45 protein-coding genes, 1 tRNA gene, 1 other RNA gene and 1 pseudogene (2 of these 48 only partly in view) are annotated in these 57,671 nt (G+C 73.8%); 27 read left to right on the forward strand and 21 right to left on the reverse strand.

What is annotated here, in order from left to right; translation table 11 throughout:
- From EOE48_RS07590 to EOE48_RS07600, 3 genes are all read left to right on the forward strand, one after another.
- Positions 1-606: the 3' end of an ABC transporter substrate-binding protein gene (locus tag EOE48_RS07590; RefSeq protein WP_127728186.1), read on the forward strand. 618 nt of this gene lie to the left of the window's left edge; 606 of the gene's 1,224 nt are visible here — the last part of the coding sequence; its start codon lies beyond the left edge, outside the window; the stop codon is at positions 604-606.
- On the forward strand, positions 603-1,076 hold the full coding sequence (locus EOE48_RS07595; protein ID WP_210249549.1) for a DUF3237 domain-containing protein: 474 nt from the start codon (positions 603-605) through the stop codon (positions 1,074-1,076). The genes EOE48_RS07590 and EOE48_RS07595 overlap by 4 nt, the downstream gene beginning before the upstream one ends.
- 145 nt (positions 1,077-1,221) lie before the next feature.
- Positions 1,222-2,475, forward strand: a complete 1,254-nt coding sequence (locus EOE48_RS07600) for a histidine kinase (protein WP_127728187.1) — start codon at positions 1,222-1,224, stop codon at positions 2,473-2,475.
- A 30-nt stretch (positions 2,476-2,505) separates the two neighbouring features.
- On the opposite strand, the gene rpoH is transcribed toward EOE48_RS07600, so the two are convergent.
- Both rpoH and EOE48_RS07610 read right to left on the reverse strand, forming a co-directional pair.
- Positions 2,506-3,396, reverse strand: a complete 891-nt coding sequence (rpoH, locus tag EOE48_RS07605; protein ID WP_127728188.1) for an RNA polymerase sigma factor RpoH — start codon at positions 3,394-3,396, stop codon at positions 2,506-2,508.
- Positions 3,397-3,625: 229 nt separating this feature from the next.
- The gene (locus tag EOE48_RS07610) at positions 3,626-4,618 is read right to left on the reverse strand and encodes an RluA family pseudouridine synthase (RefSeq protein WP_127728239.1); all 993 of its coding nucleotides are present in this window, start codon (positions 4,616-4,618) and stop codon (positions 3,626-3,628) included.
- 107 nt (positions 4,619-4,725) lie between these two features.
- Here EOE48_RS07610 and EOE48_RS07615 point away from each other — a divergent pair.
- Together EOE48_RS07615 and EOE48_RS07620 are read left to right on the forward strand one after the other, a co-directional pair.
- Positions 4,726-4,801 (forward strand) — tRNA-Glu (locus tag EOE48_RS07615).
- A gap of 94 nt (positions 4,802-4,895) precedes the next feature.
- Positions 4,896-5,762, forward strand: coding sequence for a VOC family protein (locus tag EOE48_RS07620; RefSeq protein WP_127728189.1), 867 nt, complete (start codon positions 4,896-4,898; stop codon positions 5,760-5,762).
- 144 nt (positions 5,763-5,906) lie between these two features.
- Here the strand turns inward: EOE48_RS07620 and EOE48_RS07625 are convergent, their stop codons facing one another.
- Together EOE48_RS07625 and EOE48_RS07630 are read right to left on the reverse strand one after the other, a co-directional pair.
- A complete protein-coding gene (locus EOE48_RS07625; protein WP_127728240.1) occupies positions 5,907-6,179 on the reverse strand; it encodes a YiaA/YiaB family inner membrane protein in 273 nt (90 codons plus the stop codon).
- Positions 6,180-6,329: 150 nt separating this feature from the next.
- Positions 6,330-6,758 (reverse strand): annotated as a pseudogene (locus EOE48_RS07630) (PspA/IM30 family protein); the annotation flags it as partial.
- A 97-nt stretch (positions 6,759-6,855) separates the two neighbouring features.
- On the opposite strand from EOE48_RS07630, the gene EOE48_RS07635 reads away from it, so the two are divergent.
- The 4 genes from EOE48_RS07635 to EOE48_RS07650 all read left to right on the forward strand — a co-directional run bounded on the left by EOE48_RS07635 (position 6,856) and on the right by EOE48_RS07650 (position 10,560).
- Entirely contained in the window at positions 6,856-7,500 is a 645-nt protein-coding gene (locus EOE48_RS07635; RefSeq protein WP_127728190.1) for a TetR/AcrR family transcriptional regulator, read from the forward strand.
- Entirely contained in the window at positions 7,497-8,390 is an 894-nt protein-coding gene (gene panB, locus EOE48_RS07640) for a 3-methyl-2-oxobutanoate hydroxymethyltransferase (RefSeq protein ID WP_127728191.1), read from the forward strand. Before EOE48_RS07635 ends, panB begins: the two co-directional genes overlap by 4 nt.
- Entirely contained in the window at positions 8,387-9,625 is a 1,239-nt protein-coding gene (locus EOE48_RS07645) for an allantoate amidohydrolase (RefSeq protein WP_127728192.1), read from the forward strand. The genes panB and EOE48_RS07645 overlap by 4 nt, the downstream gene beginning before the upstream one ends.
- Before the next feature lie 164 nt (positions 9,626-9,789).
- Positions 9,790-10,560 (forward strand): NAD kinase, encoded by a 771-nt coding sequence (locus EOE48_RS07650; RefSeq protein ID WP_127728193.1) that lies wholly within the window; start codon positions 9,790-9,792, stop codon positions 10,558-10,560.
- 46 nt (positions 10,561-10,606) lie between these two features.
- Here EOE48_RS07650 and EOE48_RS07655 read toward each other — a convergent pair whose 3' ends face one another.
- Positions 10,607-10,786: a DUF3606 domain-containing protein gene (locus EOE48_RS07655; RefSeq protein ID WP_127728194.1), complete on the reverse strand. Its 180-nt coding sequence runs from the start codon at positions 10,784-10,786 to the stop codon at positions 10,607-10,609.
- A gap of 205 nt (positions 10,787-10,991) precedes the next feature.
- On the opposite strand from EOE48_RS07655, the gene EOE48_RS07660 reads away from it, so the two are divergent.
- From EOE48_RS07660 to EOE48_RS07670, 3 genes are all read left to right on the forward strand, one after another.
- Positions 10,992-11,810 carry a VOC family protein gene (locus EOE48_RS07660; RefSeq protein ID WP_127728195.1) on the forward strand — a complete coding sequence of 273 codons (819 nt, stop codon included), beginning with the start codon at positions 10,992-10,994 and terminating at the stop codon, positions 11,808-11,810.
- A 140-nt stretch (positions 11,811-11,950) separates the two neighbouring features.
- Positions 11,951-13,489 carry a peptidoglycan L,D-endopeptidase MepK gene (locus tag EOE48_RS07665; protein WP_425463630.1) on the forward strand — a complete coding sequence of 513 codons (1,539 nt, stop codon included), beginning with the start codon at positions 11,951-11,953 and terminating at the stop codon, positions 13,487-13,489.
- Positions 13,490-13,506: 17 nt separating this feature from the next.
- Positions 13,507-13,770: a YARHG domain-containing protein gene (locus tag EOE48_RS07670; protein WP_127728196.1), complete on the forward strand. Its 264-nt coding sequence runs from the start codon at positions 13,507-13,509 to the stop codon at positions 13,768-13,770.
- Between the two features lie 224 nt (positions 13,771-13,994).
- Here the strand turns inward: EOE48_RS07670 and EOE48_RS07675 are convergent, their stop codons facing one another.
- Positions 13,995-14,477: a nucleoside deaminase gene (locus EOE48_RS07675; protein ID WP_127728197.1), complete on the reverse strand. Its 483-nt coding sequence runs from the start codon at positions 14,475-14,477 to the stop codon at positions 13,995-13,997.
- Positions 14,478-14,533: 56 nt separating this feature from the next.
- Positions 14,534-15,472 (reverse strand): antibiotic biosynthesis monooxygenase, encoded by a 939-nt coding sequence (locus EOE48_RS07680; RefSeq protein ID WP_127728198.1) that lies wholly within the window; start codon positions 15,470-15,472, stop codon positions 14,534-14,536.
- A gap of 194 nt (positions 15,473-15,666) precedes the next feature.
- Between EOE48_RS07680 and EOE48_RS07685 the strand changes: the two genes are divergently transcribed.
- Complete coding sequence (locus EOE48_RS07685) at positions 15,667-15,933, forward strand: DUF2312 domain-containing protein (protein ID WP_127728199.1); 267 nt, start codon at positions 15,667-15,669, stop codon at positions 15,931-15,933.
- 226 nt (positions 15,934-16,159) lie between these two features.
- Here the strand turns inward: EOE48_RS07685 and EOE48_RS07690 are convergent, their stop codons facing one another.
- Both EOE48_RS07690 and EOE48_RS07695 read right to left on the reverse strand, forming a co-directional pair.
- Positions 16,160-16,867, reverse strand: a complete 708-nt coding sequence (locus EOE48_RS07690) for a FecR family protein (protein WP_127728200.1) — start codon at positions 16,865-16,867, stop codon at positions 16,160-16,162.
- Positions 16,868-17,007: 140 nt separating this feature from the next.
- A complete protein-coding gene (locus EOE48_RS07695) occupies positions 17,008-18,966 on the reverse strand; it encodes a tetratricopeptide repeat-containing glycosyltransferase (RefSeq protein ID WP_187371340.1) in 1,959 nt (652 codons plus the stop codon).
- A 1,062-nt stretch (positions 18,967-20,028) separates the two neighbouring features.
- Between EOE48_RS07695 and EOE48_RS07700 the strand changes: the two genes are divergently transcribed.
- The gene (locus tag EOE48_RS07700; protein ID WP_127728202.1) at positions 20,029-27,039 is read left to right on the forward strand and encodes a beta strand repeat-containing protein; all 7,011 of its coding nucleotides are present in this window, start codon (positions 20,029-20,031) and stop codon (positions 27,037-27,039) included.
- 116 nt (positions 27,040-27,155) lie between these two features.
- Positions 27,156-29,324: a CHASE2 domain-containing protein gene (locus EOE48_RS07705; RefSeq protein WP_425463631.1), complete on the forward strand. Its 2,169-nt coding sequence runs from the start codon at positions 27,156-27,158 to the stop codon at positions 29,322-29,324.
- Positions 29,325-29,414: 90 nt separating this feature from the next.
- On the opposite strand, the gene EOE48_RS07710 is transcribed toward EOE48_RS07705, so the two are convergent.
- The 3 genes from EOE48_RS07710 to EOE48_RS07720 all read right to left on the reverse strand — a co-directional run bounded on the left by EOE48_RS07710 (position 29,415) and on the right by EOE48_RS07720 (position 34,009).
- Positions 29,415-29,909, reverse strand: a complete 495-nt coding sequence (locus tag EOE48_RS07710) for a CinA family protein (RefSeq protein ID WP_127728203.1) — start codon at positions 29,907-29,909, stop codon at positions 29,415-29,417.
- A gap of 140 nt (positions 29,910-30,049) precedes the next feature.
- A complete protein-coding gene (locus EOE48_RS07715) occupies positions 30,050-30,448 on the reverse strand; it encodes an MAPEG family protein (RefSeq protein ID WP_127728204.1) in 399 nt (132 codons plus the stop codon).
- A 132-nt stretch (positions 30,449-30,580) separates the two neighbouring features.
- Positions 30,581-34,009, reverse strand: coding sequence for a YhdP family protein (locus EOE48_RS07720; RefSeq protein WP_127728205.1), 3,429 nt, complete (start codon positions 34,007-34,009; stop codon positions 30,581-30,583).
- A 199-nt stretch (positions 34,010-34,208) separates the two neighbouring features.
- Between EOE48_RS07720 and EOE48_RS07725 the strand changes: the two genes are divergently transcribed.
- Positions 34,209-34,673, forward strand: coding sequence for a peroxiredoxin (locus EOE48_RS07725; protein WP_127728206.1), 465 nt, complete (start codon positions 34,209-34,211; stop codon positions 34,671-34,673).
- A gap of 6 nt (positions 34,674-34,679) precedes the next feature.
- Here the strand turns inward: EOE48_RS07725 and EOE48_RS29110 are convergent, their stop codons facing one another.
- Positions 34,680-34,835 (reverse strand): hypothetical protein, encoded by a 156-nt coding sequence (locus tag EOE48_RS29110; protein ID WP_187371341.1) that lies wholly within the window; start codon positions 34,833-34,835, stop codon positions 34,680-34,682.
- A gap of 358 nt (positions 34,836-35,193) precedes the next feature.
- On the opposite strand from EOE48_RS29110, the gene msuE reads away from it, so the two are divergent.
- From msuE to EOE48_RS07760, 6 genes are all read left to right on the forward strand, one after another.
- On the forward strand, positions 35,194-35,778 hold the full coding sequence (gene msuE / locus EOE48_RS07735) for an FMN reductase (protein ID WP_127728207.1): 585 nt from the start codon (positions 35,194-35,196) through the stop codon (positions 35,776-35,778).
- The gene (locus tag EOE48_RS07740) at positions 35,775-36,719 is read left to right on the forward strand and encodes an aliphatic sulfonate ABC transporter substrate-binding protein (RefSeq protein WP_127728208.1); all 945 of its coding nucleotides are present in this window, start codon (positions 35,775-35,777) and stop codon (positions 36,717-36,719) included. Before msuE ends, EOE48_RS07740 begins: the two co-directional genes overlap by 4 nt.
- A gap of 7 nt (positions 36,720-36,726) precedes the next feature.
- Positions 36,727-37,500 carry an ABC transporter permease subunit gene (locus EOE48_RS07745; protein ID WP_127728209.1) on the forward strand — a complete coding sequence of 258 codons (774 nt, stop codon included), beginning with the start codon at positions 36,727-36,729 and terminating at the stop codon, positions 37,498-37,500.
- A gap of 33 nt (positions 37,501-37,533) precedes the next feature.
- A complete protein-coding gene (locus tag EOE48_RS07750; RefSeq protein WP_127728210.1) occupies positions 37,534-38,370 on the forward strand; it encodes an ATP-binding cassette domain-containing protein in 837 nt (278 codons plus the stop codon).
- Positions 38,367-39,572: an FMNH2-dependent alkanesulfonate monooxygenase gene (ssuD, locus tag EOE48_RS07755; protein ID WP_425463632.1), complete on the forward strand. Its 1,206-nt coding sequence runs from the start codon at positions 38,367-38,369 to the stop codon at positions 39,570-39,572. Before EOE48_RS07750 ends, ssuD begins: the two co-directional genes overlap by 4 nt.
- 85 nt (positions 39,573-39,657) lie before the next feature.
- Entirely contained in the window at positions 39,658-40,512 is an 855-nt protein-coding gene (locus tag EOE48_RS07760) for an NAD(P)-dependent oxidoreductase (protein WP_127728212.1), read from the forward strand.
- Between the two features lie 52 nt (positions 40,513-40,564).
- Here the strand turns inward: EOE48_RS07760 and EOE48_RS07765 are convergent, their stop codons facing one another.
- On the reverse strand, positions 40,565-41,005 hold the full coding sequence (locus EOE48_RS07765) for a VOC family protein (RefSeq protein ID WP_127728213.1): 441 nt from the start codon (positions 41,003-41,005) through the stop codon (positions 40,565-40,567).
- 165 nt (positions 41,006-41,170) lie between these two features.
- On the opposite strand from EOE48_RS07765, the gene pepN reads away from it, so the two are divergent.
- The 3 genes from pepN (at position 41,171) to EOE48_RS07780 (ending at position 47,040) form a co-directional block, all read left to right on the forward strand.
- Positions 41,171-43,843 (forward strand): aminopeptidase N, encoded by a 2,673-nt coding sequence (gene pepN / locus EOE48_RS07770; RefSeq protein WP_127728214.1) that lies wholly within the window; start codon positions 41,171-41,173, stop codon positions 43,841-43,843.
- Positions 43,844-44,012: 169 nt separating this feature from the next.
- Entirely contained in the window at positions 44,013-46,283 is a 2,271-nt protein-coding gene (locus EOE48_RS07775) for a PAS domain-containing sensor histidine kinase (RefSeq protein ID WP_127728215.1), read from the forward strand.
- A 61-nt stretch (positions 46,284-46,344) separates the two neighbouring features.
- Positions 46,345-47,040, forward strand: coding sequence for a hypothetical protein (locus EOE48_RS07780; RefSeq protein WP_127728216.1), 696 nt, complete (start codon positions 46,345-46,347; stop codon positions 47,038-47,040).
- A gap of 90 nt (positions 47,041-47,130) precedes the next feature.
- Here the strand turns inward: EOE48_RS07780 and EOE48_RS07785 are convergent, their stop codons facing one another.
- The 7 genes from EOE48_RS07785 to EOE48_RS29115 all read right to left on the reverse strand — a co-directional run bounded on the left by EOE48_RS07785 (position 47,131) and on the right by EOE48_RS29115 (position 56,442).
- Positions 47,131-49,404: a calcium-binding protein gene (locus EOE48_RS07785; RefSeq protein WP_127728217.1), complete on the reverse strand. Its 2,274-nt coding sequence runs from the start codon at positions 49,402-49,404 to the stop codon at positions 47,131-47,133.
- A 249-nt stretch (positions 49,405-49,653) separates the two neighbouring features.
- Entirely contained in the window at positions 49,654-50,784 is a 1,131-nt protein-coding gene (locus EOE48_RS07790; protein WP_127728218.1) for a helix-turn-helix transcriptional regulator, read from the reverse strand.
- Positions 50,785-50,937: 153 nt separating this feature from the next.
- Positions 50,938-51,972: a patatin-like phospholipase family protein gene (locus tag EOE48_RS07795; RefSeq protein ID WP_127728219.1), complete on the reverse strand. Its 1,035-nt coding sequence runs from the start codon at positions 51,970-51,972 to the stop codon at positions 50,938-50,940.
- Positions 51,973-52,420: 448 nt separating this feature from the next.
- Complete coding sequence (locus tag EOE48_RS07800; protein ID WP_127728220.1) at positions 52,421-54,088, reverse strand: DEAD/DEAH box helicase; 1,668 nt, start codon at positions 54,086-54,088, stop codon at positions 52,421-52,423.
- Positions 54,089-54,516: 428 nt separating this feature from the next.
- Positions 54,517-55,047, reverse strand: coding sequence for a GNAT family N-acetyltransferase (locus tag EOE48_RS07805; RefSeq protein WP_127728221.1), 531 nt, complete (start codon positions 55,045-55,047; stop codon positions 54,517-54,519).
- Entirely contained in the window at positions 55,044-55,976 is a 933-nt protein-coding gene (locus tag EOE48_RS07810; RefSeq protein ID WP_246154031.1) for a pyridoxal-phosphate dependent enzyme, read from the reverse strand. The genes EOE48_RS07805 and EOE48_RS07810 overlap by 4 nt, the downstream gene beginning before the upstream one ends.
- 304 nt (positions 55,977-56,280) lie before the next feature.
- Positions 56,281-56,442, reverse strand: a complete 162-nt coding sequence (locus tag EOE48_RS29115) for a hypothetical protein (RefSeq protein WP_187371343.1) — start codon at positions 56,440-56,442, stop codon at positions 56,281-56,283.
- Positions 56,443-56,571: 129 nt separating this feature from the next.
- Here EOE48_RS29115 and rnpB point away from each other — a divergent pair.
- Both rnpB and rsmH read left to right on the forward strand, forming a co-directional pair.
- Positions 56,572-57,005: RNase P RNA component class A (gene rnpB / locus EOE48_RS07815), an RNA gene on the forward strand.
- Between the two features lie 376 nt (positions 57,006-57,381).
- A protein-coding gene (gene rsmH, locus EOE48_RS07820) for a 16S rRNA (cytosine(1402)-N(4))-methyltransferase RsmH (RefSeq protein WP_127728222.1) crosses the window boundary here: on the forward strand, positions 57,382-57,671 show its start. 742 nt of this gene lie beyond the right edge of the window; the window shows 290 of its 1,032 coding nt (coding positions 1-290); its start codon is at positions 57,382-57,384; the stop codon falls past the right edge of the window.

A 57,671-nucleotide genomic window follows, 5' to 3' on the forward strand; every position in this document is an offset into this window, starting at 1 on the left:
CTGCTCTCGCCCGACCTGTCGTCGCAGATCCTCCAGGCGCAGAGTTCCGGCGCCGGCGTCATCGCGCTGTTCAACGTCGGGGCCGACGCGATCAACGCGGTCAAGCAGGCCTCCGAGTTCGGCGTGCTCGGCGGCAGCCAGAAGCTCGCCGGCTTCTACATGACGGCGGTGGACGTCCACGCCCTCGGGCTCAAGGTCGCGGGCGGGATGTACCTCGCCGAGGCGTTCTACTGGGACACGGACGACGCCACCCGCGCCTTCGCCCAGCGGTTCTTCGCCCGCCAGAAGGCGATGCCGAACAGCTACCAGGCCGGCGTCTACTCGGCGGTGACGCACTACCTCAAGGCGGTGCAGGCCGCCGGCACCGACGAGGCCGGCGCTGTGATGGCCAGGATGCGCGAACTCCCGATCGACGACTTCATGACCCGGAACGGTCGCCTGCGCCCGGACGGCCGGGTGGTGCGCGACGTGTCGCTGTTCCAGGTCAAGCGGCCCGAGGAATCGACCGGCCCGTGGGACGTGATGAAGCGCGTCGCGACGCTGCCGGGCGACGACGCCTTCCGGTCGATGGAGGCCGGCGACTGCCCGCTGGTGCGCAAGCCGTGAGCGGGCCGCTGCTGCCGGCGCCGGCGCTGGAGCACGTCTTCGACGCCCGCATCGACGTCGCGGTGCCGTGCGAGATCGGGCTCACCACGGCCGGTCAGCGCCGGGTGATCGCGATCACCGGCGGGAGCGTGTCGGGTCCGGCCCTGTCCGGGCGGGTGCTGCCCGGCGGGGCCGACTACCAGACCATCGCGGCCGACGGGCTCACCCACCTGCACGCCCGCTACGTGATCGAGGCCGCGGACGGGACGCTGGTCTACGTCGAGAACAGCGGCCTGCGCTTCGGCCCGCCCGAGGCGCTGGCGCGGATCCGCCGCGGCGAGCCGGTTGACCCGGCCCTGATCTACTTCCGCACCGCGCCGCGCTTCGAGACCGCCGCGCCGCGGCTCGCCTGGATGGCGACGAGCCTGTTCGTCGCCACCGGGGCCCGGGCGCCGGACCACGTCGCGCTCAGCGTGTTCCGGGTCGGGTGAGCGAGGCCGCGAGGATCCGCACCTGTGCGCCGCGGCGATCAGAAGCCCTTCCGGCGCGGGAGAGGCCGTCGGGGCCGGTGGAGTCGATGCCACCCCTGCCCTCGCTTGACCTCGGCCTCCGGGCGGGACATGGCAGGCGCACACCATGGCCGATTACTATCCCCTGCTCGCCCGCGCCCTCGACGCCCTGCCCGACAGCTCCCCGGAGATGCGGCAGGCGGTCTACGAGCGCGCCCGCGCCGCCCTGATCGGGCAACTGCGCTCTCTCGACCCTCCCCTGTCGGAGGACGACATCGAGGCCGAGCGGACGTCCCTCGATGGCGCGATCGCCCGGCTGGAGCGCGAGCGCGGCCCGGCGCCGGAGCCCGAACCGGCCGAGACGCCCGCCGCCGCGGTACCGTCGGCGCCGGAGCCCGAGCCCCAACCCCCGCCGCCGGCGCATGCCGACCTGCCGGAGCCCGGTCCTCCGGTGGCGATCCGCCCGCCCTCGCCGGTCCGGCCGCGCCCGGCCTCCGAGGACGCGCCCGCCGAGCCCGGCGACGCCCCGGCGACGGACGACGCGGCGCCGGCCCGGCAGCGCCCGCGCATCGAGGTGGTCACGCCGCGGTCCGGCGGGTCGCGGCTGATCCGCAACGCCATCGTGGCCGGCGTCCTCGCGCTGGTGGTCGGGGCGATCGCGTTCACCGCGTGGTCGCTGCGCGACAACCCGGCGGCGCTACAGACCAGCCTCGACGAGAGCGAGGCCCGCCCGCCGGCCGAGAAGGTCGACTCGAAGTTCGCCGACCGGGTCGGCGGCGGCGAGCGTCCGCCGCAGCCGCCGGCCACCGCGAACGCGACCTCGCCGCGCACCAACCCCGACATCCCGGTCGCCCAGCGCGCCAGCCTGGTCGAGGAGACCGGCGGCCCGAACAACGGCCCGCGGGCGCTCGCCGGCCGCGCGGTCTGGCGGCTCGACGCGGTCAATCCGGGCCAGGGTCAGACCCTTCAGACGGTGGTGCGGACCGACGTCGAGATCCCGGAGGCGGGCCTGACCCTGGCGATGGTCCTGCGCCGCAACACCGACGCGACCCTGCCGGCCTCGCACATCATCGAACTGACCTTTACCCCGACGGACCCGGGCCGCACGGTGCGCGACATCGGCCTCGTGCAGTTCAAGGACGACGAGAACAACCGCGGCTCGCCGGTCTCCGGCCTGCCGGTCCCGGTGCGCGACAACGTGTTCCTGATCGGGCTGTCGAACCTCAGGGCCGACATCGAGCGCAACAGCGACCTGCTGCTGCACCGGGCCTGGCTGGACCTGCCGATCCGCTACGCCTCGGGCGCGCGCGCGATCCTGACGATCGAGAAGGGCGCGGCCGGCGAACGCATCCTGCGCGAGGCCTTCGCCCAGTGGCCGTGAGGCCGGGCCGGTGCCGGGCGCGGCCCGGGCTCAGGCCGGGGCGCCGGCCCGGGGCGCCTCGCGGGTGGCGAGGTTGCGCTTGACCGCGTCCTGCACCTTCTCGAAGGCGCGGACCTCGATCTGCCGCACCCGCTCGCGCGAGACGCCGAACTCGCCGGAGAGGTCCTCCAGGGTGATCGGATCCTCGGCCAGCCGCCGCGCCTCGAAGATGCGGCGCTCGCGCGGGTTGAGCACGCCCAGCGCGTCGCGCAGGGCGGCGAGGCGGTTCTGCCCCTCCTCCTCGCGGGCGAGCACGCTCTCCTGCGACGGGCTGTCGTCGACGAGCCAGTCCTGCCACTCGCCCTCGCCCTCCTCGCGCAGGGGCGCGTTGAGCGAGGCGTCGCCGGACAGGCGCCGGTTCATGTCGACCACGTCCTGCTCGGGCACGCCGAGGCGGGTGGCGATCTGCGCGACCTGATCGGGGCGCAGGTCGCCCTCGTCCAGGGCCGAGATCCGGCCCTTGGCCTTGCGCAGGTTGAAGAACAGCTTCTTCTGGTTCGCGGTCGTGCCCATCTTCACGAGCGACCACGAGCGCAGGATGTATTCTTGAATCGCCGCCTTGATCCACCACATCGCGTAGGTGGCGAGACGGAATCCCTTGTCGGGGTCGAAGCGCTTGACGGCCTGCATCAGGCCGACATTGCCCTCCGACACCACCTCGCCGATCGGCAGGCCGTAGCCGCGATACCCCATCGCGATCTTGGCCACGAGGCGGAGGTGAGAGGTCACGAGCCTGTGAGCGGCGTCCCGGTCCCCGTGCTCGCGCCAGCTCTTGGCGAGCATGTACTCCTCCGTGGGTTCCAGCATCGGGAACCGGCGGATCTCGTCGAGATAGCGGGACAGCCCCCCTTCATTGGCGAGCACCGGCAGTGCAGCAGCCATTCAAACCTCCTGAAAGCCCCCCGGTCCGGGCGGGCACGAACGGCCTCCTGACGCGGCCGACCGTTCGAGCCCCCTTTCTACCAGGGATCGGCGCGGCCCGGTAGGGCACGCGGACGGACCCGCGACAACGCGCGAAGCGGCTTCGGGGTCTTGCGTCACCATTCGCCGGCTTTGTCGCAGGGTTACGTGCGCGGCCGCACATCGCGCGCCGGGCATGTCGAGAGATGCGTCACGCCGCGGTCTCGGCCCCCAGGGCCGCGACCAGCCCGGCGAGGTCGGCGGGGAGCGGGCTCTCGAAGCGCAGGGCGGCGCCGGTGCGCGGATGGGCGAAGCCGAGCACCGCCGCGTGCAGCGCCTGCCGGCCGAGCCGCGCCAGCGCCTCGCGGGCCTCCGGCCCGAGCCGCGCCGCCTTGGTCTTGAACGCCGCGCCGTAGGTGGCGTCGCCGAGCAGCGGGTGCCCGCGATGCGACAGGTGGACCCGGATCTGGTGGGTCCGGCCGGTCTCCAGCCGGCAGCGGATCCGCGCGACCGCCTCCGCCCCGCCGAGCACGCCCTCGGTGCGGTAGTGGGTCACCGCGTGCCGGCCGCGCTCTTCGCGCACCACCGCGATCTTCTCGCGGTTGCGCTCCGAGCGGGCCAGCGCCGCCGAGATCGTGCCGCTGCGCGGCTCCGGCGCGCCCCAGACCAGCGCCACGTAATCCCGCTCCAGCGGCCCCGAGCGGCCGTGATCGGCGAACTGCGCCGACAGGCCCTGATGGGCGAGGTCGTTCTTGGCCACCACCAGCAGCCCGCTGGTGTCCTTGTCGAGGCGGTGGACGATGCCCGGCCGGCGCACACCGCCGATCCCCGACAGGCTCGTGCCGCAATGCGCCACCAGGGCGTTGACCAGCGTGCCGCTGTCGTGCCCGGGCGCCGGATGCACCACCAGCCCGGCCGGCTTGTCAATGACGATGAGGTCGTCGTCCTCGTACGCGATGGCGAGCGCCAGCGCCTCGGGGGCCGGCTCCGCCGGCAGCGGCGCCGGCACCGCGACCGAGGCCGCCTCACCCCCGGCGACCCGCTGCGACGGATCGCGCACCGGTTCGCCGTCGACCCGCACGCAGCCCTCGCGGATCAGCGCCTGCAGCCGGCTGCGCGACAGGTCCGGCCACAGCCGGGCCAGCGCCCTGTCGAGCCGATCCGCCCCCTCGGGCAGCGCCCCGCCCCGTACCTCGTCCGTCACCGTCACGCCGTCGCTCCGCAGCCGGCTCCGAAAATCGGCCGGCCTCCTCGTTTTCGGGCTTGTGCCCCAATCTCACCGCCGCTATACCCCCGCTCGTCGCCGGGCAAGCTCCCTTCGTCTAGCGGTCTAGGACGTCGCCCTCTCACGGCGAAAACAGGGGTTCGAGTCCCCTAGGGAGCGCCACTACCTTCTTCGACTTGGTGACACTCGCACTCGAATCTGGTTCTGCTTCGGCTGGTGGACACCGCCGATCCTGAATGACCGGGGCGCTGCGATCATGACGGTCTCCTCCGACGATGCGACCATGCTGGCCCGTGCGCCGCATCGGATTGGCCGCGTCGTGCTCGTCGTGCGCGATCTCGACCGGGTCGCGGGCTTCTACCTGGACGCGATCGGGCTCGACCTCTTGCATCGCGACGCCGCGAGCGCCGATCTCGGCACCGGGGAGAACGTGCTGCTGACCCTGCGGGCGGATCCCGGCGCCCGGCGGTCCGCCCCCCGCGAGGCCGGCCTGTTCCACACCGCGTTCCTGCTGCCGTCCCGGATCGACCTCGGCGCGTGGCTGCGTCACGCCGCCGACCGGGGCCTGCGGCTCGACGGCGCCGCCGACCACCTCGTCAGCGAGGCCATCTACCTCTCCGACCCCGAGGGCAACGGCATCGAGATCTACGCCGACCGCCCCGACGCCGTGTGGCCGCGCACGCCGACCGGGGTGGCGATGGCCAACGCGCCCCTCGACCGGCCCGCCCTGATGGCGCTGGCCGGCGCGCCGTGGCGCGGCCTGCCCGCCGGCGCCTCGGTCGGACACGTCCATCTGCGGGTCGGCGCCCTGGAGCCGGCCGACCGCTTCTATGCCGGGCTGCTCGGCTTCGATGTCACCTGCCGGTTCCCGGGCGCGAGCTTCTACGGCTCCGGCGGCTACCACCACCAGCTCGCCGCCAACATCTGGCACAGCGAGGGCGCGCGCCCCGCGGACGGGCCGCGGACCGGCCTCGCCGCGGTCGAGTTCCGGTTCGCGGCCGACGCCCTCGACGCGGCGCGGCGGCGGTTCGGGGAGGCCGGGGTCGGTGTCGAGACGGGCGCGGCCGGGGGCCTGTCGGTCACGGAGCCCTGGGGCGTCGCGCTGCGGCTGCTGCCGGCCTGACCCCCGCAGGGGCCCGGCGGTGCCGGCGGGGCACAGGTTCCGGGAGACGCGCTCCGAAACCCCTCTCGTACGATGTCCGATTGATCGCGAACCGGTTTCGCTCGGGCGCCGCGCGGGCTGAGGATACGATGTCCGAAAACCGTATCACTCCTTGCCGATCTCCATCAGCAGCCGTTCGGCGCGGGCGTCCTCGATCCGGTTGACCATCCGCCTGCCCTCGTGGACGTCGCGCAGGGTCTTGACGAGGGTGATGCAGGACTGGACCAGCATCACCACGCCCATGGCGAGGTATGCCTTGATCCACAGGTCGAGCGGCAGGAACAGGATGCCGGCGCCGACCATCGCGGCGGAGCCCAGGAAGGACGCGTAGGTGAAAGCGACCCAGGCCGAGGTATGCTGCGGTGTCTGCGGGTTCATGGGATCGGATCCTTGCATCGGGTGGTTCGGGAATCGGGCGGGACGGGTCACGCGGCGGAGCCGGCGGCGCGGGCGCGCAGGCGCCCCGGCGAGCGCCGCCTCGGTGCCGGGCGCCGCCGCCCCGCGCCGGTCGCGCAGGCGCCGCGCCGCCTCGGCGGCCTGCGCGATGCGCCGGCCGCGCTCCAGTTCGGCGATCTGCCGGGCGCCCTCGCGCACGGTCCGGCGCAGGGCTGCCACCTCCCGCGCGAACGCGGCGCGGGCTTCGTCCAGGTCGCGGATCTCGGCCTCGATCCCGGCGATCGCCTCGGCGGCCTCCCCGGCGAGGTCGTCGCGGCTCCCCCGCAACGCGGCCACCGCCCGCTCCTCGAGGTCGGCCAGCCGCGCGGCCAGGGCCGCGTGCCGGCCGGCGTCGGTGCGCTCCTGCACCAGGGCCGCCGCCAGCGCCCGCCGGCTGCCGTCGAGGGCGGCGGCCGCCTCGCGGATCTGCTGGTCGAGCAGCGGCAGGGCATGGCGGTCGGCGAGGTCCTCGCAGGCCTGCGCAGCCGCGCCGCGGGCCAGGGTGGCGACGATCCGGAACATCTTGGCGCCTCATGAACGTTGTTCACGAGCGCACCTTCCCACGGCCATGAACGCTGTTCAAGCACTTTTTGAACGACGTTCACGATGAGGCGCGACGATGCGGACTGAGGAACGGCGGGAGCATCTGCGCACGGCTCTGGTCGACGCGGCGGAGGCGGTCATCGCCCGGGACGGCCTGTCGGGCCTGAAGGCGCGCGACCTCGCCCAGACGGTCGGCTGCGCCATCGGCACGATCTACACGGTGTTTCCCGACCTCGACGCGCTGATCCTGGCGGTGAACCTGCGCACGCTGCTGCTGTTCGACGCCACGATCGCGCAGGTGCGCACCGGGAGCGGCCCGGCCGGCCCGTCCGGCCGCGCCGCCCGCTCCGCGGCGATCGAGGATCTGGTGCGGCTCGCGGTGGCCTACCTGCGCTTCGCCCGCGAGCACCCGACGCGCTGGCGCGCCCTGTTCCAGCACCGCCGGGAGACCGCCCCGCCGGACTGGTACCTGCGCGAGCAGGGGCGTCTGTTCCGCACCATCGAGGGGCCGGTGCAGGTCCTGTGCCCGCGCCTCGGCGAGGCGGAGCGCGCCCTGCTCGCCCGCTCGCTGTTCTCGGCGACGCACGGCCTCGTCAGCCTCGGCCTGGACGAGAAGCTGATGAGCCTGAGCGAGGCCGTGCTACGTCGCCAGATCGAGACCGTCGTCACGGCGATCGGCCGCGGGCTGATCGCGCAGGACTCCGCGAAGGGGCAACCATGAGCCACCACCCGCAGAGCGAACCGGCCCGGTCCGGCCCCGCCCCCGTCACCGTGCCGATGCTCCAGGGCTTCAAGGCCGAGGGGCGCCGGATCGTGATGGTGACCGCCTACGACGCCGCGATGGCTCGCCTCGTCGATCCGGTCGTGGACGCGATCCTGGTCGGCGACAGCGTTGGCAACGTCTGCCTCGGCTTCGACAACACGCTGCCGGTCAGCATGGCGATGATGAACCACCACGTCGAGGCGGTGGCCCGGGCCCGGCCGCGGGCGCTGCTCGTCGCCGACCTGCCCTATCTCAGCTACCACCTCGACCTCGCCGAGACGATCCGCAACGCCGGCGGCTTCCTCCAGCGCGGCGCCGCGGCGGTGAAGTTGGAGGGCGGGGCCGCCCGCGCGCCCACCGTGCGGGCGCTCGCCGAGTGCGAGATCCCCGTGATGGGGCATCTCGGCCTGACGCCGCAGAGCCTGCACGCCATGGGCGGGTTCAAGGTCCAGGGCCGGGCCGCCGAGGGCGCCCGCCGCATCCTCGACGACGCCCTGCGGCTGGAGGAGGCCGGCTGCTTCTCGCTGGTCCTGGAGGGCATCCCGGCGGAGCTGGCGGCGCGGGTCACCGAGCGGCTGACGATCCCGACCATCGGCATCGGCGCCGGTCCCGCCTGCTCCGGGCAGGTGCTGGTGCTGCACGACGTGCTCGGCCTGCTGCCCGGCCGCAAGGCGAAGTTCGTCCGCACCTACACCGACGGCTACGGCCTGCTCCAGGCCGGCCTCGCGGACTGGGCCGCGGACGTGCGCGCCGGCCGCTTCCCCGGCGAGGCCGAATCCTACGCGATGCCGGAGGCGGCCCGGGCCGCACTCGATGATTCTCCTGCACCGGAGTCCCCCGCCCGATGACCGACACCGCTCCTCTCGGCCGGCGCGTGATGGCGCTGATCGACGACCTCGCCCGCCACACCGACGAGCCCGGCCGGCTGACCCGGCTCTACCTCTCGCCCGGCCACCGGGCGACGGCGGAGGCGGTGCTCGGCATGATGCGGGCGGCGGGGTTGGAGGCCCGCCTCGACGCGGTCGGCAACGTCGTCGGCCGGCGCGAGGGCGCGCGGCCCGGCCTGCCGGCGCTCGTGCTCGGCTCGCACATCGACAGCGTGGTCGATGCCGGGCGCTACGACGGGCCGCTCGGCGTCGTCTGCGGCCTCGTCGCCGCCGAGGTTCTGGCGACGGAGGCGGCCGCCCTCCCCTTCGCCCTCGAAGTGGTGGCGTTCGGCGACGAGGAGAACGTGCGCTTCCCCACCAGCCTCTCGACCTCGAAGGCGTGGGCCGGCGCCTACCGGCCGGACTGGCTCGACGGCGCGGATTCCGAGGGCGTCACCCTGCGGGCGGCGCTGACCGCCTTCGGCGGCGACCCGGACGGGATCGCGGCGCTCGCCCGCAGCCCGGCGGAGATCGCCGGCTATCTCGAGGTCCATATCGAGCAGGGTCCGATGCTCGAGGCGCGCGACCAGCCGGTCGGGGTGGTCTCGGCGATCGCCGGCCTGACCCGGGCCCGCTGCACCGTGACCGGGGAGGCCAACCACGCCGGCACGGTGCCGATGGGGTCGCGCCGCGACGCGCTCGCCGCCGCGGCCGAGATGGCGCTCGCCGTCGAGCGGCTCGGCGCGGCGGCGGCGAGCGCGGTCGCGACGGTCGGTTCGCTCACGGTGCGGCCGAACGCCGTCAACGTCATCGCGGGCGAGGTCGACTTCACCCTCGACATCCGCGCGCCGGAGGATCCGGTCCGCCTCGGCCTCGTCGCGGCGATCGAGGCCGAATGCCGGGCGATCGCCGCCCGGCGCGGGGTGGGCTTCGCCGGCGAGACCTTCATGGACAACCCGGCGGTCGGCCTCGATGCCGGCCTGCGGGCCGCCCTGGAGAGTGCCGCCCGGGGCTTCGGGTTCGATCCGCCGGCGCTCGCCTCCGGCGCCACCCACGATGCGGTGTCGATGGCGCGGCTCGGCCCCTCGGCGATGCTGTTCGTGCGCTGCCGCGGCGGGATCAGCCACAACCCGGCCGAGTCGATCACCGAGGCCGACGCGGACGCCGCGGTGCGGGTGCTGATCGAGACCGTGCGGGCTCTGGCGGCGCGCGGGTGACGGCGCGTTCCGCCGGTGCCGGCGGCGCGGTCGCTCGGCGGGCCGTGTAGACGCGGAGCGGGCGCTCCGTGCTATGGCTCTCGTCACGGCCTCCGGGATGCCGCCCGCGAGAGGCGGCGGCCGGGGCCCCGGCGTCAACACGCCCTCAGCGGACGGGATCGACCATGGCGCGGCGCTTCAACCGGATCGCCTTCATCGCGAGCCCGAGCCCGGAGGCCCGGGAGGCGGCCGACCTGCTCATGCGCCGCTACGACCACGTCTCGCCCGAGGAGGCCGACGTGGTGGTGGGGCTCGGCGGCGACGGGCTGATGCTCCAGGCGCTGCACCGCTTCATGGGCTCCGGCAAGCCGATCTACGGCATGAACCGCGGCACGGTCGGGTTCATGATGAACGAGTTCGAGGTCGAGGGCCTGCTCGACCGGCTCGAGGCGGCGCAGCGCAGCGTCGTCCACCCGCTGCTGATGATCGCCACCGACGTGCTGGGCCTCACCCACACGGCGCGGGCGGTCAACGAGGTCTACATGCTGCGCCAGACCCACCAGACCGCCAAGCTGAGGATCTCGATCGACGGGCAAGTGCGGCTGCCGGAACTCATCGCCGACGGCGCCCTGGTGGCGACGCCGGTCGGCTCGACCGCCTACAACTTCTCGGTCGGCGGCCCGATCCTGCCGATCTCGGCCCAGTTGCTCGCCTTCACGCCGATCTCGGCGTTCCGGCCCCGGCGCCAGGGCAGCGTCCTGCTGCCCAACCACGCCCGCATCCGCATCGAGGTGAAGGATCCGGAATACCGCCCGGTGGCGGCGGTGGCCGACCACACCGAGTTCCGCCGCGTCGCCCGGGTCGAGACCGCCCTCGACCGCTCCACCGATCTCGTGATGCTGCACGATCCCGGTCACAGCATGGACGAGCGCATCCTGCGCGAGCAGTTCGGCTGAGCGCCGCGCGGGCCCGGGCGGAGCAGGGCCCCGCCCGGGCCCGATCTCACAGCGCGACGCCGAGATGGGCCGCGACGGTGCTGGCGCGCGACCCGATCAGCTTGACGGTCTGGCGCAGGGCGTCGTCGGTGACGCCGAGGCGCTCGCACCAGTAGGCGCGATCCTCGGGCGAGTAGATGTCAATGTGGCGGACCGGGCGCGGCCCGGCGGCGAGGGTGGAGGGCATGGCGGCTGTCCTGCTGGAGAATCGGGCGATGGGTTGCGCCCAACCGGAATGATGCTGGGCAACGCTCGCGACCGGGCTTGGTTGCCGGCGTCCGGGATCCCGGACGCCGCAGGCGGAAGACGGCGCCTCGGGCTCGACCGGGCGCGGATTCTCGGCGATCACGCCCCGAAGGCGCGGCCGCGCTCCCACCGAGACGAGATTCCGGATGCCCCTGTCCCTCGACCACCTCGTGATCGCGGTCGCCGACCTCGACCGGGCCTTCGCCGACTACGCCGCCCTCGGCTTCACGGTGATCCGCGGCGGCGAGCACGCCAACGGCATCACCCACAACGTCCTCGTCGTGCTGGAGGACGGATCGTACCTCGAACTGATCTCGTTCCGGCGGCCCCAGCCCGGCGACCGCTGGTCGGACGTGTATCACCGCGCCGGCGAAGGCTTCCTCGACCACGCGCTCCTGCCCGACGACATCGACGCGGTCGCCGCCGCCGCGCAGGCGCGCGGGCTCGACATCGCCGACCCGGTTTCCGGCGGGCGCCTGCGCCCGGACGGCGCCCGGCTCGACTGGAAGATCGCCCGCTCGCCCGGATCGGACGTGCCGTTCCTGTGCGGCGACGTCACGCCCCGGGCGCTGCGGGTGCAGGAGGGCGACGTGCGCCGGCACCGCAACGGCGTCACCGGCCTCGCGGCGCTCACGGTCGCGGTGCGCGACGTCGAGGCGGCGCGGGCGCGCTACGCCGCCCTCCTCGGCGCCGGCGCCGACGCACCGGTCGTCGAGGCGGTCGTGGCCGGGACCGCGGCCCGGACCGCGACGCTGCCGCTCGGCCCCGGCGTCGCCGTGACGCTGGCGAGCCCGGCCGGCGCCGGCGGCGACCTCGCCGCCGCCCTCGCGGCGCGGGGCGAGGGACCCTTCGCCGCCGTGTTCCGGGCGCCGGACGGGCACGGCGACCTCGACCCGGCCCTCACTCACGGCGCCCGGCTGTCCGTCGCCGGCGGGTTTCCTGTGGATCCGCTCACGAAAATCTGATCGGACCGAATTTCGCCAAGGTTAACGTCTAGCCCTCGGCGTCAGGCCGCGGTCGGATCCGATAACCGTTCGTTTACGGTTCTCGGCAACCTTCCGTTCACCATGGCCGCCGCGCTGGTTCGCGGCGCGGACGGGGGGACGTGATCGTGCGAGCAGTGCTGCGTGCCAGTCGGGCTTCGGCCCGGTCCTCCCGTCAGGCACCGCGCGATCGCCGCTCCCGCTCCCTCGTCGTCCTCGCGCTCGCCGCCGTCGCGGTCGCGGGCGGCGCCCGCGGCACCCAGGACGCCGCCGCCAACGGCGACACCCGCACGCTCTCGATCTTCCACGAGCACACCAAGGAGAGCCTGACCGTCACGTTCAAGCGCGACGGCCGCTACGACCGGGCGGTGCTCGAACAGCTCAACTGGCTGCTGCGCGACTGGCGCATCGACGAGCCGACCAAGATGGACCCGCGCCTGTTCGACGTGGTGTGGGAGGCCCACCGCGCCACCGGCTCGCGCGACGCGGTCCACGTCGTCTCGGCCTACCGCTCGCCGCAGACCAACGCCGCCCTGCGCCGCCGCTCCCGCGCGGTCGCCGAGCACAGCCAGCACATGCTCGGCAAGGCGATGGACTTCTATCTCGGCGACGTCTCGGTCGACCAGATCCGCCAGATCGGCATGCAGATGCAGCGCGGCGGCGTCGGCTGGTATCCGCACGCCTACAATCCGTTCGTGCATCTCGACGTCGGCTCGGTGCGCTCGTGGCCGCGGATGCCGGGCGACCAGCTCGCCCGGCTGTTTCCGGACGGCCGCACCGTCCACCTGCCGGCGGACGGCCGGCCGCTGCCCGGCTACGAACTCGCCAAGGCCGAGATCCTGTCGCGGGGCGGCACCGTCGCGGGCATCACCCAGGTCGCCGCCGCCGAGGAGGAGGACAGCCCGAACTTCGTGCGCCAGTTGTTCTCGGCGCTGTTCGGCGGCGGAAACACCCAGCAGGCTCCGGCTCCCGCCCCGACCGCGCTGGCGGCCCGCGGCCGGCCGTCGCGGCCGCGGCCGGTGGCGCTCGCCAGCGCCGATCCGGACGATGCCGGCAGCCGCGCCGCCCTCGCCTACGCCGCCGATCCCCGCGCCGCCCTCGTCCCCGAGGCCGCCCCCGCCGCGGCACCGCCGCCCGAGCCGACGACCACCGGCGCCCGGGCCGAGCCTGCCGACGCCGTGCCCGAGGCACCCGCCCCGGCCGTGGCGGGCCCGGCCAGTGCCGGCCTGAAGGCGCCGCTGCCGCCCCGTCGCCCGTCCGAGTTCGCGGCCCTCGCCCACGCCCTCGTCGCGGCGCCGCTGCCGCAGGTGCGGTCCGGCCCGGCGACGCAGGTCGCCACCGCCGATCCGGCGGCCCTGCCGGGGCTGCTGCCGGCGCGTCCCCGCGCCGTCGCGGCGTCACCGGCCCCGGCACCGTCCTCCACCGATCCGAAGGCGCATCTGCGCGCGCTGTTCGCGGCGGCCGTCGCCCAGACCGCCTCCGCCGGTCCGGCGCGCCTCGCCCAGACCCGCGCCACGCCGCAGGGCGCGCCGCCGAAGGGCCTCGTCGCCACGCCCGCCGGCGAGGTCGCGACCCGGTTCCAGTCGACGGCCGGCGACGAGGCCGAGACCGGGCGCTTCTCCGGCGCGGCCGTGAAGCCACCGCCGGTGCTGCGGCGCTGACCCCGAGGACCCGATCCGTGCTGCGCCTGACTGTCCTTGCCCTCGCGACCCTGGCCGCCGGCCCCGCCCTGGCGCAGTTCCCCTGCGACGAGCTGTGGGCCGAGCGCAACGCGGTCTACAAGGAGGCCGGCTACTGCTTCCGCACGCCGCGGGCGATCAAGGCCTTCGGCAATGCCGGCTGCCGCTACGACGAGCTCGCCGACGTGCCGCTCTCGGCCCGCGATCGCGCCAAGGTCGCGGAGATCCAGCGCGAGGAACGCCGCGCCGGCTGCCAGCCCTGAGGGCGCACGGCCGCTCAGGCCGCCGATAGCCCGTCATACGAAATCCGGATGATCGCTTCGCGATGCGGAATTCGACTCCGCTCAGGCGCCGCGCGGGCTGGTGATACGGATTTCGGAACGAATCGTCCGAAATCCGTATCATACGATTTTCCATTGATCGCTCGGCGATGGCTGCGCAATCGCTTCGCGATGCGAAAATCGGCGTCGCTCAGGCGCCGCGCGCCTCAATACGGAACGCGGTCGTCCTTCTCGTGGTACTTCTTCCACACCTCGACCGCCTCCGCGCGCATGATCTGGCGCATCGGGATCGAGCGCTCGCCGGACGGCTTCTTCAGCTCGCCGTAGATCATCGAATCGTCGAAGTCGCCGTACTTGTAGGCGTCCTCGTTGGTCGAGGCGTAGTAGATCGTCTTGATGCCGGCCCAATAGGCCGCGGCCATGCACATCGGGCACGGTTCGGCGCTGGTATAGAGGGTGGCGTCGCGCAGCTTGAAGCTGCCCTGCGCCTTGCACGCCTTGCGGATCGCCTCGATCTCGCCGTGCCAGGTCGGGTCGTTCTCGGCGACGACGCGGTTGGCGCCCTCGGCCAGGATCTCGCCGTCCTGCACGATCACGCTGCCGAACACGCCGCCGGCGCTGTCGACCAGCGAGGTCTTCTCCGACAGCGCGATCGCCCGCGCCATGAACTTCTCGTGGTTGTCGGACATGGTGCTCTCCTCGGGGGATGTCGTGGCGTGCGGCGCGGGCGCTCCCGCCCGTCGTCTCAGGTCCACAGGGTGAAGACGGTGAGTTCGGCGACGAAGGCCGCGACCACCGCCGCGGCACCGACGATCTCGGCGACAGCCCGGCGCTGCGGCGGCGGGTGCAGCCAGCCGCGCAGGGCCGCCCCGGCGATCCGCGCCAGGGGCCAGGACACCAGCGCGACGCTGATCGCGTTGCCGATCAGGGTCGCGACCGGGGCGGGCAGCCCGGTCAGGAGCGGGCTGAGGAAGCGGATCTCCAGCATCACCACCGGAAACAGGACGAGGAGCACCACGAGGGTCTGCTTCCAGGCCGGGGGCGGCGCGGGCGCGTCCGGGCTCACGGCGAACCAGCCGGCGAAGGGGCCGGCGTGGCGGCGGCTGCTCCAGGTCGACATCGCCGGATCGGCCGCCCGCAGCAGGGAGTGCCGCTCCTCGGACACGATCCAGGCATCGAGCTGCGAGGGCGTGGAGAACCGCACCAAAGTGGTCCAGTAGTTCAGCTCCGGGCCCAGGGGGGCCTGAACCAGGGTGCCCATGTAGCCCGGGAAGGTCGCCTGCCGGGCCTGGACGGTCTCGGCCCAGCTCCGGTAGTCGGCGGCGCGGCCGGGACCGACCGCGGTGGTGATGACCTCGGTCACGCAGGACAGCGAATGGAAGTCGGGCGCCGCCTCGTCCTCGTCCTCGGCCTCCCGGAGAGAGACGAGATCGGCGGCGAGGGCGGCGCGCTCGGGCGAGGCGCGCCACTGCGCCAGCGCCTCGGGCGAGCGGAACCGCTGGACGACGTGCCACTCGTGGGCGTCGGCGAAGACCGGCACGATCTCGACACTGACGAAGCCGGGCGCCGACGCGACCGCATGGGTGAGGCGCGCCTGCCACGCCGCGAACGCCGCCGCGGCACCCGGGCGCAGGCGGATCCGGGTCACCGCGGCGGCGGCCGGGGAGGCGACGGACAGGTTCATCGGGCACCTCGCGGCTGACGACGTCAGGTAGCTCACGCAGGGCTTATCGGCGTCTCAACGCGCCGCGCCGGGACGGCGAATCCCCGGGACGGGACCGGGCGGGACGAAGGAAATCTCTCGGTAAGGTTGAGAGCCTATGAAACTCGACGAGGGCGCGCCTCGCGGTGCGCCGGGCCGACGGAGGGATTCGAACCATGGCTGCCTCTCCCGCGCTCGCGGTCGACAACTCGTCGGTCGCGGCGGACCAGCTCAAGAGCATCATCGAGCGCATCGAGCGCCTCGAGGAAGAGAAGGCCGGCCTCGCCGGCGACATCAAGGACGTCTATGCCGAGGCCAAGGCCAACGGCTTCGACACCAAGGTTCTGCGCAAGATCATCTCCCTGCGCAAGCGCGACCACGACGAGCGCCAGGAGGAGGAGGCGATCCTCGAACTCTACATGCAGGCGCTCGGGATGGCCTAGAGCATTTTCCGACGAAGTGGATACCGGTTCGTCAAAGAAAATGCGGCAAAATCAAAGACCTAGAGAGCTTCGCGATTGCAACGCAATCGTGGGGTGCTCTAGACAGGCTTCGCAAACGTGGCTGCTACCGGAAAACGCCGCGACACAACAATAACCTAAGCGGACGAAGCGTTGGCCTGCCAACGCACGTCTGCTTGGGCCGCGGAGCCGCGCTCCGGCGTTGGGGTCAGCGCCCGCACAGGGCGGCGAAGGCGGTCGGCGTCGGCACCCCGCCGCCCTCGGAGAAGCGGGTCGGCGTGCACAGGCCCGGATTGGCGCCGCAATAGCCGTCGAAGCCGAAGCGCGCCGCGGTGTCCCGCGGGGCCGGGGAGAGGCCGCCGACGGTCACGACGACGACGGAGCCGGGCTGGTCGAGGGTGAGGCAGGCCTGCGGGCTCGCCTGGCGGGTGCAGACCCGGATCTCGCCCTCGACGAGGGTGATGACCGAGCGCGTGCCGGTGGTCCAGACGTCGAACACCGTTCCCCGGACGCCGATCGTCGCGACCGGCGTCTTGATCTCGTAGGCCTTCTTGTCGAGGTCGCCGGTGACGAAGCGGTAGGTGCCCTTGAGGAGGTTGAGCGCCACCTTCCCGGCCGGCCGCTCCTCCGAATAGACGTACTGGTTGAGCGCGATGCGCGCGTTCGGCCCGATCGACAGGTTGGTCTGGTCGAGGAAGACGATCTTGGCGAGGCTGTCGGCCCCGGTCTGCACCGCCTCGTCCCGGAACACCGTGTCGCCCTCGGCGAGGCTGTTGCGCTGGGACTGCTTCAGGCGCGAGACGTCGTTCCGCACGAGCGTCGTCGCACCGATCTGCTGGGCCACCGCCGCGCCGGTTCCGCCGAGCGCGAGCCCGCCGGCCGACACGGCGAGACAGATCCGTCTGACGAGGCTCATCGCGACCCAGTCCCTCGAAGAAGAAGTCGCGCGATTGTAGACGCGGCGCCCGCGGCGGCAACGGGGCCGGGCGCTTTTCCCGGCCGTGTCGCAAATTGACGGCAGTCGCGCGATCCTCGAAGTCTCCCCCCGGCCGAGGGCTACCGGGCCCCGGCGGCGGCCGGAGGGCCGCTCGGGTAGAGATCGCGCGGATCGGCGCCGATCTGACGCCGGAGGGTCGCGATCGCCTCCGGCGGCAGCGCCTCGATCCAGGCCCGGAAGCGGGCGTGGTCGGGCCGGTCCCGGGCGCCGGCGGGCGGCGTCTCGCCGAGGGCCTCGTAGGAGGCCGCGTAGGTCGCGACGCGGTTGACGCTCGCCGACCGGCTGCGGCCGAGGGCGAGACCGCTCGCCTTGACGCCGAGCAGGAACACCCGGTCGCCGATCTCGGACAGCGGCGGGGGCACCAGCGCCCAGTGGCCGAGGAGGTGGAAGGCCGCCGGAAGGAAGAGGTAGCCGCTGGCGTCGACGAAGCCGTCCGCCTCCTCGTCGGGCAGCGGCATGACCGTCAGGTCGGGGCGCCGGAGCCGGCGGGGAGCCGCGACGACGCCGCAATCCTCGAACCCGACGCGCAACGCCGCCAGAAGGCAGTTCTCGACGTGGTCCGGCTCGTACCAGCACCCGGCATCGAGGACGCAGATCGCCGTGTAGCCCCGGGCGGCCGCGAGCAGGCCCCCGGCCGCCAGGGCCGCGCGGCCCTCGCTGCCGCCCTCGCCGCCGCCCTCGCCGCCGCCCTCGCCGCCGAGGCGGACGTGGTCGGCGACGAGCCCGTCCAGGCCCTCCTGCGGCGGGCCGGTCGCGATCAGGAGATGGTCCGCCGCCACGGTCTGCCGCGCCACCGACTCGATGCAGCGCCGCAGCGTCCCGGCCTCCTCCGGCCCGTAGGCCGTCACCACGGCGATGCGCGGGGCGCCGTCCCTCAGCGTCGCGGTCCAGAGCGAGCCGCGCTCCCGCAGCCGGTCTCGGGCATGGTCGCGGTTGGCGCCGATGCGCTCGCGGGTCGGCGGATCGAGGTCCCGGCGCGCCAGCAGGATCGCGCAAGCGACGAGGCAGTCCATGGGCCGGCCGGCCCAGTAGGCGTTGACCGCGAACTCGTCGACGAGCCCGACGGCGTGGATCCAGGGCTGGAGGAACAGCCCCGCCTCCGGCGGCGGGCGCCCGAGCCCGCGTCCCGCGGCGGCGAGGCCGCGGGCCCATTCGCCGCGCTGCCGGCAGATCAGGGCCGCGGCGTGCAGCGCCTCGACGCGCTCCGGCACGGTCGCGCTCGCGCGGTCGAGCACCGACAGCACCGCCTCCGTCGGGGCCCCCTGCCCTGCCATCAGCTTGCCGGCGTTGAGCAGGCTCTCGAACACCTCCTGGTCCCAGAAGCCGAGGCCGGCCCGGTCGAGGTAGACCGCGACCGCCCGCTCGGGGCGTCCGGCATCGCGCAGGCTCTGGGCGAGGTAGAAGGTATAGCGGGCGCGCAGGAACGGATCGTCCTCGCCGGCCAGCGCCGCCTCGAGCAGAGCCGCATCCCGGGCGAACTTGTCGGCGTCGCGCGAGCGCGCGCCGTCGCCGCCGTAGACGACGTGCAGCCCCGTCGCCACGCCGTGCGACCGCGCGGAAGGCGGGATGTCGAGGAATTCGTGCAGGACCGAGCGGTAGCGGAAGGCGAGGCGGTTCGAGACGAGCTGCGGCCGGCGGTACACCGCGCCGCCGTGATGGATGTCGAGGTCGTAGACGTCCGCGGCCAGCCCGGCCTTGAAGGCCGCGGGGTCGAAGCCCGGCGCGACGGCGAGCCAGTCGTCGGCGTCGAGCACCAGCGCGTAGTCGATCGCCGGATCCTGCCGGAGCAGCGCGAGCGCGGCGCTGCGGTTGTGGGCGAAGTCCCGCCACGGCTGCCCGGTCACCGTGGCGGGAATCCCGTGGCGGGCGAAATAGGCCCGCACGATCTCCGGGGTTCCGTCCTGCGACCCGGTATCGACCACGACGGCGCCGTCGAGGAGGGGCCGGGCGCTGTCGAGGCAGCGCTCCACGACATGCGCCTCGTCCCGGACGATCATGCAAAGGCCGATGGTCGGCACCGATCCGCTCCCCCGACACATCGCCGCTCGGCCCGGCGAAGCACGGCCGGTGACGATCGGCAAGAGGTCCCTCGCCTCGTCTTCCTGTCGCGGATCGGAATCCGCCCGCGCCCGGTCGCGGTGCCCGCGCACGCGGCACTCGTCTCGCCGCGGGCGCACCGGGCCATGACCATCCCCGTGCCGGATCGGATCGTTGGACACGGCGCGAGACGTCGCCGCGCCACAGTATTGTGCTCACCGAAATGCCGGCAAATGATCGTGGCGCCGGCACGGCTGCCTCGACGTGCGGCGGCGGATTCGACTGACGAAGACCGGAGGTCATCGGGCGCAACCCGTGCCTCGACGCCACATCATCTGGGAGATCGTCGTGCCGACGACGGTCCCGGCTAGGCGCGAGACCCGGGAACGCCTAAGACACGACCTCGACCCACGCCGACAACAACACGAGGGCGGGGTCGGACGATTTCGACGTGCCGGCACGCCGGAGGCACGGGCGCGAGACGGGGCCGGGGGCATGGTTCAGCACAAGCGCGACGCGCTGCTCACAACGGTGTTCGTCGGCAGCGCCGTCTTCGCGCTCTTGCTGCAGGGCGTGCCGGCCCGGCCGGCGGGCCGAGCGGCGCGGGCGGGGCCGGCGGACGCGGCTACACCTACCCCACGGGCGACGGCCCCCTGGTCGAGAGCCCGGGCGGCGCGGGCGGCGTCGCCGGCACGAACGCGTCGCGCAACGGCGGCGACGGCGGCGACGCACCGGCCTCCTCGACGAGCGGCGCCGGCGGCGGCGGCGGTGGGGCCAGCGGCAACGACCCCAACGCCCCCCTGCCGATCGACAATGCGGGCACGCTGACCGGCGGCGACGGCGGCCGGGGCGGGCGGGCGATCAACTACGACACCGCGCGGCCCGAGAGCTTCCAGGGCGGCGGCGGCGGCGGGGCCGGCGGCGAGGGGGGGATCGCCACGCAGCCGGGCTTCAACCGGTCCGGCGGCCGCATCCAGGGCGGGGCCGGCGGCGCGGGCGGCGACGGGCAGGCGGCCGGCGGCGGCGGGGTCGGCGGCATCGGATTGTTCAACCCCGGGTTCGGCACCTTCACCAATGCCGGAGCGATCCTGGGCGGCACCGGCGGAGCCGGCGGCGGCACGGCGCGGGCGGATGGCGGCTCCGGCGGGGCCGGCGTCGTCCTGTCCAACACGAACCTCTTCACCAACCTGGCGGCCAGCACGGTCACCGGCGGGGCCGGCGGCGTCGGCGGGACGCTCGGCTTCTTCCGCCAGGCTCCGCGCACGACCCCGGGTGCGTCCGGCGACGGCGGCGCCGGGCTGTCCGGGGCGACCGGCGCGAGCGTGGCCAATGCCGGCACCATCCGGGGCGGGACCGGCGGTGCCGGTGCGGTCGGTGTCCCCGGCTTCGTCGAGATCACAGGCCCCTCGGGGGCGACGGTCGCCACCGGCGGAACCGGGGGGACCGGCGGGGCCGGCGGCCGGGGCGGGGCCGGCGTGGACGTCGCCGGCGTGGCGAGCTTCCGCAATACCGGCACGCTGTCCGGTGGTGCGGGCGGCACCGGCGGGACGGGCGGCGCCGCCAACGGCGGCGGCGAGAGCGGTTTCGACGGCCCGCCCGAGGCCTCCGGCGGCGCGGGCGGGACTGGCGGCACCGGCGGGACGGGTCTGCGGATCGGCGGCGGGACCGGCCTGAGCAATGCCGGGACCGTTCGGGGCGGCAGCGGCGGACAGGGCGGCGACGGCGGCCTGTCGGGCTTCGGCACGCTCAGCCGGAGCGGGAACGGCGGCCAGGGCGGCGCGGGCGGCATCGGGGCGCAGGTCGCCGCCCCCGACTTCACCAATTCCCGGCTCATCGTCGGCGGCGTCGGCGGCGCGGGTGGGGCCTTCGGCGCGGCCGGCGCGTCGGGGGCGTCCGGTCCGTCGGGCGTTGCCGGCAGCGGCGGCACCGGCGGCACCGGTCTCGTGCTGGACGGGACGACCCGCCTCACCAACGCACCGTTGGCCAGCATCTCGGGCGGCAACGGAGGGGCGAGCACGACCGCCGGCGGCGCCGGCGGGATCGGCGTGTTCGCGCCCTCCGGCGGCACCCTCATCAATGCCGGGACGATCAGCGGCGGCGGCGGGTTTCAGCGCGGCAGCACCGGCGCCGCGGGTTCGGGCCCGGGTGGGACGGCCATCGTCGGCGCCGATCTCGCCATCGTCAATTCCGGCACCATCGCCGTCGGGGACGGCGCCACCGGCCCGGCCGGCCCGGGGACCGGTCGCGCCATCAGCTTCACCGGCGGGCTCAACAGCCTCACGCTGACCGGCACCTCGCAGATCGACGGGACGGTCGCCGCCTTCAGCGCCAACGACCGCCTCGTCCTCAGCGGCGCGAGAGACGGCAACTTCTCCGCCGCCGCGATCGGGACGCAATACCAGAATTTCGGCGTGTTCCAGAAGGTCGATGCCGGGGTCTGGACCCTCACCGGAACGACCGCGGCGGCGACCCCCTGGCAAGTGCTCGGCGGGACGCTCGCGATCGGGGCGGATGGCAGCCTCGGCGCGTCGTCGGGCGGGATCCTGCTGGACGGCGGTACGCTCCAGATCACCGCCCCCCTCTCGACCAATCGCACCGTCACCCTGGGGGCGGCCGGCGGGACGATCGACACGCGTTCCCGCTCGCCGATGACCGCGGGCGGGCCCTTCGTCGGCACGGGCGGGCTGACGGTGACGGGGGGCGGCCGCCTGACGCTGTCGGGGGCCAACACCTATACCGGCGAGACGACGGTCGATTTCGGCACGCTGACGCTGGCGGCCGGCGGCTCGCTGGCCTCGTCGGTCACGACGCTGGTCGGCGGCCGCTTCTCCAACGCCGGAACGGTCGCCGGCAGCCTCACCAATGCCAGTTCCGCGACCAACGACGGCACCATCGCGGGGCCCGTCGTCAACAGCGGCACCTTCGTCAACCGCGGCACCGCCGGCGCGCTCACCAGCACCGCCGGCAGCGTGACCAGCACCGGCACGTTCACCGGCGCGGCGACGATCACCGGCGGCAGCCTCGTGCTCGGTTCCGGCAGCCTCCTCGACGGCGCGCTGACGAACGGCGCCACGGTGACGGCCCAGGGTCGCATCGCCGGCCCGGTGACGAACCTCGCCGGGGCGAGCTTCACGCTGTCGGGGCCGCTGGCCGACCTCACCGCCCTGAGCAACGCCGGCACCGTGAGCCTCGCGGGCAACGGCCTCGGCATCGGCACCCTGACCGGCGAGGGCGGGGTGATCCAGAACGCCTCCGGCACGGCGGCGACGCTGACGCTGGGAGCCGGCAGCAGCGGGAGCGTGCTGCAGGACGGCGTGGGCGGCGGCGCCCTGTCGGTGGCCAAGGTCGGGGCCGGACCCCTGACGCTGACAGGCGCCAACACCTACAGCGGCGCGACGACGATCGCCGCCGGCACGCTGGCGCTCGCCGGCTCGGGCACCCTCGCCGCGTCGAGCGGCCTCACCCTGGCCGGCGGCGCCACCTTCGACATCGCCGGCCTCACCGATGGCGGCCTCGCCATCCGCAGCCTCGCCGACGACGCCGCGGGCGGGACCGGCACCGTGGCGCTCGGCGCCAACCGCCTGACCCTGACGGACGCCTCCGGCAGGTTCTCCGGCCCCATCACCGGCACCGGCGGCCTGACGCTCGCCGGCGGCAGCCAGACCCTGACCGGCGCCAGCAGCTATACCGGTGCGACGACGATCGCGGCCGGCACGCTGGCGCTCGCGACCGGCGGATCGCTGGCCTCGTCGGTCACGACGCTGGTCCCCGGCATCTTCTCCAACGCCGGAACGGTCGCCGGCGGCCTGACCAATGCCGGCACCGCCACCAACGACGGCACCATCGCGGGGCCCGTCGTCAACAGCGGCACCTTCGTCAACCGCGGCACCGCCGGCGCCCTCACCAGCACCGCCGGCAGCGTGACCAACACCGGCACGTTCACCGGCGCGGCGACGATCACCGGCGGCAGCCTCGTGCTCGGTTCCGGCAGCCTCCTCGACGGCGCGCTGACGAACGGCGCCACGGTGACGGCCCAGGGTCGCATCGCCGGCCCGGTGACGAACCTGACTGGAGCGAACTTCACGCTGTCGGGGCCGCTGGCCGACCTCACCGCCTTAAGCAACGCCGGCACCGTGAGCCTCGCGGGCAACGGGCTTGCCGTCGGCACCCTGACCGGCGAGGGCGGGGTGATCCAGAACGCCTCCGGCACGGCGGCGACGCTGACGCTGGGCTCCGGCAGCAGCGGCGGGAGCGTCCTGCAGGACGGGGCGGGCGGCGGCGCCCTATCCGTGGCCAAGGTCGGAGCCGGAACCCTGACCCTGACCGGCGCCAACACCTATTCGGGCGGCACCGCGTTCAACGGCGGCACGCTCCTCGCCGCCAGCGACGCCAGCCTCGGCGCGGCGACGGGAGCCTTGAGCTTCGGCGGCGGCACCCTCGCCACTGGCGCGACCTTCACCACCGGGCGCACGCTGACGCTCGGCGCGGCGGGAGGCACGCTGGCGCCCGAGGCCGGCGGCAGCCTCACCCTCACCGGCATCGTCGCCGGCTCCGGCGGGCTCACCGTGGGCGGCACCGGCCGCGTCGTCCTGACCGGAACCGGCAGCTACGGCGGGGGCACCACGGTGAATGCGGGCGCCACCCTGCAACTCGGGGACGGCGGCACCACCGGCGCGATCGCCGGCAACGTCCTGGCCAACGGCACCCTGACGCTCGACCGCTCGGACCGGGTGGAGATCGCCGGCATCATTTCGGGCTCGGGCACCCTGAACCAGTCGGGCCCGGGCCTGACGGCGCTCACCGGCAGCAACGGCCCGGGGGCCCAGTTCACCGGCACCGCCACCGTGACCGCCGGCACCCTCGCGATCAACGGCACCTTCGGCGACACCGCCGGCAACCGCGCGGTCGTCACCGTCGGGGCCGGCGGCACTCTGCTGGGGTCCGGCACCATCGCGGGCTCGGTCGCGGTCAACGGCGGCACCGTCTCGGCCGGCAACTCGCCGGGCACGCTGACGGTCGCGGGCAACTACACCCTCGCTCCGGGCTCGACCTCGCTGTTCGAGTTCGGCAGCCCCGGCATCGTCGGCGGCACGAGCAACGACCTCATCGTCGTCAGCGGCGACCTCCGGCTCGGCGGCACGCTCGGCCTCGTCTCGGCGAACGCGGCCACGGTCCCGCCGGTCTCGGGCGCCTACCGATTGTTCAACGTCGGCGGCACGGTCTCGGGCGCCTTCGACGCCATCACGACGCCGGGCCCCGGCACGGCGGCGCTCGTCTACACCAATATCCCGAACCAGGTGAACGCGCTGCTCACCAACGGCAACCAGTCGGTGCAGTTCTGGGACGGCACCGACACCACCGGCGCCGCGGCCGGCGGCCAGGGCGGCACCGGCACCTGGAGCGCGGGCGGCACCAACTGGACGCGCCTGCCGGGCGGGCAGATCAACGACCTCTGGCGCTCCGGCGTCGGCCTGTTCGGCGGCAGCGCCGGCACGGTGACGGTGGCCGGGGCCCAGGCCGTCCAGGGCTTGCAGTTCACGGTCGACGGCTACCGGCTCGACGGCAGCGGCACGCTCACCCTCACCGGCGATCCGTTCACGACCCTGAGCCAGAGCTTCGTCACCGTCGATACGGGCGTGTCGGCGACCATCGCCACCGCACTGACCGGGCAAAATGCCGGGATCGGCCTGCGCAAGCTCGGCGACGGCACGCTGACGCTCTCCGGCATCGGCACCTATACCGGTGCGACGACGATCGCGGCCGGCACGCTGGCGCTCGCGACCGGCGGATCGCTGGCCTCGTCGGTCACGACGCTGGTCCCCGGCATCTTCTCCAACGCCGGAACGGTCGCCGGCGGCCTGACCAATGCCGGCACCGCCACCAACGACGGCACCATCGCGGGGCCCGTCGTCAACAGCGGCACCTTCGTCAACCGCGGCACCGCCGGCGCCCTCACCAGCACCGCCGGCACCGTGACCAGCACCGGCACGCTCCTCGGCGCGGCGACGATCACCGGCGGCAGCCTCATGCTCGGTTCCGGCAGCCTCCTCGACGGCGCGCTGACGAACGGCGCCACGGTGACCGCCCAGGGCCGCATCGCCGGGCCGGTGACGAACCTGACTGGAGCGAGCTTCACGCTGTCGGGGCCGCTGGCCGACCTCACCGCCCTGAGCAACGCCGGCACCGTGAGCCTCGCGGGCAACGGCCTCGGCATCGGCACCCTGACCGGCGAGGGCGGGGTGATCCAGAACGCCTCCGGCACGGCGGCGACGCTGACGCTGGGTGCCGGCAGCAGCGGCAGCGTCCTGCAGGACGGGGCGGGCGGCGGCGCCCTGTCCATGGCCAAGGTCGGGGCCGGAACCCTGACGCTGGTGGGGGACAACACCTACAGCGGCGGAACCCGGGTCGCGGGCGGCGTCCTGGCGCTCGGCCGCCCGGGCGCCGCGGGAACCGGGACGATCGCCCTCGACGCCGGCACCCGCCTCGCCTTCCTCGGCAGCGGCTACACGGTCGCGAACGCCCTCCGTCTCACCGGCCCCGCCGCCGCGACGATCGATTCCGGTCCGGGCACGGTCGCGCTGTCGGGTCCGATCTCCGGAGCGGGCGCGCTGGAGAAGGCCGGCCTCGGCACCCTGGTGGTGACCGGCAGCGGAACCCATACCGGCGCCACCGCGGTCGCGGCCGGCATCCTCCAGGTCGACGGGGCGTTCACCGGCTCGTCGATCCTGACGGTCGGGCCGGGTGCGGGCCTCACCGGAACCGGGCGGACCGGTGCGGTCGCGGTTCAGTCGGGCGGCTTCGTGGCGCCCGGCAACGCCGCCAACCCCACCGGCACCCTGACCGCCGAGGGGCCGGTGGTGCTCCAGGGCGGCGCGACGCTGGCGACGACGCTGTCGCTGACGGCGGCGAGCCAGCTCGTCACCGCCTCCACGGCGGCGATCGCCTCCGGGGGCATCCTGCAGATCACCCCATCGGCCCTCACCTACTCGACGCCGGTGCGGCTGCCGATCCTGGTGGCGGGCGCGGGGCTCACCGGGCAGTTCAGCACCGTCACCTTCACCGCGCCGGTGCGCGGCCTCCAGCCGACGGTCGGCTACGACGCCAACACCGCCTTCCTCCAGTTCGGCGAGTCGGCGCCCGACGGCCCGACGCCGCCGGGACCGGACCTGACGAGCGCGATCGCCGCGGCGCAGGGACTGGCGCGCGACCGCATCGGCGCCTTCGTCACCCAGCGCGTCCTCGGCAGCGTGCTGACCGGCTTCAACCAGCAGATCAGTTGCGGCGACTGCTTCAGCGGCTTCGGCATGGCCGGGTCCTACAGCGTCGGCGCGCAGGGGCGGAAGGCCCTGACCGAGGAGCTGATCGCCATCGGCGGCTTCGCCTATACCGGCTACGACAGCGGCCGCGTCCGGGTGTCCGGCGCGCCGATCTTCGCCGGCCTGCTGCGCTACGATCCGGCCGGATTCGGCGCGGCGCGGCCGTTCGTGGATGTCGGCGGCCTGTTCGCGCCGAGCCAGAGATCGACCTACAGCCGGATCTACAGCTTCGGCACCATGACCGGCCAGGGCACCGGGCAGATCGCGAGCACCGGCGCCTCGGTCTTCGCCCGGGTCGGCACCGTCGCCCGGCTGTCGCCGCAGGACGAGATCGCGGCGGCCGTCGAGTACAGCCGCGGCTGGCAATTCGCCGGCGCCTACAACGAGGGTTTGCTCGCCCCCAACCCCTACGCCCTGGCGAGCACCGGCGGCACCGACGTCATCAACATCGCGAAGCTCGGCGGGCAGTACACGCACCTGTTCGGCAGCGCGATCGAGACGCAGATCAACCTCGGCGTCGCCCACGGCTTCGACCTCAGGAGCGGCCTTCGCGGCACGGTGGCCGGCATGCCGTTCACCACCCCGATCAAGGATCTCACCTGGGCGGAATACGGCGCGCGGGTCAGCTACCGCTTGCAGCGCAACCTCGCCCTCGACGCGTTCATCCTCGGCACGCTCGGGCCGCGGCCGGTCGGCGACACCATCCATGGCGGCGCCTCGGTGCGCTACGCGTTCTGACGCCTCTCGCGGCCAGCGGCGGCACCGATCCCGGGCGGTTCTCCGGCCGGGGCGTCCTTCGCCGGATCGGCCGGATCGGCCGCCGCGTCGGGCCGGGACGGCTGCTGGCCGGCGGCCTGCTCGTGCTGCTGCTGCTCGTGCGGATCACCGATCCTCCCGCGGTCGAGGCCCTGCGCCTGCGGACCTTCGACGCGATGCAGGCGCTCGCCCCCCGGGTGCCGCCGGCCGAGCGCCCGGTGGCCATCGTCGACGTCGACGAGGCGAGCCTCGGGGAGTTCGGCCAGTGGCCGTGGACGCGCACGCGGCTCGCCGCGATCTGCCGGGCGCTCCAGGAGGCCGGGGCGGCGCTCGTCGCCTTCGACATCGTGTTCTCCGAGCCCGACCGGCTGTCGCCGCCGCTCCTGGCCCGGACCGTGCCGAACCTGAGCGAGGCGGCGCGCGCCGACCTTCGGGCACAGCCCGACAGCGACGCGGTCTTCGCCGCGGCGATCGGGCGGATGCCCGTCGTGCTGGGGCAGACCGCCACGACCACGCCGGTCGCCTGGACGGGGGACGGGCCGCCGCCGCAGACCGGCACCGCGGTGGTGGGAACGCATCCCGACCCCGAGACGGCGCTCGTCGCCTTTCCCGGCCTCGTGCGCAACCTGCCGGTGCTGGAGCGCGCCGCCGCGGGGCGGGGCGTCTTCACGATCAGCCCGGAGCGGGACGGCGTGGTGCGGCGGGTGCCGCTGGTGCTGCGGGCGGGCGGCACCGTCGTGCCGACCCTGGCGCTCGACATCCTGCGGGTGGCGACCGGGGCCGACACCCTGCTGATCCGCACCGACGAGGCCGGCGTCGTGTCGCTGCGCCTGCCCGACCTCACCGTGCCGACCGATCCGCGGGGCCAGATCTGGGTGCGCTTCGGCCCGCACGATCCGGGGCTCTACGTGTCGGCCCGGGACGTCCTGAACGGGACGGTGCCGCCGGGGCGGTTCCGCGACCGGATCGTCCTCGTCGGCACCTCGTCGGTCGGCCTGCTCGACAACCGCACCACGCCCCTCGACCGCGCGATGCCGGGCGTCGAGGTCCACGCGCAGCTCCTGGAGAACCTCCTGACCGGCACCACCCTCACGGTGCCGAACGAGGCGGTCCTGATCGCGGTCGGCGCGACGGCGGCGGCGTCGCTCGCCATCATCCTGGTCGCGCCGATCCTCGGCGCCCTCGGCCTGCTGCTGTTCGGCGCCGTCGTGGCGGCGCTGTTCGTCGTCGCGTCCTGGCACCTGTTCTCGGGGCACGGCATCCTGTTCGATGCCACCTACCCGCTGCTGGCGACCTCGCTGGTCTATCTCACCCTCGTCTTCACCAACTACTTCCGCGAGCAGGCCGGGCGCCGGCGCATCCGCCTCGCCTTCGGCCGCTATCTCTCGCCGGACCTCGTCGAGCAGCTCGCCCTCTCGCCCGAGCCGCTGCGCCTCGGCGGCGTGGAGCAGCGCCTGACGATCATGTTCTCGGACGTGCGCGGCTTCACCACGATCGCGGAGTTCTACAAGACCGATCCGGCCGGGCTGACCGCCCTGATGAACCGCTTCCTGACGCCGCTGACCAACGCCATCCTCGACCGCAAGGGGACGATCGACAAGTACATGGGCGACGCGATCATGGCGTTCTGGAACGCGCCGCTGCCCAACGCCGAGCACGAGGCCCACGCGGCGGCGGCCGCCCTCGACATGCTGGCGCGGATGGACGCCCTGAACGCCGCCCGCCGGACCGAGGCGGAATCGGGCGGGCACCCGGTCCTGCCGCTCGACGTCGGCATCGGCATCAACACCGGAGACTGCGTGGTCGGCAACATGGGCTCCGACCTGCGCTTCGACTACTCGGTCCTGGGCGACCCCGTGAACGTCGCCTCGCGGCTCGAAGGGCAGTCGAAGTTCTACGGGGTGAAGATCGTCCTGGGCGAACCGACCGCGCAGGCGATCCGCGACCGCTTCCCGGTGCTCGAGATCGACCTGCTCCAGGTAAAGGGCAAGACCGAGCCCGTCGCCCTCTTCACCCTCGTCGGCGACGAGGCGTTCCGGCGGTCCGAGCGGTTCGGGCAGCTCGCAGCCCGGCACGCCGGGATGATCGCGGCCTACCGGGCCCGGCACTGGGACGAGACCGAGGCGGCCGCGCAGGCCTGCCGCGCGCTGGCGGTGGGGCTGCGGATCGACGGCCTCTACGCGCTCTACGCGGAACGCGCCGAGGCCTTCCGGCGCGAGCCGCCGCCGGAGGGGTGGAACGGCGTCACCGTCGCCACCACGAAGTAGCCGGCGGGGCGCCCAGGCGGGACGCGGCCTGCCGCAGGCCGGGCATGGCGGGTGCGCCGCGCGGGATGTCCGGGGGCCTCGCGGTGTCGATCAGGCCGGTTCCGCCCCGCTCACCGCTTCGAGGACCAGCGCCAGCGCGGTCGCGGCGAAGGTCTCCATGTTCGCGGCCCTGTCGGCCGAGCCGGTCTCCACGGTCCTGACGAGGTCCCGGGGCCCGCTGACGGCACAGCACATGTGCCCGGCCGGGTCGCCGTAGCGGTTCCCCGACGGGCCGGCAGCGCCCGTCTCGGCCAGCCCCCATGTCGACCCGAGCCGCTGCCTCGTCGTGCTCGCGAGGAGCTGCGCATAGGGCTCCGACGCGGACCGCAGGCCGTCCATGGCCGCAGGCGTGATCCCCAGCAATCCGTCCCGGGCCGCCGCCGTGTAGACCACGGCACCGCCCATGAAGTAGGCCGACGCACCGGCCTCGGCCAGCAGGGCGGCCGAGACCAACCCGCCGGCCGACGATTCCGAGACCGCGATCGTCTCCCCACGCTGCCTGAGACGCGCGGCGAGTTCGGCGGCCAGTCTCTTCAGTTCGGACATCGTCGGCTCCCCTTGTCGGATCGTGCGCGATCCGGACGATCGCCCCGCGGTCCCTGCGGGATCGTGGCGATCGCCGTGCAACCGCCGAGGCGATGCGGAGATCGACCCCGCTCACGCGCCGCGCGGGCTGGGGATCAGTATCACACCAGCCGCAGCAGCAGCGCCACCGCGGCGACCGCCATCACCAGCATCGTCACCAGGATGCCGCCGCCGCGGCAGGCGAATTGCTGCGCCGAGTTCTTCGCCGCGACCATTCCGACCGGGTGCAGCACCCGCGCCACCAGCAGGAGGGCGAGCAGGCCCTGGATCAGCCCGCGGGCGGCGCCGTGCGCCTCCAGCAGGCCGACCAGCAGCAGGGCGAGCGGAACGTACTCGGCGAAGTTGGCCTGCGAGCGCATCCGCACGAGCAGCACGTCGTCGCCGCCGGTGCCGTGCAGGACGTTGGCCGACAGGCGGCGCGCCATCACCCAGCCCGACAGGGCCAGGAACACCAGGGTCAACAGGGCGGCGTAGACGGCCGTCGTCGCGGGAAACACCACGGGAACACCCTCCTCTGCGGTGGACGGAAACATAGCTCGGCGCCGGACGCCGGCGAGGCCGGTGCGGCGGGCAGCCGTCATGCCCGGCCCGAAAGCCCGTCGATCCCGGGTCGACCTCCGGTCGTCCGCGGGCTATTGCACGGGGCGCGATTGCGGCGGGCGTCCGTCCGGCTCACCGGCGCCGAACAGCTTGCGCAGGAAGCCCGGGGCGATGGCCGAGAGCGGGTTGACGCTGATGCTCGGCGCGCTGAGCGCCCCCGCGACCCGGAAGTTGATCGCGAACAACCCCTCGTTGTGGCCGCCGCCGAGGAGCGGCCCGAACAGCGGCACCTGGGCGACCACGTTGTTGAGCCCGTAGAGCGGCACGAAGGTGCCGGCGACGTCGGCCCGGTCGCGGCCGGTATCGAGCCAGCCGCCGAGGGTGAAGCCCATCGCCGGGCCGGAGATCGCCGCGTCGGAGAAATCGATCCGGGTGCCGGTGCGGGTGAAGTTGGCGAGGAAGCGGTCGAAGCCGACGTCGTTCTCCGGGCCGCCGCGGCTGCCCGAGCCGGTCCGGTCCTCCGGCGCGTCGCCCTGGGCCATGATCCGGTTGAGGGCCGGCTCGTTGCGCAGGGTGAAGGTGCGGATCTGAACCGCGCCGCTCTGCGGGCCGTCGTTCATCGTCATCTGCAGTTCGAGCCGGCCGCCCTGCATCCGCTTGTAGATGTCGAGGAAGCGCAATGCTCCGCCGGCGTCGTTGGTGGTCGCGGTCAGCAGCGGCGGGGTGCTGCGGTCGCCGCGGGCGACGTCGACCGTGACCCCGGCCGAGCGCAGCCGGCCCTGGATCCGCGCCTGCCGCAGGTCGTCGCCGCGCAGCGACAGCTTGAGGCTCGCATTGGTCAGGGCCTCGTCGTTGAAGCCGGTGAGGATCGCGAAGCTGAGATCGGCCTCGACCTCCTTCGGCGCCGCGTCTTTGCCGCCCTTGCGGGGCGGGGCGCTCATGGCGCGCAGGAACGGCCGCGCATCGGCGTTGGCGCCCTTCACGCTGACCCGGTAGCCGCCGCCGGCCCGTTCGATCTGCGCCCGCATGTCGTCGCCGGCCGAGAGCTTGAGGCTGGAGAACTCGGCCCGCTCCAGGGTGCCCTCCCCCGACAGGCTGGCGCTGCCGCGGGCCTGAACGGTGCCGGCTTCCAGCGCGATGTCGCGCAGCTCGACCCCGCCGGCGCCGTCCACCAGCCCGAGGCTGAGCCGCCCGGGCCGCCCGGCGGCCTTGGTCCAGCCGGGCACGAGCCCGTCGACCGCCGCCTTCGACAGGTCGGCCTCGATCCGCACCACCGGCTTGCCGGGGCGGCCGAACGGCACCACGATCCGGGCCGGGATCGGGCCGGCGAGCGCCGGCGCGGCGGGCAGGCCGCGGCGGGTCCGCGCCGCGTCGTCGAGGGTCGCAGTGACCAGGACCTCGCCGGGGCCGCCGGCCTTGGGCTGGTGCAGGTCGACGGCGATCGGGGTGCCCGACAGCCGCGCCTCGCCCTTGAGCGAGAACGCGCCGCGGTCGTAGGCGAGCGCGAAGCGCCCGTTCTCGATCCGCTCCTTGCCGGCGACGCGCTCGACCGCGAGGTCGGTCAGGGTGCCCGACATCACCGCCGGAAGGTCGGCGAGGTCGGGCAGGTGCTTGAGGTCGAGCGGGAAGTCGATGCGCAGGTCGCTCGCGCCGCGGATCGCCGCCGGGTCGAGGTCGGTCCCGGTCACGCCGCGGAAGAGCTTCGATTGCAGCAGGGCCGCCAGCGCGTCGGCGCCGCCCGTGAGGCGCAGCCCGATCACCGCGACGGTGCTCTGGGGCGTCGCGTCCTTGATGACGAAGGAGCCGTCCTGGATCGCCAGCACGCGGTTCTCGGCGGCCTGGATCTCGGCCGCGACGTTGCGGATCGTCGTGTTGCGGCCGGTGACGATCCCCGAGACCCGGCCGCGCGACAGCGGCGGCGCGTCGGGCGAGACCTGGAGCGCGCCGTCGCTGACCGCGAAGGCGATGCGCACGGAACGGTCCGGCATCGGGTCGCCGCGGGCGGCGGCGGTGAACTCGGCCATCGTCATGTCGACGAGGATGTCGAGGCTGTCGAGGTGGCCGCCGCGCAGGTTGTCGACGAGGTAGTCGCGGATCGGCGGGGCGATGTTCTCCGGCCACAGCCGCAGGGCGTCGCGTCCCTCGGCGCCGTCGGCGGTGATCCGCAGGGTCAGCCCGCCCTCGTCCGAGCGGGTGCCGACCGTGCCGGAGATCCGCCCGCTCAGGGTGTCGCCCTTGAGGGTCAGCTCGTCGATCTGCACGCCGCCGTCGCGGCCGGTCAGGCGCGCGGCGAGCGCCGCGATCCGCACCGGCCGGTCGGCGCTCGTCGTCCCGCGCAGGGTCGCGTCGCGCCCGCTCAGCGTCGCGGTCCAGGTCGGGTCGCTTCCGGGCGGGCCGGCGACCCACTCGCCCTGGAGCCGGGCGGCATTGCCGCCGCCGCGATAGTCGAGGGCGGCGATCTGGAGCGCCCGGCGCGCCTCGTCCCATGTCGCATCGACCGAGACCTGCTCGATCGTGACCGGGTTGAAGTCCTTCTCCTCGATGAGCGCGGTGCCCTCGCTGGTGCGCAGGGCCAGCGACATCGTGTCGAGGCGGGCGGCGTGCATCGCCACCGTGGCGCGCCCGGAGACGCGCAGGTCGGTGGCGAGCGGCAGGCGCGACTGGCCCGACAGCAGCAGCAGGTCGGTCACCGGCAGGTCGTCGAGGGTCAGCACGCCGCGCCGGCCGCCATCGGCCGCCTGCTCGACGTCGCCGCCGAAGCGCCACGGCCCGTGCGGGCCGACGACGCGCATCTCGAACACCCGCGCCGGGCGGGTCGCGTCGCGCACGAACAGGCCGTCGACGCGCTGGAACACCGCGCGCTCGGCGCCGTCCTCGTCGGTGAGGGTCAGGCGGGCATTGGTCAGGCGGGCCCGGTCGAGGGCGCCGGTGACGCCGGACGGATCGAGGACGAGGCCGAGGATCGAGGCCATCGTCGCCGAGACCGGCGAGACGGTGCCGCGGGCGGCATCGACCTCCGGCACGGTGCGGGGCGTCGCCTCGGCCGGGTCCGGGCTCGCCGCGAAGGCGATCGAGCCGTCGTGGTGCAGCAGGGCGCGCAACTGGAGGTCGCGGAACTCGACCGAGCGCGGCTGGACCGACAGGGTGAGCAGCGACCACAGGTCGAGGCTGACCAGGGCGAGCGGCGCGCGCACCACCAGCGCGCCTTCCGGATTGCGGATGTCGAGGCCGCTCGCGCGCAGGGCCAGCGCCCCGTCCTGGTCGATCTCGATGGCGCTGCCGGTCAGCGAGACCGTCCAGCCCGGGCCGAGCCGCGCCGCGATCGCGTCGGCGACCATCGGCTCCAGGCGGGCGAAGCTGACCGGGCCGCTGGCGAGGCGCAGATAGGCGAGGCCGCCGGCGGCGCCGAGCAGCAGGGCGACGGCGAACTTGAGCACCAGCATGCCGCGCACGCAGCGGCCGACCGCCGAGGGGCGCCTGGCGGAACGGATCCTGCTACGGGGTGGGGTGGCCTGATCCATGCCTCTCGTCGCCGTCGGCCACCGCCTCTGCGCGGGCGACCGCTACCGCCTCGATCACCCGGTGACCCTTCCTTAAGGGTCGCGGGCCTCTCCCTGTACGGGGCGGGGCGCGTGGGCGCCCGCCGCCGGCGCGGGACGTTTCCGCCCCGCCGACCGCACGATCCGACGCACACCATCAATCGGCCGAAAGGAAGGCACGATGCCCCTGAATCCAGGCGATCCGGCTCCGGACTTCGATTTGCCGGTCACCGGCGGCGAGACGATCAGCCTCGCGGGCCTCAACGGCCGCAAGGCGGTGCTGTACTTCTACCCGAAGGACGACACCAGCGGCTGCACCCTCGAGGCGCAGGCGTTCAACGGCCTGAAGTCCGCCTTCGACGAGGCCGACACGGTGGTGATCGGGATCTCGCCCGATCCGATCAGGAGCCACGACAAGTTCCGCGCCAAGTACGGACTCGACCTGCCGCTCGCCTCCGACGAGTCGAAGGCGATGCTCGACGCCTACGGCGTGTGGGCCGAAAAGAGCATGTACGGGCGCAAGTACATGGGGGTCGAGCGCACCACGGTCCTGCTCGACCGCGACGGCCGCGTCGCCCGGGTGTGGGCGAAGGTCAAGGTCCCGGGCCACGCCGACGAGGTGCTGGCGGCCGCCCGGGCGCTCTGAGCGGGCCTACGCCGCCGCCCGTTCCCGCTGCGCCGCCTCCAGCGCCCGCACCCGCGGGATCACCTCGCGGCCGAGATGCGGATCATGAAAGTCCCGAACAGGGTGTTCAAAGGCAGAGAATTTTCTTGTTGTGCCACCATCAAAAAGGTTTTTCTCCTGCATCCTGTTTCAGAGGAACGTTCATCGATCCCCGCGGCAGGCCTTCGACCTTTGGCCGAACCCGGATGCGGCCGCCGCCGCTGGTTCGATAAATCGAACGAGCGGCGGCTCAGACCCGTCGATCGCGGGACATTCCCGCCGGGCGCGCTCCGAAACCCGTGTCGTCAGGGGTGTCGGAACGATGTTCCCCCGCATGGCGGGACGCCGGAGAAGGATCATCTCGCGCAGTACGTTCTTTAAAAACTCCGTTTCATTGACCGCGGCGTCCGCCGGCGGCACGATGGCGACATCGATTTCACCGCGGTTTCCACTTGCAGAAACCCGGTGCGACCGCCCGTTCATCTGCCGGATCGGAACCCGCATGACACGTCCGCGCCTCGTCGGCTTCAGCGCCAACCTCCAGCGCCCGTCGAAGACCCGCACCCTGGTCGAGGGGCTCGCCGACGCAGCGGCCGCGCGCTCCGGGCTCGAGGTCCGGCTGTTCGACGTCGTCGATGCCGGGACCGGCCTCGGGGCGGCACAATCCCGCGCACAGCTCTCGCTGCCGGCCCGGCGCGTGGTCGAGGCGATCGAGGAGGCCGACGCCCTCGTGGTCGGCACGCCGGTCTACAAGGGCGCCTATACCGGGTTGTTCAAGCACCTGTTCGACCTGATCGAGCCGGACGCGCTCGCCGGCAAGCCGGTCGCCCTGGTGGCGACCGGGGGCGGGCCGCGCCACGCCCTCGTGGTCGAGCATTCCCTGCGGCCGCTGTTCGGGTTCTTCAACGCCTTCGCGGTGCCGACCGCGGTCTACGCCTCCGACGCCGACTTCCGCGACGGCGTCCTCGTCGAGCCGGGCGTGCGCCGCCGCCTCCAGGACGCCGCCGACCAGCTCGCCGCCCTGCTCGCCGGGCGCCTCGCGGCCACCGCCGCCGAGGCCCGCGCGGTCGCCGGGGCCGGCCGATGATCTCGCGCCGCGCGCTCCTCGCCGCCGGTGCGGTCCTCGCCGCCGCCCCGGCCCGCGCCGCCGGGACCGGCCGCCTGCGGATCGGCTACCAGAAGGGCGGCCTCCTCGCGGTCGCCAAGCAGCAGGGTCGGATCGAGGCCGCCCTCGACCGGCTCGGCTTCGGGGTGTCCTGGGTCGAGTTCTCGTTCGGCCCGCCGCTCCTCGAGGCGCTGAGCCTCGGCAGCATCGATTTCGGCCAGACCGGCGACGCGCCGCCGATCTTCGCCCAGGCCGCCGGCGGCTCCCTCGTCTACGCGGCGGCGCAGGAGGTGTCCGGCGCCAACTCGGCGATCCTGCTGCCGAAGGGTTCGGGGATCCGGTCGCTCGCCGACCTGAAGGGCAGGCGCGTCGCCTTCGCCAAGGCGTCGAGCGCGCACAACTTCACCATCGCGGCGCTGGAGAAGGCCGGGCTGACCTACGCCGACATCGAGCCGGTGACGCTGACGCCCGCCGACGCGGCCGCGGCCTTCGCCCGCGGCAGCATCGACGCCTGGACGATCTGGGATCCGTACTTCGCCATCGCCGAGGCCGGCAGCGGCGTGCGCGTGCTCACCACCGCCAGCGACGTGGCGCGGCCGAACAACTTCTTCCTCGCCCATCGCGGCTTCGCCGCCGCCCATGCCCCGGTGCTCCAGGCCGCCCTCGACACCCTCGGCGAGGTCGCGCGCTGGTGCGCGGCCAACCGCGGCGAGGTGGCGGGGCTGGTCGCGACGGCCACCGGCGTGCCGCTCGCCGCCACCGAGCGCGCGGCGGCCCGCACCGACTACCTCATCGGCCCGCTGACGCCCGCGGTCGTCGCCGAGCAGCAGCGGGTCGCCGACCGCTTCCATGCTCTCGGGCTGATTCCGAAGCCGATCCGCGTCGCCGACGCGATCTGGGCACCGCCGGCCAGGAGCGGGTGAGGCGCGCATGTCCGAAGCCCGCACCCGCGCGCTCGCGCGCCTCACCCCCTGGCTGCTGCCCCTCGGCGTGGTCGCCGTCTGGCAGGCCGCCGGGGCCGCCGGCCTGATCCCGGGCCAGATCATGCCGACGCCGGCCGAGGTCGCCGAGGCCGGCTGGCGCCTCGGCCGCACCGGCGAGCTGTGGACCAATCTCGGGGTCAGCTTCCTGCGCGCGCTGGCCGGGCTCGTCGTCGGCGGCGGCATCGGCTTCGCGCTCGGCCTCGCCAACGGCCTGTCGCGCACCGCCGACCTGGCGACCAACACCACGGTGCAGATGATCCGCAACGTCCCGCACCTGTCGCTGATCCCGCTGGTGATCCTGTGGTTCGGCATCGGCGAGGAGGCGAAGCTGTTTCTCGTCGCGCTGGGAGTGTTCTTCCCGATCTACGCCAACACCCATCACGGCATCCGCTCCGTCGACCCGCAGCTCGTCGAGATGGGCCGGGTCTACGGCATGTCGCGCTGGACGCTGTTCCACCGGGTCGTGCTGCCCGGCGCCCTGCCGTCGATCTTCGTCGGCCTGCGCTACGCGCTCGGCATCATGTGGCTGACCCTCATCGTCGCCGAGACGATCTCGGCCTCGTCCGGGCTCGGCTACATGGCGATGCAGGCGCGCGAGTTCATGCTCGTCGACGTGGTCGTGCTGGCCATCGCGATCTACGCCCTGCTCGGCAAGGCCGCCGACGCCCTGACCCGGAGCCTGGAGCGGCGCTGCCTCGCCTGGAACCCGGCCTACGCCTGACCCGCCCTGCCCGCCCCCGCGAGACCCCCGCCGATGATCGCCTTCGCCCTGCGCCGCCACGACGCTCCCGCCCCGTCACTGCGGCGCAAGGCGGCCGCGCGCGCCTCGTCCCGCCCGCTGCGCCCGCCTCCGTCGCCCGGTCGCGCCGGTCTGTCGGTCGCCCTGCGCGGCCTCGGCAAGGCGTTCGGCGGCCGTCCGGTCCTCGACGCGCTCGACCTCGACATCCGGGCCGGCGAGTTCGTGGCGGTGGTCGGGCGCTCGGGCTGCGGCAAGAGCACCCTGCTGCGGCTGATCCTCGGGCTCGAGGCGCCGACGACCGGGACGGCCGCGGTCGACGGCGCGGGTCCGCGCCGCATCATGTTCCAGGAGCCGCGCCTGCTGCCCTGGGCCAGCGTCGTCGACAACGTCGCGGTCGGCCTCGGCCCCGACGTGGCGCGGGCGGAGCGTCGTGCGCGCGCCGGGGCGGCGCTGGCGGCGGTCGGCCTCGCCGACAAGGCGGGGGCGTGGCCCGCGACCCTGTCGGGCGGCCAGCGCCAGCGGGTCGCCCTCGCCCGCGCCCTGGTCAGCGGCCCGGGGCTGCTCGCCCTCGACGAGCCGCTCGGCGCCCTCGACGCCCTCACCCGCATCGAGATGCAGGACATGATCGAGGGGCTGTGGCGCGACCAGGGCTTCACCGCCCTCCTCGTCACCCACGACGTCGCCGAGGCGGTGGCGCTCGCCGACCGGATCCTCGTGGTCGAGGACGGCCGCATCGCGCTCGACCTGCCGGTGCCGGTGGCGCGCCCGCGCCGCCGGGGCGATGCCGCCCTGGCCGCCCTCGAAGGCCGCATCCTCGACCACCTGCTCGGCCGCGCGCCGCAGGCCGCCTGAACGCGCCGCCGCGCCCATCCTTCGGGAGACCCCCCTTCATGTCCGGACAGACCGACGTCCTCTGGTTCCTGCCCACCCACGGCGACGGCCGCTACCTCGGCGCCCAGGAGGGCGCGCGGGCGGTGAGCCTGCCCTACCTGCGCCAGATCGCCCAGGCCGCCGACGAGCTCGGCTATTTCGGCGTGCTGCTGCCGACCGGGCGCTCGTGCGAGGATTCCTGGGTCGTCGCCTCGGCGCTCGCCCCGCTGACCCGCCGCCTGCGCTTCCTCGTGGCCGTGCGGCCGGGCCTGCAGGAGCCGGCGGCCGCCGCCCGCATGGCCGCGACCCTCGACCGGATCTCGGACGGGCGGCTGCTCATCAACGTCGTCACCGGCGGCGACCCGGTGGAGCTGCGCGGCGACGGCGTGTTCCTGTCCCACGACGAGCGCTACGCGGTGACGGACGAGTTCCTGCACATCTGGCGCAACCTGCTCTCGGGCGAGACCGTGACCTACGAGGGCCGCCACCTGCGGGTCGAGGACGGCCGGGTGATCTTCCCGCCGGTGCAGCGGCCCTACCCGCCGCTGTATTTCGGCGGCTCGTCGGAGGCGGGCATCGCGGTCGCGGCCGAGCATTGCGACGTCTACCTCACCTGGGGCGAGCCGCCGGCCCTGGTGGCCGAGAAACTCGCGGCGGCCCGGAACGCCGCCGCGACGAAGGGCAAGACCTTCTCGTTCGGCATCCGCCTGCACGTCATCGTGCGCGAGACCGAGGCCGCCGCGTGGGACGCCGCCGAGAGCCTAATCTCCCGCCTCGACGACGCGACGATCGCCCGGGCGCAGGCGACCCTGAAGCGCCAGGATTCGGTGGGCCAGAGCCGGATGATGAGCCTGCACGGCGGCGACCGCAGCCGGCTCGTCGTGTCGCCGAATCTGTGGGCCGGGGTCGGGCTGGTGCGCGGCGGCGCCGGCACCGCGCTGGTCGGCTCGCCCGATCAGGTCGCCGACCGGATGAAGGAGTACATCGATCTCGGCATCGACCGCTTCATCCTGTCGGGCTATCCGCACCTCGAGGAGGCGTACCGCTTCGCCGAACTCGTCTTCCCGAAGCTGCCGCTGCGCGCGTCCACCGGCGTGCCGACGCGCGGCGCCCGCAACGACGGCCCGTTCGGCGAGGTGATGGCCAACGACATCGTGCCGGCGCGGCGGGTTGCGGCGCATTGAGGGGAGCCCTGCGGCGGGCGAGCTTCACAGGGTTCGGGGACCGGCGGACACTTCGGCCGGTACCTCCTCCCTCGGGACGCCCGCCATGACGCCGACCATCGCCATCGTCGCCCCCGGAGCCATGGGCAGCGCCCTCGCCCGCCGCCTGACCGAATCCGGCGCCCGCGTCCTGACCTCGCTGGAGGGGCGCGGGCCCGAGTCGCGCCGGCGGGCCGGGGCCGCCGGCATGGAGGCCGCCGACGACGCGACGATCGTCACCGAGGCCGACATCCTGCTGTCGATCGTGCCGCCCTCCGAGGCGCTGGACCTCGCCCGCCGCTTCGCCGGGGCCATCGCCCGGGCCGGACGCGGCCCGGTCTTCGTCGATGCCAACGCGGTCGGGGTCGACACCGTGACGGCCGCCGACGAACTCGTCTCCACGGCGGGCGGACGCTTCGTCGACGGCGCGATCATCGGCCTGCCGCCCAGGCCCGGCGAGACCGGGCCGGTCCTCTACCTGTCGGGGCCGCATGCGGGCGCGGTCGCCGCGCTCTCCGGCCTCGGGCTGCGCCTGCGCACCATCGACGGCCCGGTCGGCGCCGCCTCGGCGCTGAAGCTGTCCTATGCCGGCATCACCAAGGGGCTCACGGCGGTCGCCACCGCGATGATCCTCGCCGCCGAGCGCGCCGGGGCCGGCGACGCCCTGCGGGCCGAACTCGCCGCCAGCCAGCCGGCCCTGCTGTCGCGCTTCGCCGCCACCCTGCCCGACATGGTGCCGAAGGCCTATCGCTGGGTCGCCGAGATGGAGGCGATCCGCGACTTCGTCGGCACCGGCTTCCCGGAATCGGCGATCTACGACGGTGCCGCCGGGCTCTACCGGCGCATCGCCGCGGACCGGCAGGGGGCCGGCGCCGAGATCGCGGCGCTCGACCGCTTCCTCGCCGGCGGGGGACAGAACTGAGCCGCGTCGCCGCGCCGGTCGGGCGGACCGTGCCGACGGCCCGCCCCGGCCCTCACCAGGACCCGGTATTCGCCATCGACAGCCACGGCTCCGCCGGCTCCCTGGCGCCGCCCTTCTGCAGGATCTCGATCGAGATCCCGTCCGGGGAGCGCACGAAGGCCATGTAGCCGTCGCGGGGCGGACGGTTGATGGTGACGCCGGCCTCCTGGAGCCTGCGGCAGGTTTCGTAGATGTCGTCGACCTGATAGGCGAGGTGGCCGAAGTTGCGCCCGCCGGCATACTCCTCCGGGTCCCAGTTGTAGGTCAGTTCGAGCAGCGGCGACTTGGTGTCCTTGGCGCGGGCGGCATCGCCGGGGGCGGCGAGGAACACGAGGGTGAAACGGCCCTTCTCGCTCTCGACCCGGCGCACCTCCTGGAGGCCGAACTTGGTGCAGTAGAAGTCGAGCGCCCGGTCGAGATCGGCGACCCGGACCATCGTGTGCAGGTATTCCATGGCATGTCCTCAGGCTGGCCCGGCCGGGGCGGCGGGCGGTGTCGGGGCTTGAGATAGGGTGAGGATCGCCGCCGGAGAGCCCCGGCGCACCCGCGTTGCGCGGGGTCGCGCCGCCGCTACAAGGGGGCGAAGGCCGCCCCGGGCGGCGCCCCACCGAGAGCCCTCATGCGCACCGAGACACCGCCGGTCGTCCGCCTCGCCGATTACCGCCCGAGCGACTACCTCATCGACCGGGTCGAGCTCGACGTGCGCCTGCATCCGACCGAGACCCGCGTCACCGCGACCCTGGCGCTGCGGCCCAATCCCGCCGGCATTCCCGGCGCGCCGCTGGTCCTCGACGGCGACGACCTCGTCCTGCTCGCCATCTCGCTCGACGGCGGGGAGACCGCGCCCGGCGCGGTCGCGGTGACGCCCCGGGCGCTGACCCTGCACCAGCCGCCGCAGCGCCCCTTCGTCCTGGCGATCGAGACGAAGCTCGACCCGACCGCCAACACCAAGCTGATGGGGCTCTACCGCTCGAACGGGGTCTACTGCACCCAGTGCGAGGCCGACGGCTTCCGGCGGATCACCTACTTCCTCGACCGGCCCGACGTGCTGGCGGTCTACACCACTCGCATCGAGGCCGACCGCGACGAGGCGCCGGTGCTGCTCGGCAACGGCAACCCGGTCGAGAGCGGGTCGGCCGGCGGCAACCGGCACTACGCGGTCTGGCACGACCCGCACCCCAAGCCCGCCTACCTGTTCGCCCTCGTCGGCGGCCGGCTCGGCCGCGTCGCCTCGCGCTTCACCACGATGGAGGGCCGCGAGGTCGAGATCGCGGTCTGGGTCGAGCCCGGCAAGGAGGGCCGCGCCGGCTACGCCCTCGACGCCGTCGCCCGCTCGATGGCCTGGGACGAGCGCGCCTTCGGCCGCGCCTACGACCTCGACGTCTTCAACGTCGTTGCGGTCTCCGACTTCAACATGGGGGCGATGGAGAACAAGGGCCTCAACATCTTCAACGACAAGTACGTGCTGGCGAGCCCCGACACCGCCACCGACGCCGACTATGCCAACATCGAGGCGATCATCGCCCACGAGTATTTTCACAACTGGTCGGGCAACCGGGTGACCTGCCGCGACTGGTTCCAGCTCTGCCTCAAGGAGGGCCTGACGGTCTTCCGCGACCAGGAATTCTCCTCCGACGAGCGCTCGCGCCCGGTCCACCGCATCGCCGAGGTGCGCACCCTGCGCGCGCGCCAGTTTCCCGAGGATGCCGGGCCGCTGGCCCACCCGGTGCGGCCGCAGGCCTACCGCGAGATCAACAACTTCTACACCGCGACGGTCTACGAGAAGGGCGCCGAGATCGTCCGGATGCTGCGCACCCTGCTCGGGGCCGAGGTGTTCCGGCGCGGCATGGACCGCTACTTCGCGGCCTGCGACGGCACCGCGGCCACCGTCGAGGACTTCCTCGCCGCCTTCACGGCCGAGAGCGGGCGCGATCTCGCCGACTTCGCCCGCTGGTACGCCCAGGCCGGCACGCCCACCGTCGCGGTCGAGGCCCGCCACGACGGCAACGCCGCGACCTACACCCTGACCTTCCGCCAGAGCCTGCCCGCGATCGCCACCGAGGCCACCGGCGGCGCCCGGCCGCTGCCCCTGGTGATCCCGGTCGCGCTCGGCCTCGTGGCGGCGGACGGCGCGGCCGTGGAGGTCCGCAGCGACCGGGTCCGCGACGGCGTGTTCGTCCTCGACCGGGAGGAGGACAGCCTCGTCCTCGCCGGCCTAACCACCGCGCCGGTGCCGTCGCTGTTCCGGGGCTTCTCGGCCCCGGTGAAGGTGGTCCAGGACCTCGGCGACGCCGACCGCCTCGTCCTCCTCGCCCGCGACGCCGACCCGTTCAACCGCTGGCAGGCGGCCCAGAGCCTCGCCATGGCGGTGCTGACCGGGCGCGCCGCGGGCCGGGAGACGGGGGCGTCCGGCGCCGCGCTGGCGGGGGCGCTCGCCGCCTTCCTCGAGGCCGGCGCGCTGGCCGACCCGGCCTTCGCCGCCCTGGTCCTGGCGCTGCCGAGCGAGACCGAGATCGCGCAGGAAATCGGCCGCGACGTCGATCCCGACGCGATCCGGGCCGCCCGCGAGGGCCTGCGGGCCGAGATCGGCACCGCGCTCGCGCCGCGGCTCGACGCCCTGCGGGCGGCGCTCGCCGAGCCGGCCGGGACGCCGTTCAGCCCCGACGCGGCGAGCGCCGGCCGCCGGGCCCTGCGCAACGCCGCCCTCGACCTGCTGGCGGCGGCCGACCCGGCCCGCGGCGCCGCCCTCGCCGCCGCCCAGGTCGAGGAGGCGAGCAACATGACCGACCGGGTCGCGGCGCTCGCCGTCCTCGTGCCGCTCACCGGCGAGACCCGGGAGCGCGGCTTCGCGCGGTTCGGGGCCGCCTACCGCGACGAGCCGCTCGTCCTCGACAAGTGGTTCGCCCTCCAGGCGACGATCCCCGAGCCGGGGACGCCCGAGCGCCTGCGCGGGCTGATGCGCCACGAGGCGTTCTCGCTCGCCAACCCGAATCGGGTGCGCTCGCTGCTCGGCAGCTTCAGCCTCAACAACCCGACCCAGTTCCACCGCCCGGACGGCGCCGGCTACGACCTCGTCGCCGAGGTCGTGCTCGCCCTCGACGGCACGAATCCCCAGGTCGCAGCACGACTTCTGACCGCTTTCGGGACTTGGCGGATGGTCGAGGCGGGGCGCCGGCGGCAGGCGGAACGGGTCCTGAGGAGCATCGCCGCCAGGCCGGGACTCTCCCCCGACGTGAGCGACATCGCGGCCCGATCGCTGGGAGTCCGGGCCGAGTCCCAACCCGTTGCGTGAATTGAGCAAAATTTGCTCATGCACACGATCGGGCCGGCACCTCCGGCCGGTTTCGCCGGCGCGGAGCGCTGGACAAATCGGCTGTGGAAATGTCACTCTGCGGTTCGATTCGGAGGGGGTTTCCTGACCCCCGATCAGGCGACGCATCGGGCCGGTTGGGGGTTGGAGTATGCTGGAGGCGGATCCCGCCCCCTTGGCCTCGCGTGCGGCCACGATCCTTGGCATCGACCGGGTTTCCTGCACGACTCACCGGTGGCTCGCCCGGGCCGAGGTCTGGCTGCGCTTCGCCGTGCCGGTGATGCTCGGGCTGTTCCTCGTCTGCCTGTTCGCCGTCACGGTCACCCGGCTCACCGTCGACCGGCAGGCCGTCCTCGCCGATGCCGAGCGCCAGACCGATCTCCTCGCCCGCCTCGCCGCCGCCGACCTCGCCCGCCAGCCGGGGGGGCGTCTCGACCGGATCCTGCCGGCGGGTAGCCTGCCGGTCGGCTGCCGGTTCCTCCTGGCCGATGCCGGGGGGAGCGTGGTGGATGCGGTGCCGCCGGTGGCCGACGCGCCCGGGCACGGCCTCGCCGGGCATCTCGGCGACGGCCAGGTGCTCGGTATTCTCGGCGAGCGCGCCGGCATCCGGGCGGTCACCCTCGCGGACGGCGAGGGGGCGCTGGCCGCCGTGCGCCGCCTGCCGGGCGGCGGGCAGGTCGCGGTGATCCAGCGTCTCGGCCCGGTCCTCACCGCGTGGCGGCAGCGGGCACGGGTCGAGGCGGTGCTGATCTGCGCCGTCACCCTGGTGGTGGTCTGCACCGGCGTCGCCTACGCGCTCCAGGCCGACCGCGCCCGGTCGGTCGACCGGGTGTTCGAGCAGGTGCGCCACCGCCTCGACACCGCGCTCAGCCGCGGCCGCTGCGGCCTGTGGGACTGGGACATCCCCCGCGGCCGGATCTACTGGTCGGACTCGATGTACCAGCTCCTCGGCTACGTCCGCGACCGGGAGTTCCTGTCCTTCGGCGACGTCAACGGGCTCGTCCATCCCGACGACACCGACCTCTACGGCCTCGCCCGCCAGCTCGCCGTGCGCGACGCCACCGTCGACCACGAGTTCCGCATCCGCGCCGCCAACGGCGACTGGATCTGGCTCAAGGCCCGGGCCGAGATCGTGCAGGACCTTGAGGACGGCGGCCGCCACCTCGTCGGCATCGTCATCGACATCTCCGAGCAGCGCCGCCTCGCCGAATCGACCGCCACCGCCGACATGCGCCTGCGCGACGCGGTCGAGGCCGTCTCCGAGGCGTTCGTGCTGTGGGACGCGCAGAACCGGCTCGTCCTGTGCAACTCCAAGTTCCGCGGCCTGCACGCGCTCGACGCCGAGGAGGCGGTGCCGGGGCGGCGCTACGAATCGATCATGGGCCGGGCGGCGCTGCCGGCGGTGCGGCGCGAGGTGCTCAACGGCGAGGGGGCGGGCGCGCGCACCTTCGAGGCCGAGCTCGCCGACGGGCGCTGGCTCCAGATCAGCGAGCGGCGCACCAAGGACGGCGGCTACGTCTCGGTCGGCACCGACATCACCACCCTCAAGCGCCACCAGGAGCGGCTGCTCGAATCCGAGCGCCAGCTCATCGCGACGGTCGCCGACCTCAAGCGCTCGCGGCGCACCCTCGAACTCCAGACCCAGCAGCTCGCCGACCTCGCCGAGCGCTACCTCGACCAGAAGGCCCAGGCCGAGAGCGCCAACCGCTCGAAATCCGAGTTCCTGGCCAACATGAGCCACGAACTGCGCACGCCGCTCAACGCCATCCTGGGCTTCGCCGAGGTGATGGAGAGCGAGGTGTTCGGCACCCTCGGCTCCGACAAGTACCGGGAATACTGCAACGACATCCGCTCGTCCGGCGGCTACCTGCTCTCGGTCATCGACGACATCCTCGACATGTCGCGGATCGAGGCGCGGCGCCTGACCCTGACGAAGAAGCCGGTCCCGGTCGCCGCCGCCCTCGAACGGGCGCTCAAGCTCGTCGCCGAGCCCGCCCGCGCCCGCGGCCTCGCCCTCGCGGTCGAGATGCATCCCGACGCCGTGGTGATGGCCGACGAGCGCGCCCTGCAGCAGATCCTGGTCAACCTGCTCCAGAACGCGGTCAAGTTCACCCCCGAGGGCGGCCGGGTGGCGATCCGCACCCGGCGCGCCATCGACGCGGTCCACATCTTCGTCGAGGACAACGGCATCGGCATCCCGAAATCGGTCCTGCCGAAGCTCGGGGCGCCGTTCGAGCAGGTCGAGACCAACTTCGCCCGCAGCTACAAGGGCTCCGGCCTCGGCCTCGCCATCGCCCGCTCGCTGTCGGAGCTGCACGGCGGCGGCCTGCGCATCCGCTCGGAGGAGGGCTGCGGCACCATCGTGCTGGTGCGCCTGCCGATGCCCGAGGCCGCCCCGACACCGGAGATCGCGGCGGTCTGATCCGCGGCCCGTTTCCTGTATGAGGGCTCGATCGGACCTCCGGGATCATGGAGCCCCAGGAATGCGGACCCTTTCCGTGCGAACAGGCTATCACCGGCCGGACCTGCCGGACGACGGCGACGTCACGCTGGTCATGCCGGACCGGCCGCGTGCCGGCGGCCTCGACCTGATCGGCAAGGGGCACAGCCTGCGCATCGACGGCGGCAATCTCGGCAACGGCCGCATCATCGCGGCGGGGTCCTTCAACGAGCTGCACCTCTCCGGCCTGCGCGGCGACTTCCGCGACGTCCGCTCGGACGGGATTGATCTGGCCTGCGCGGCCAAGCTGGTGACGATCCAGAACACCCGCCTGACCGGGCTGCACGGCGAGCACGCGGGCTTCCACGGGGACGGGATCCAGCTCCAGCTCGGCTCCCGCGTCGACACCCTGGCGATCACCAACACGACCATCGCGTCGGGCTACCAGGCGATCATGTGCGGCTCCGGTCCGGACGGTCTCGGTGTGAAGCGGCTCTACCTCGATCGGGTCAACATCCGGGACGAGCCGAGCCTGCGCAGCGAGCCGTCGATCGCGCTGTATCTCGGCGACACGAAGGAATCCGGCGGCCGGCTGACCCTGCCCTACGAGATCGTCCTGGGCGAGGTCTGGGTGGACTGGCCCGACCGCAAGCGGGCGATGTACCTGCCGCGGGGCGCGAGGGTCACCGGGTCGCTGAAGTACGGCGTGCCACCCGGGGGCGATTTCTGCCGCGGCTGACGACGACGGCCGTCGAGCCGAAGCCGCACCGGCTCGGATCGACGGCCGGCCGCGTCGGCATCCCGGGCCGCCGACCGGCCGTCGATCGGGTCACGCGATCACGAAATCCGCCGCCGACAGGGCGAGGTTCGGCGACAGGCGGGCGAACTGCACCTGGGATTGCCCGCCCGAGCCGTCGGCATCGTAGAACAGGGCGCCGTTGAGGCTGCTGTAGATGATGTGCTGGTCCGCCGTCGTGGCGGCCGCCCCCGTCGTGAAGGCCGAGACCGACAGCGCACCGGGGGCGAGCGCCGCGAAGGCCGCCGCCGCGAGTTCGATGCGGTCCTGGTTCGCGACGAAGTCGGTGATCCTGTCGATCTCGCCGGAGACGCCGTCGAACACGAACCGGTCGGCGCCGCCGCCGCCGGCGAGCGTGTCCCGGCCCGCGCCGCCGACGAGCCGGTCGTCGCCGCCGCCGCCGGCCAGCCGGTCGTCGCCGTCGAGCCCGAGCAGCACGTTGTCGGAGACGTTGCCGCTGATGACGTTGGCGAGGTCGTTGCCGATCGCGTCGACGGCGTCGGCGCCGGTCAGGATCAGCGTCTCGACATTCGCCTCAAGCACCCGGCCGAGGCTGGTGCGGATGGTGTCGGTCCCGCCACCCGCCTGCTCGACCACGACGTCGCCGGCATCGTCGATGAGGTAGGTGTCGTCGCCGGCCCCGCCGATCAGGGTGTCGCGGCCGCTCTCGCCGAAGAGCGCGTCGTTGCCGTCGCCGCCGAACAGCAGGTCGTCGCCGTCGCGGCCCTTGAGCACGTCGTCGCCGCCCAGACCCGACAGGGTGTTGCCGACGGCGTTGCCGGTGATGAGGTTGGCGAGGCCGTTGCCGGTTCCGTCGATGGCGCCGGAGCCGGTCAGCAGCATATTCTCGACATTGGCGGCCATGACGTAGCTGACGGTGGTACGGATGGTGTCGGTCCCACCGTTCGGCCCCTCGATCACGACGTCGCCGGGATCGTCGACGAAGTAGGTATCGTCGCCGTCGCCGCCCTCCATCCGGTCGGCCCCGACCCCGCCGACCAGCCGGTCGTTGCCGGCCCCGCCGATCAGCGTGTCGGCGCCGCCATTGCCGAGCAGGACGTCGTTCCCCGCGCCGCCGACGAGACGGTCGCCGCGGGAGCCGCCGGAGAGGGTCTGGCCGGCATCGTCGGCGAGGCCGAAGACCTGCGCCTTGACGCTGCCCTGGTCGGCGTCGCCGAGCGTCCCGCTGCCATCGGCCCAGCTCACGACGAAATCGCCGTTCGCCAGCGTCGCCACCGCCGGGTTCCACTGGGCGCCGGCGGTCTGGGTGGCGACCGTGAAGGCGTCGCCGAGCACGGTGCCGGCGGCGCTGAATCGCTGACCGCGGACGCCGCCGCCCGGATCGCCGCTCAGGTCGCGGGACTCGAACCACGTCACCACGAAGCCGCCGTCGTCGAGGCGCGAGACCGCCGGGGGCCATCCGGTCGTGGCGGCGTCGATCAGCAGGTCGGGACCGGCCGGGGCGCCGTTGCCGTCGAACACCCGCACGTGGACCGGCGAGGCGCCGCCCGCGGCGGTGGCGCTCCAGGCGAGAGCGAAGCCGCCGCCCGCCAAGACGGCGACCGCCGGCGGGTTGCCCCGCGTGGTGGTCCGGGTCAGGTCGAGGGGGCCGCCGATCCGGTTGCCCTGCCCGTCGAGGATCTGCGCCCTGGCGCCGGCGATCAGGCTTCCCGAGCCGTAATCCCCGTCCTCCCACACCGCGAGGAGCCGGTCGTTGCCGAGCGGCACGACCGACTGCCAGTTCTGGTTGCCGAACGCCACCGCGTTGACCGCGACGCTCTCCGCCCGCGGCACGCCCGCCGCGTCGTAGATCCGGGCGCGGACCTCGGTCGTGCCGCCGCCCTGGATCCAGCTCGCCACGAAGTCGCCGTTCGGCAGCCCGCCGACCCGGAGGCCGAAGGTGTAGTTCACGCCCGGGACGCCCGCGATGGCGACTTCGCCGCCGACCTTGTTCCCGGCCGCGTCGAAGACCTGGAACTTGTCGGCGCGGGGAACGCCGTCGTCCGGGCCGCCGAACTGCTCCCAGGCGACCACGAAGCCGCCGCCGGCGAGCGCCGTCACCGACTTGGCCGTCTGATAGCCGGCCGTCTCGGTATTGACGAGGAACTCGCCCCCGACCTTGCCGCCCGCGGCGTCGTAGATCTGCGCCTTGGTTCCGTTCTCGCTCGGGTCGCCGACGCCGCTGTCGTCGCTCCAGATCACCACGAAGCCGCCATTGGCGAGGGCGGCGACGCCGCCGTTGTACTGGCTTCCCCGGGTCACGGTGTTGACCAGGAATTCCGATCGGACCTTGGTGACGACGGTCATGCGGCAAGCCCCCTTCATACGACTTCCGATCGATCGCTCGGCGACTGCCTTGCAGTCGCTGTCGCGATGCGGAAATCGGCTTCGCTCATGCGTGTGGAGCCTTCGGCTCCGCCGCGCGGGCTGATGGTACGAATTCCGGAAGCGATCTTCCGGCTTCCGTACCATGCGCTGTCCGACGCGGTGCGGCGGGGGTTCTGGCACGGTCGGGGCGGGGCTACGTCGTCCGAATGGACGAGGAAGGGGGCCGGCTCAGCCGAGCGGTCCGGAGAAGCTCGCGAGCAGCTTGATGACGTCGGCCTGACGCCGCGCACCGGTCTTCTCGAAGATCCGCCGCAGATGGGTCCGCACCGTCGTCTCGGCGCAGCCGAGCAGACCGGCGATTTCGCGGATGCCGTTGGCCTCGGTCACGCAGACCAGCACCCGCATCTCCGCCGGCGTGATGTTGTACTGCTTCGCGATCGCCTCCAGGGCGTGCGGCCTGTCGAGGGTCACGCGCTGGACGAACACCGCCGCGGCGGCCGGGGCCTCGGCGGGCAGGCCCTGCCGGCCGGGCGAGAGCGGCAGGACGTGCGCCACCCAGCCGTCGTCGATGGTCTCGCCGAGCGGCAGCGCCGTGCCCTGGGCCGGCCCGCCGTCCCGCCCGCGGACGGCCTGCGCCACCGCCTCGTCGAGCGCCCGGGTCGTCGCCTCCGCCGGCGCGGCGAGCCGGCCGGCCTGCCGCCGGAGCGGATGCCCCCGTTCCAGCAGGCGCTCGCCGGCGGCGTTGGACCGCACCAGCCGGCCGGAGCGGTCGAGGAGGAAGATGCCGGCCGAGACGCTGTCGAGGACCGCGGCGTAGGAGCTTCCGAGGACCGGGCGCTGCTCCAGGATCCGGCCGATCGCGACGGCGCGGCGGAAATGCGGGCCGAGCAGCCGCATCCGCTCGCGCACGCCGTCGTCGACCCGGCCGTGCCGCTCGTAGAGCATCACCGTCACGGTGGCGAAGGTGGTCGCCGACTTCTCGAGCACGACGCCGACGGCGTCGCACAGGCCCTGGGGCCTGGCCCATTCGCGGTAGAACCGGGTGCGGAGGAAGTCCTCGTAGGGCATGAGCATGTCGGCCCAGACGAGGTCGCCCGGCCGCGCATAGGCCATGATGAGCGGCGGCAGCGGGTAGATGCGGCCGTACTCCGTCGCCATCAGGTGCATGTAATGGGGGTCGCTGCCCCAATCGACGGACACGTCGAGGTCGTGGTTGAGCGAGTCGGTCCGCGACAGGTTGCAGGATCCGCCGCCGACGAAGACCGACGTCGCCCTGACCACCGCCGGCCACAGCGCCGGATCGAGCGCCGCGTCGTAGATGTCCCCGATCAGCGCCGACAGTTGCTCAGAGTCCACCATCGGCCTGTTCCGGACTTCCCTGCTGTGAGGACGGCAGGCGATCGATAGGGTCGCACCGGCCCGGCAATCGATCACTGTCGCGGAACGGCGGAAGACTGATGCAGGTCCCGGGCCACGGGTCTTGCGGTGGACCGGCCCCGGTCCGCACGCCGCTCAGGCGGGGCCTGCGGCGGCGACGATCTCGCGGATCTCCGGCAGCATCCGCTGGGTCGCCTGCCGGCCCAATTCGATGCATTCCTCGGCGCGGTGGAACTCGAACAGGCCCATCTGGGCGAGCTTGGGGTTGATCGTCACGTCCGGCGGGTCGCCGGCGAGGCGCGAGCGCGAGATCCGGTCCTGGGTGATGTTGAAGGCGTCGATCATCACGCTGGCGATGCCGTTGGGCGCGCCGGGATCGGCGGGCCGCGCCCGGCTGGCCTTGAGCCGGCCGGTGCCGCGCAGCAGCGCCCAGCGCCGGGGCGCCTCCGGCGCCAGGGCGGCGACCGCGGCCGGAGGCTCGATGGCCTCGGCGCCGTGGGCCTGGATCACGGTGCCGCGCACCCGGGCGTCGCCGTTGAGGTTGACGCAGATCACGACGTCGGCGCCGAGCGCCCGGGCGGCGGTGACCGGGACCGGATTGACCAGCGCCCCGTCCATCAGCCAGCGGCCCGCGACCTTGACCGGGTCGAACACGCCCGGCAGGGCGTAGGAGGCCCGCACCGCCTCGACCACGTCGCCGCGGGTGAGCCAGATCTCGTGGCCGGTGCCGAGTTCGGTCGCGACGGCGGCGAAGGTGACCGGCAGCGACTCGATCCGGCACCCGGCGAGGTCGCGCTCCAGGAGGCGGCGCAGGCGCTCGCCGGCGATCAGGCCCGAGCCGCTGATGTGGAAGTCGAGCAGCCCCATCACCCGGCGCTTGGTCAGCGCGCGGGCGAAGGCGGCGAGTTCGTCGAGCTTGCCGGCGGAGAAGCAGGCCCCGACCGCCGCTCCGATCGAGCAGCCGGCGACCACGTCGATGGCGAGACCGGCCTCGCGCAGGACCTGGATCGCGCCGATATGCGACCAGCCGCGGGCGGCTCCGCCGCCGAGGGCGAGCCCGATCCTCGGCCGGCGCGGCGGGTTCTCGGGGGCCGGGGCTCCGACGGCGGCGGCCTCCGCGACGCCGCGGACGGGTGCCGGCGAGAACAACGCGATGCCGCCCCACATGATCGCCGCGCTCCCCGACGCCGACGGTTCAGATCCCGACCCTATCGCGAACAGGTCAAGCGATCGTCAACGGCGGCGCAGGGCCACCGCTTCGGAGCGATGGCCCTGGTGTCTTGCTTGGCCTCATACGGTTTCTGATTGATCGCTTCGCGATGCAGAAACCGGCTTCGCTCAGTCGCCGCGCGGGCTGGTGAGACGGTTTTCGGAACTGATCGTCCGAAAACCGTATCAGGCGCCGGCAGTCACGTGCGACACGTCGTGTCGCCGCGACTTTGGCTTTCGCTCCGCTCTGAGTTCAGGCGGGCATCCGTCCGCCGAACCCGCTCCGCGGGGCGCTGTTCGGGCGCAAAGCGCACCGCGCCCGCCATGGAGCGTCGCCCTGCGGGCGACTTCAGGACAATCGCTGAAGCGATGGCCCTGAATGGCGACGCTCGGCAGCCGCGCCGCCGCGTCAGCCGCGGCGGCGGGCGCGCTCCACCGGCCGGCTGTGGCCGCGGCGCGGCGGGCGGGCGGCCTCGGCCTCGCCGGGCAGCGGCTCGACCTGGAGGTCGGCCGGCCCGGTGCGGCCGAAGCTGTGGGCGAAGCGCTCGGCCGCGCCGCCGCGGATCTCGAACTTGGTCTCGCGGTCGAAGATCCGGATCGCCCCGACCTCCTCGCGGGTGACCTCGCCGCGCCGGCACAGCATCGGCAGCAGGCGGCGCGGGTCGGCGTTGTCGCGCCGGCCGACATTGAGGCGGAACCACACGCTCGGCCCGAAGGCCGGGCGCGGCCCGTCGCGCCGCGGCGCCAGCGGGCGGCCGGTCTCGAAGCCCGGATCGGTGACCTCCTCGGGCGCCGGCAGGCGGGTGCGGCACAGGCGGGCGAAGGCCGCGGCCAGGTCCTCGGCGCCGTACCGCTCCAGCAGGGCGCGCGCGGTGGCGCGGTCCTCCTCGGACGGCTCCTCGGTCAGGACCGGGTCCTGCAGCAGGCGGTCCTGGTCGAGGGTACGGATCTCGTCGGCCGGGGGCGGGCCCGACCACGTCGCGGCGACGCCGGCGCGGGCCAGCATCTCCTCGGCCCGGCGCCGGCGCGAGGCCGGGACGAGGAGCGCGCTGATCCCCTTGCGCCCGGCCCGGCCGGTGCGGCCGGAGCGGTGCTGGAGCGTCTCGGCGTCGTTGGGCAGTTCGGCGTGGATGACGAGGCCGAGCCCCGGCAGGTCGATGCCGCGGGCGGCGACGTCGGTGGCGACGCAGACACGGGCGCGGCCGTCGCGCAGGGCCTGGAGGGCGGCGTTGCGCTCGCCCTGGCCGAGCTCGCCCGACAGGGCGACGACCGAGAAGCCGCGCTCGGTCAGCACCGCCTGGAGGTGGCGCACGGCGTTGCGGGTGTTGCAGAACACGATCGCGGTCGGCGCCTCGACCTGCCGCAGGGTGTTGACCACTACGAGCTCGGTCTCTCGCGGCAGGATGCGCAGGGCCCGGTACTCGATGTCGGCGTGGCCGCGGGTCTCGGCCTGGACCGCGAGGCGCAGGGCGTCGCGCTGGTAGGTCTCGGCGAGCGCGACGATGCCCTTGGGCAGGGTGGCGGAGAACAGCAGCGTGCGCCGCTCGGCCGGCGTCGTGGCGAGGATGAACTCGAGATCCTCGCGGAAGCCGAGATCGAGCATCTCGTCGGCCTCGTCGAGCACCACGGCGCGCAGGGCGGACGGGTCGAGGTTGCGCCGCTCGAGGTGGTCGCGCAGGCGCCCCGGCGTGCCGACGACGATGTGGACGCCCTCGCCGAGCATCCGGCTCTCGCGCCGCGGATCCATGCCGCCGACGCAGGCCGCCACCCGGGCGCCGGCCGGCCCGTAGAGCCACGACAGCTCGCGATGGACCTGGAGCGCCAGTTCGCGGGTCGGCGCGATCACCAGCGCCAGCGGCGCACCGGGGGGCGGCAGCGCCTCGGCCTCGCCGAGCAGGGTTCCGGCCATGGCGAGGCCGTACGCGACGGTCTTGCCGGAGCCGGTCTGGGCCGAGACCAGGAGGTCGCGGCCGGCGCCGGCGGGTTCGAGGACGGCGGCCTGGACCGGAGTCGGGTCGTCGTAGCCGCGCTCGCCGAGGGCATGGGCGAGGGCGGGCGGAAGCACGGGAAAAGGCACGGTCGACAGAGTTCCCAAAGGACGACGCGCGGGGTCTGGTGGCCGTCGCGGCGGGAGCCCGGCGCGGTCGCGCCCGAGGCTCGCAAGCCGCACCAGGAGGCGGGCCGCATCAGGCGGCCCGGGCGGCGCGTGTCCCACGGGTCTGGAGGAGAGCGGCGCAGATACCCCAAGTTCGCCCGGAAGTCCAGCGCCGACCGAGGCGCGGCCAGGGCCATCGCTTCAGCGATTGTCCTGCGGCCGCCCGCAGGGCGACGCTCCATGCCGGGCGCGCAGAGCGCCCCGCGGAGCAGGTTCGAGGGGGCGAATGTCCCCTCGACCGCGTAAGCGGAGCGACAGCCAAGTGAGCGGATGCGAACGCCGGCGCCTGAGGCCAAGCGGGAAACCAGGGCAATCGCCCTGAAGCGATGGCCCTGGCGGCGCGGCCGCTGTCAGGCCGGCTCGTCGAGGGTCCGGGCCAGAAAGAGCGTCCCGGAGACCGGCGTGGGGTAGTACGGCGCGATCGGGCGAAAGCCGGCGCGGGCGTAGAGGGCGATCGCCCCGGCCATGTCCGGCAGGGTGTCGAGGCGCATCTCGCGGTAGCCGAGGCGGCGCGCCTCGGCGAGGACCGCCGCGACCAGCCGCCGGCCGAGTCCGCGCCCACGGGCGGCCGGCGCGAGATAGAGCCGCTTCATCTCGCACACCTCCGGCGGGGCGAGCGGGCGCAGAGCGACGCAGCCGAGCGCCGTCCCGGCCGCGTCGCGGGCGAGCAGCAGGGCCCCGTCCGGCGGCGCGTAGGCTCCCGGCAGGCCGGCGACCTCGGCCTCGAAGCCCTGGTAGCCGAGATCGACCGACAGGGAGGCGGCGTAATCCCGGAACAGGGCGGCGGCGGCGGCGAGATCGGTGGGGGTGCGGGCGGGAGCGAGGGCGAGGTCGAGCCGGGGAGACGGCCGCCGGCCCGGATCGTTGGGGAGGCCGGTCATCCCGCCGCCTGCCACGCCTGCAACTGCGCCACCGTCGCGGTCGCCCCGCCGCAGGCGATCGCCAGCACCCGCCGGAACGGGGCGAGGACCTCGTGCCGGTCGTACAGCACCGCGAGGGCGGCGCCGCAGGCGGGCTCGACGAGGACGCGGTGATCGGCGAGGAAACGGGTGCAGGCCGCCACCGCCGCCCCGTCGGTCACCGTCACGCTGTGCACCGGCCGGGTCTTCGTCAGCCGGAAGGCACGGTCGCAGACCCGCTTGGCGCCGAGGGAGGTCGCCAGCGAGGTGATGGCCGGCAGCTCGACCGGCGCGCCGGCCCGGATCGCCGCGGCGAGGGAGGCGGCGCCCTCGGTCTCGACCGCGACGATCGGCACGGCGGACCGGCCGTGGCGGGCGAGGCCCTCGGCCACCCCGGCCATCAGCCCGCCGCCGCCGACCGAGACCACGACCGCGTCGAAGGGCAGCCCGGCCGCGACCGCCTCGTCGATCATCGAGGCGTGGCCCGCCCACAGCAGCGGGTCGTCGAACGGGTGCAGGAAGGCGGTCTCGGCATCGACCAGCGCGAGGGCCCGGGCATTGGCCTCCTGCCAGGACGCGCCGTGGACGACGAGGTCCGCCTCCTCGCGGGCGATGAGTTCGCGGGCGGTGGCGCTCGTCGTCTCGGGCACCACGACGGTGACCGGAACCCCGAGCCGGCGCCCGGCATACGCCACCGCGAGGCCGGCATTGCCGCCCGACGAGGACACGAAGCGCCGCTTGCCGTGGGCGGCGTGATGGGCGCAGGCGGCGCCGATGCCCCTGATCTTGAACGAGCCCGAGGGCTGCAACGCCTCCATCTTCGCCCACACCTCGCACCCGGCGGCGAGGCTCAGGGGGCGCGACTCGATCAGCGGCGTGGCGATGTGCAGGGGCATGGTGGAGACGGGCATGGTGGATACGGTTTGGGGAGCGAGGGTTGCTATCGAGAAAAAGGAGATCCGCGTCTCCCCTCTCCCGAGTGGGAGAGGGGCCGGGCCGGATCTGAAAGATCCGCATGAGGGTGGCTCGGGTTCGGGATGAGACGCTGACCATCGAGCAGCACAGCTCGACCGTTTAGGTTTTTTTCGGCACCGTCTCCACCCTGCGCGATTTTCGATCGCCCCTACCCCTCTCCCACTCGGGAGAGGGGATCCCGCGCTTGATTCTCAACAGCGTTTTTCCCCGGGCGGCGGCGGGGGACGCGGCCCCGCCCCGTCAGCGCTCCGCCGCCGGCGTGATGCCGAGTTCGGCGAGCTTGGCGTGGATGTCCGGCAGGGCGCGCTTGAGCTTGAGGCTCATCACCGTGGCCGGCACGCCCTCGCGGGCCATCTCGCGCAGCTGCTGCACCGATTCGAGGGTCCAGGGAGTCTCGCTCATCGTCGCCTCCGTGTCGCGACCGCGCTGGCGGCGGCCTGGATACCGGCAGCTAGGGCTTGGCCGGCTGCCCGGCAACCGGCGGCCGTTTCGGCTTGACGTTGCCCCGCGCCGCGGCGCACATCGCCGCCATCAGCCGGCCGGGCGGCCGCTCCGGTCCTGTCAGCGGGTTCGCCCGCTGGCGGGCCGGGGAGGAAAGTCCGGGCTCCATGGAGATGCGGTGCCGGATAACGTCCGGCGGGGGCGACCCCAGGGACAGTGCCACAGAGAGCAAACCGCCGTGGATCGGCGCGAGCCGATCCACGGTAAGGGTGAAAGGGTGCGGTAAGAGCGCACCGCGGACGCGGCAACGCGGACGGCACGGCAAACCCCACCGGGAGCAAAACCGAATAGGGGCGACGCGCACGGGTTCGCCCGTGCAGGCCCGATCTCCAGGCCAGTCGCCCGGGTTGGTTGCTCGAGGCGGCCGGCAACGGCCGTCCCAGAGGAATGGCCGCCACGTCCGGGGGGATCCTTGCGGATTCCTCCGGGCCCTACAGAACCCGGCTTACAGGCCGGCTGATCCCTCCCCTTTTCCCGACCCGGCACGCGGGCGCCGGTGCCCCGAAAGGCTTCGTTAAGGTTGCTGACGTCTGATCGGCTCCGACGGGACTCCGACCCGTCCGGTCCCTCGCCGGTCCCTCGCGTTGACGCTCCCAGAGGCCCATGTTAGCCCGAGTCACCTCGTCCACGGCGATTCCTGGAGCGACGACCGCGGCCTGCGAATGCAGGCTTCCTGGCCGTGCGCCCGATTCCGTCCTGGCTGCACCGGCGCGCTCTCGCCGGGCCCGGCGGCCGGCTGCCGATACCGTTCGGATTGCGGAGTATGATGGATCGATCCCTGTCCGCCGCCGCTCCGCGGCGTGCCGGCCTGTCGGCCGGGGCCGGCGCGGAGGCGTGCCGATGAGCGGGCGCCCGGATCTCGGCGCCCCCCACGTTCCGGTCCTGCTCGACGAGGTCGTGCAGGCCCTCGACCTCGACCGGCCCGGGGCCGCCCTGGTCGACGGCACCTTCGGGGCCGGCGGCTATTCCCGGGCGATCCTCGCCGCCTGCCCGGACGGCCGCGTCGTCGCCATCGACCGCGACCCGACCGCGATCGCCGCCGGCCGGCCGCTCGCCGACGAGTCCGGCGGGCGCCTGATCCTCGCCGAGGGCCGCTTCGGCGACCTCGACGCCCTCGCGCAGGCCCACGG

Source organism: Methylobacterium oryzihabitans, assembly GCF_004004555.2.
Classification (GTDB): domain Bacteria; phylum Pseudomonadota; class Alphaproteobacteria; order Rhizobiales; family Beijerinckiaceae; genus Methylobacterium; species Methylobacterium oryzihabitans.

Excerpts from the sequence above, each read along its gene's own strand:
- EOE48_RS07600 (WP_127728187.1), top strand. The coding sequence starts at position 1,222 with ATGGCCGATTACTATCCCCTGCTCGCCCGCGCCCTCGACGCCCTGCCC.
- rpoH (WP_127728188.1), bottom strand. The coding sequence starts at position 3,396 with ATGGCTGCTGCACTGCCGGTGCTCGCCAATGAAGGGGGGCTGTCCCGC.
- EOE48_RS07620 (WP_127728189.1), top strand. The coding sequence starts at position 4,896 with ATGACGGTCTCCTCCGACGATGCGACCATGCTGGCCCGTGCGCCGCAT.
- EOE48_RS07625 (WP_127728240.1), bottom strand. The coding sequence starts at position 6,179 with ATGAACCCGCAGACACCGCAGCATACCTCGGCCTGGGTCGCTTTCACC.
- EOE48_RS07635 (WP_127728190.1), top strand. The coding sequence starts at position 6,856 with ATGCGGACTGAGGAACGGCGGGAGCATCTGCGCACGGCTCTGGTCGAC.
- panB (WP_127728191.1), top strand. The coding sequence starts at position 7,497 with ATGAGCCACCACCCGCAGAGCGAACCGGCCCGGTCCGGCCCCGCCCCC.
- EOE48_RS07645 (WP_127728192.1), top strand. The coding sequence starts at position 8,387 with ATGACCGACACCGCTCCTCTCGGCCGGCGCGTGATGGCGCTGATCGAC.
- EOE48_RS07650 (WP_127728193.1), top strand. The coding sequence starts at position 9,790 with ATGGCGCGGCGCTTCAACCGGATCGCCTTCATCGCGAGCCCGAGCCCG.
- EOE48_RS07655 (WP_127728194.1), bottom strand. The coding sequence starts at position 10,786 with ATGCCCTCCACCCTCGCCGCCGGGCCGCGCCCGGTCCGCCACATTGAC.
- EOE48_RS07660 (WP_127728195.1), top strand. The coding sequence starts at position 10,992 with ATGCCCCTGTCCCTCGACCACCTCGTGATCGCGGTCGCCGACCTCGAC.
- EOE48_RS07675 (WP_127728197.1), bottom strand. The coding sequence starts at position 14,477 with ATGTCCGACAACCACGAGAAGTTCATGGCGCGGGCGATCGCGCTGTCG.
- EOE48_RS07680 (WP_127728198.1), bottom strand. The coding sequence starts at position 15,472 with ATGAACCTGTCCGTCGCCTCCCCGGCCGCCGCCGCGGTGACCCGGATC.
- EOE48_RS07685 (WP_127728199.1), top strand. The coding sequence starts at position 15,667 with ATGGCTGCCTCTCCCGCGCTCGCGGTCGACAACTCGTCGGTCGCGGCG.
- EOE48_RS07690 (WP_127728200.1), bottom strand. The coding sequence starts at position 16,867 with ATGAGCCTCGTCAGACGGATCTGTCTCGCCGTGTCGGCCGGCGGGCTC.
- EOE48_RS07710 (WP_127728203.1), bottom strand. The coding sequence starts at position 29,909 with ATGTCCGAACTGAAGAGACTGGCCGCCGAACTCGCCGCGCGTCTCAGG.
- EOE48_RS07720 (WP_127728205.1), bottom strand. The coding sequence starts at position 34,009 with ATGGATCAGGCCACCCCACCCCGTAGCAGGATCCGTTCCGCCAGGCGC.
- EOE48_RS07725 (WP_127728206.1), top strand. The coding sequence starts at position 34,209 with ATGCCCCTGAATCCAGGCGATCCGGCTCCGGACTTCGATTTGCCGGTC.
- EOE48_RS29110 (WP_187371341.1), bottom strand. The coding sequence starts at position 34,835 with ATGCAGGAGAAAAACCTTTTTGATGGTGGCACAACAAGAAAATTCTCT.
- msuE (WP_127728207.1), top strand. The coding sequence starts at position 35,194 with ATGACACGTCCGCGCCTCGTCGGCTTCAGCGCCAACCTCCAGCGCCCG.
- EOE48_RS07740 (WP_127728208.1), top strand. The coding sequence starts at position 35,775 with ATGATCTCGCGCCGCGCGCTCCTCGCCGCCGGTGCGGTCCTCGCCGCC.
- EOE48_RS07745 (WP_127728209.1), top strand. The coding sequence starts at position 36,727 with ATGTCCGAAGCCCGCACCCGCGCGCTCGCGCGCCTCACCCCCTGGCTG.
- EOE48_RS07750 (WP_127728210.1), top strand. The coding sequence starts at position 37,534 with ATGATCGCCTTCGCCCTGCGCCGCCACGACGCTCCCGCCCCGTCACTG.
- EOE48_RS07760 (WP_127728212.1), top strand. The coding sequence starts at position 39,658 with ATGACGCCGACCATCGCCATCGTCGCCCCCGGAGCCATGGGCAGCGCC.
- EOE48_RS07765 (WP_127728213.1), bottom strand. The coding sequence starts at position 41,005 with ATGGAATACCTGCACACGATGGTCCGGGTCGCCGATCTCGACCGGGCG.
- pepN (WP_127728214.1), top strand. The coding sequence starts at position 41,171 with ATGCGCACCGAGACACCGCCGGTCGTCCGCCTCGCCGATTACCGCCCG.
- EOE48_RS07775 (WP_127728215.1), top strand. The coding sequence starts at position 44,013 with ATGCTGGAGGCGGATCCCGCCCCCTTGGCCTCGCGTGCGGCCACGATC.
- EOE48_RS07780 (WP_127728216.1), top strand. The coding sequence starts at position 46,345 with ATGCGGACCCTTTCCGTGCGAACAGGCTATCACCGGCCGGACCTGCCG.
- EOE48_RS07785 (WP_127728217.1), bottom strand. The coding sequence starts at position 49,404 with ATGACCGTCGTCACCAAGGTCCGATCGGAATTCCTGGTCAACACCGTG.
- EOE48_RS07790 (WP_127728218.1), bottom strand. The coding sequence starts at position 50,784 with ATGGTGGACTCTGAGCAACTGTCGGCGCTGATCGGGGACATCTACGAC.
- EOE48_RS07805 (WP_127728221.1), bottom strand. The coding sequence starts at position 55,047 with ATGACCGGCCTCCCCAACGATCCGGGCCGGCGGCCGTCTCCCCGGCTC.
- EOE48_RS07810 (WP_246154031.1), bottom strand. The coding sequence starts at position 55,976 with ATGCCCGTCTCCACCATGCCCCTGCACATCGCCACGCCGCTGATCGAG.
- EOE48_RS29115 (WP_187371343.1), bottom strand. The coding sequence starts at position 56,442 with ATGAGCGAGACTCCCTGGACCCTCGAATCGGTGCAGCAGCTGCGCGAG.